The organism is Mesorhizobium sp. M0088, from assembly GCF_040322895.1.
Lineage (GTDB): Bacteria > Pseudomonadota > Alphaproteobacteria > Rhizobiales > Rhizobiaceae > Mesorhizobium.
The window spans coordinates 105,221-158,948 of sequence record NZ_JAMYUI010000016.1; the positions used below are offsets into that span (position 1 = coordinate 105,221).

The window sequence follows — 53,728 nt, forward strand, 5'->3', positions numbered from 1 at the left end:
CTTTTCGCCGATTGTCAGCACGACATCGCGCTGTTCGCCGCCGCGCACGACACCGAGCGTCACCGAAGCGCCGGCACTGTCGGGTCCGAGCCTGCGGATCAGGTCCCGCGGGCCGTGCACCGCCTCACCGTTCCACGCCACGATGATATCGCCAAGAGAGAGACCGGCGGCCTTGGCGGGACCCTCGTCATCGAGGCTCATCACCATTGCGCCCTGCGCGTCGCGGTCGCGTACCGGGTGCAGGCCGGCGCCGAGATAGCCGCGCGCGACATGGCCCTTTTCGCGCAAGGTCGCGACCGCCCGCTCGATCGTCTCGTAAGGCATGACCAGCGCCCGGTGGCGCGGTCCAAACAACAGCATGCCGATCAGCGCACCCTTGGCGTCGAGAACCGGGCCGCCCTCGAAACGGCCGCCGGCGCCGACGGCAAGATTGATGCGCCGGTCGATGGTGCCGCCGCGCATCGAGCGCCAGGCCGGACCGACTTCGCCCACCGAGCCCGAAACAGCCAAAGCCGAACCGTCACTGCTGCCGATGGCAATGGCGATGTTGCCCGGCCGCACCGCATCGGCCCTGGCCAGCGGCGCGGCGCTGACGGCCTCCGCCGGCTTCAGCAGGGCAACACCGGTCGAAGGGTCGCGGCCAACCAGCTCGGCCTTCACCGTTTCCCCCGAGGCCAACACCAGATCGATCTCCTCGCCGGCCTCGACAGCCTCTTCAGCGGTGACGAAATAGCCGTCACGCCAGTGGAAGGCGCTTGCCGTGCGGTGATGATGCGTGGCGAAGCCAGCCGTTGCCGGCGCGGCCTTGGCGGCGAGATCGGCGACGGCTTGCGAAAACGCGCTCAGATTGAAATCGCTCATTAATGGTCTCCTGGGTTCATCCATGCCCCAGATATCGCTCGACAGCGCGTCCGCGGGTACTCGCCTGACGGCTAGTTGCCGGTTTGACTGGCCATCTGGTCAGGTCGCTGCGGTTCCAGCCGCTCCGCACATATAGTCACGATCAAGCCTGAACACACGGAGCCCTCCCATGGCCCTCGCCGCCGCCAAATTCCAAACCGATGATACGCTGCTCGACGCCTATTCGACGACGGTTGCCGACGCTGTCGACCGCATTGGTCCGGCCGTCTGCCGCATCGAGCGCGTTGGCGGTCAGGGCGGCCATGGCTCCGGCTTCGTCATTGCGCCGGACGGGCTGGTGGTCACCAACTTCCATGTCGTCGGCGATGCCAGGACAGTGCGCGTCTCGATGCCGGACGGCGCCTCGAGAGAGGGTCGTGTTCTTGGCCGCGATCCCGACACCGACATCGCGCTGGTGCGCGCCGACGGCAGCTTTGCCGACGTCGCACCGCTGGGCGATTCCAAGCGGCTGCGGCGCGGCCAGATCGCCATTGCAATCGGCAACCCGCTCGGTTTCGAATGGACCGTCACCTCCGGCGTCGTCTCCGCGCTCGGCCGCTCGATGCGCGCCTCCACCGGCCGGCTGATCGACGACGTCATCCAGACCGACGCAGCGCTCAATCCCGGCAATTCCGGCGGACCGCTGGTATCGTCGGCCGGCGAGGTCATCGGCGTAAACACCGCCATGATCCATGGCGCGCAAGGCATCGCCTTCGCGGTTGCCTCCAACACCGCCAATTTCGTCATTTCGGAGATCATCCGCTTCGGCCGCGTGCGCCGCGCCTTCATCGGCGTCTCGGCCGACACCGTCAATCTGCCGCGACGCGCCGCGCTCCTGTCGCAAGTGTCGACGAATACAGCGGTGCGGCTGCGCAGCGTCGAGAAGGATGGCCCGGCGGCCAAGGCCGGCTTGAAGGAGGGCGACATCATCGCCGCAATAGACGGCCGCCCGGTCACCGGCGTCGACGACCTGGTGCGCGTGCTCGACGCCGAGCGCATCGGCCGCGAGACACAATGCACCGTGGTGCGCCGCACCGGCGTCAGCCAGGTGACGGTGATGCCGGTGGCGCGAAGCTAGTGCATGTCGCCCAGAAGTGTGCCGCGGTTCTGGGACAACGAAGACTTTAAGGCCGCCGTTGCTCACTCCCCCTTCGAGGGAGCAACGGGGACATAGGCTCCCTTCAGGAGAGCTACGAGTTGCGCCTGATGATGCGTGCCTGTCTTGTCGAAGATACGACCAAGATACGTGCTGGCCGTGCGATAGGTGATGTTGGCGCTTGTCGCCGCCACACCAAGGCTATCCCCCGATGCCAATGCCGCTGCCAATCGCGCCTCGGCCGGCGAGAGGTCGAAAAGGCCCGTCAGGATGGTCGGCGAAGGCACCAGATTCGTCGGGTTGAGAGCCGTGGCTGCGATCAGTATGTCGGCGCCTGAGAGAAGTTCGTGCGCCAGACGGCGAAGAGGGATGAGGTGAACGATCATGGCCTCGCTATTCTCGCTTGGCGCTATGGGCACGGAGCGACCCGACGCAGCGTCACCAGTCCCGCTTGCAATCGCCTGCTGAAACAACTTGTTTGCCTTGGCATCGGCAAGGGCGAGCCCATCACGGGCCGTCGGCACGAACACAAGGGGCAGAGCGTCAAGCAGTTGATTGGTCGCCAGAACGCGTCCCCTGCTCGTCATCACCGCGGCCGGCAGGCCGATCGCCGCAAGCGCCGTGGTCGTAGCGCGCGCTCGTTCCAGCCGCAGGCGCGCACCAATCAGGCCGGCGCGCGCCAGATGTGGCCTCATGCGGTTGAGCTGGTCCAATTCGTCTCGGGATGGCCGATCATTGGTCAGCCAACGCTCCATCGTAAACAACAGAACTTCGCCTGTAGGCAGGGATATGAACGTACCGACTTCGCCACCGATTCCCAATGGCAGCGTCCGGTCGAGCCGCGTCCGATTGTTCTCGAGCGCCTCCTTGGGGAAGTAATCCGCGTCGTAGACGAATTCCGAGGGTGGGGGCAGCGTCAGCAGGAGTTGGGAGACACTGCTGCTCTTGAACCCGCCTTCCGCAGAGATGCCCTCCAGTATCGGCCGGACCAGGTCCGACGCGATGAGCATCGGGTCCAGCCGATCATCGAATAAACCCATACCGCCTCCGGCCGAGTTCGACAGTTCGCTCAACCTGTCGAAGACGTCTGGCCATAAATCGGGGACGAACGCCGCTTCATAAATTCGATCGACAAGATCTTCGGTCATTCAATGGTCCGCTCGCCACCTGCACTCGCATGATTGCATCGCACATCTGCTCAGAAATCAAACCTTTCTCGGCTTGGCATTACCGGATGATCATAAATTGCGTAGGAAACAGCCAACACGAAAACATAGTTCAGGTGCCCACCGCCCCCTCCGCGTACTGCGCCAGAAACGCCTCGCTCGGCGGAATCGGCTTGATCACGTCGATCAGCACGCCATTGGGATCCCGCGTGATGAAATGGCGCTGGCCGAAGGGTTCGTCGCGTAGAGAGCGCAGGATCGGCAGCCCGGCCGCGACGATCCGTTCATAGACCGCATCCGGGTCCCTCACCTCGAAGTTGATCAGCAGGCCCGACGCGCGGCCGCGCCCCTCTTCCGGGATCGTTTCATGGTCGCCCTGGACGATGCCGAGATTGACTCTTCTGTCCTCCACCGATTGCAGATGCACATACCAGTCGCTTTCGAATAGCGGCTGGAAGCGAAAATGCTCGACATAGAACGCCGTCGTGCCGGCGACGTCGCCGGTCATCAGCACCGGGTAATAGCTCGTCGTCCTCATCTTTCCTTCTCCCATCAATTAACATACAGTCTGCATGTAACTTCAATTAACATACAGGCTGCATGTATGCAACGCGATTCCGCGCGTCGTTCCAACCGTGACCGCACCGAGGCGACGCGCGCCGACCTGATTGCCGCGGCACGAAAGCTGTTCACCGAAAAATCCTATGCCGAGACCAGCACGCCGGAGATCGTCGCTGCCGCCGGCGTGACGCGCGGCGCGCTCTATCATCACTTCGCCGACAAGCAGGCGCTGTTTGCCGCCGTGGTCGAGCAGGAGGCGATGGCGGTGGCTGAGGAGATCGAGCGCGCTTCGCCGCCATCGCTCAATGCCCGCGACGCACTCATTGCCGGTTCCGACGCCTACCTCGCCGCCATGCGCGCGCCCGGCCGCACGCGGCTGCTGCTGCTCGACGGCCCGGCCGTGCTTGGCCGCGCTGCCATGGACGCGATCGACAACCGCCACGGCAACCGTTCGCTGCGCGAAGGGCTGGTCGCGGCGATGCGGGCGCAGACGATGACGAGATTGCCGGCCGACGCGCTGACCGCACTGCTCGGCTCCGCCTTCGATCGTGCCGCCTTGGCCATTGAGGCCGGTGCGTCAGTTCAGGACTACCGCGCCGTGCTCATGGCACTGATCGATGGCCTGTCTCTTCCTCAGGCACCTCGCCCGGTTCGAACTCGTTGAAGCAGCCGAGTTGGCGCTTGAACTGGTCGATCAGCCAGGCCGCCGCGGGCTTCGGGCTGCGATCGTTGCGGTGCATGGCAAACAGCGGCGAACTCACCTCCCTGAAGGATTCGAGGTCGATTTCGACCAGCCGGCCACTCGCCAGGTCGTCTGCTATCAGCCAGCGCGGCAGCCCGCCCCAGCCCAGCCCCTCGCGCATCAGCATATGCTTGGTGCGCACATCCGTCAGCCGCCAGGTGCGGTAGGCGAAGACGCCGAAGTCGCGCCCCTTGGTACGCTCCGACTGGTCGGTGACGACAAGCTGCGTGTGTTCGCGCGCATCCTCGATCGCCACCGGCTTCGGCAGCAGGGCCAGCGGATGGCTGGGCGCGGCAGCCAGCACGATCGACATGAAGCCGATGCGCACGAGATGCACATCGACATCGCCCAGCAGGCCACCAATGCCAAGGTCGGTCTGCCCGCTGACGACATGATCGGGGATCAGGCCGAGCGTACCGATATGCAGGCGCAGCATCACGGTCGGAAACTGCGCCTCGAACGCCTTCAGCACCCGCACCAGCACCGGCGACGGCAACGCTGCGTCGACCGACAGCGCGACTTCAGCCTCGAGCCCTTGATGATGGCCGTCGACGCGCGAGCGGATGCGCTGCAGCACACCGATCATGCGCCGCGCATCCTCCAGCATCGCCCGGCCGATCTCGGTCAGTTGCGGCTCGCGGGTACCCTCGCGCTCGAACAGTTTCAGCCCCAGCTGCGCCTCGAGATTGGCGATGCCGTAGCTGATGACGGACTGTGCCCGATTGAGCCTGCGGCCGGCGGCCGAGAAGCTGCCGGCTTCGGCGACTGTCACAAAGATCTGAAGTTGATCGAGGGTCGGGTTGGGCTGCATCGTGATATCTATTTTATAGATGGATCGTATAGAAAATATACCAGTTTATTGAATGGACCGAAAGCCCCATATCTGGCGGGACAAATCATTCCAATCGCTGGAGAGCCCAAAATGTCCATTCTTCTCATCACTTCGAGCCCGCGCGGCGCCGCCTCCCATTCGACCCGCATCGCTACCGAATTCGCTGAAAAGCTCGTCGCCGCCGATCCGTCGAACACGCTCGTCGTGCGCGACCTCGTCGCCAATCCGCTCCCTCATATCGACGCCGACTACGCGAGCGGCATCTACGTGCCGGCGGAAGCGCGCACTGCGCGCCAGGCTGAGGTCGTCGGCGTCTCCGATGTCGTGCTCGACGAGCTGTTTGCCGCCGACACCGTGATCCTGGCCACAGGCTTCATCAACTTCAACATCTCCTCGACGCTGAAGTCCTGGGTCGATCATATCTCTCGTTCCGGCAAGAGCTTTTCCTATGGCGAGAACGGCCCCAAGGGTCTCGTCACCGGCAAGAAGGTCTATATCGTGCTGGCTTCGGGCGGCATCTATTCCGAAGGTGCGGCCGTGCAGTTCGATCACGCCATTCCCTACCTGCGCGGCGTGCTCGGCTTCCTCGGCATGACCGATGTCGATGTCATCCGTATCGAAGGCGTCGGCATGGGTCCTGACGCGGTGACCGCAGCGCTCGCCAAGGCGACCGCCAAGGTCGATGCCGTGGTGGCAGCCAGCCAGGGTGTCGCGGCTGCCGCATAGGGAAAAGACTTAGATTGGAGGGCAGGCGCTTGGCGCCCGCCCTTTTTCAATGCGCTCCCCGCTTGTTTTCCTGACAGTAAACAGCGCGAAGCGACCAGAGTCCTTTGGGTGTGACTTGACGATCCACCTTGGTTCACTCACAATCACAATGAACCAAGTGGATCGAAACCATGACGGCTTTCACCGTACGCCTCCCCGACGACACGACAAACAGGCTCGACCAACTTGCCGAAAAGCTCGATCGCTCGCGCTCTTATGTGGCCGCCAAGGCCATCGAAGACTTTGTAGCTCGTCAAGAGTGGCAACTCGCTGAGATAGAGGCCGGATTGGCCGAGGCCGAGCGCGGTGAGTTCGCCAGCGAACAAGAGTTGGCCGCCGTGATCGGGAAATACGTCAAGCCCGCCGGCTGATCCATGAGCCGCAAGACAATCCGTTGGACCAAGCGGGCTTTGCGTCGGCTTGGCGAAATCGGCGCGCATATCGAGAAAGACAGTCCCGAAGCTGCCGCCCGTGTCATTGGGCGCATCTTGTCCGCAGCGGAGTTGCTTACCGAACAGCCGGCTATGGGTCGCGTTGGACGCATCAAGGCGACGCGAGAACTCGTTTTGGCCGATATCCCATATATCGTCCCCTATGGCGTAAGCGAAGATGCCGTCGAAATACTTACCGTCATACATGCCGCCCAACAGTGGCCAAAGAGCCTCTGAGCCAACTGGCCGCTGCCTTTCTAGCCGATGAAATGCCTGAGCAACCCCGCCGAAGCGACTCCGATCAGCACAGTCGGCAGCATGGAAAGCCGCGTGGCGGCCACCAGCGTAACAGCCAGCGCCAGAATATCCGCCGGGGACTTCGACACGAAGGCCGGTGCGATGACCGCAATCAGCACGCAACCGGGCGCCGCTTCCATCACCGCCGTGGCACGCCCGCTGAGCGTACGGTTGCGCAGCACGACATAGCCGCCGATGCGCGTGAGATAAGTGACGCCGGCCATCAGCACGATGGTGAAAAAGGTCGTTGCATCGATCATGCATCACTCGCCATCAGCCAGGCCGCGACCAGACCCGACATGGCGCCCGCGGCGACATACCAGGCGCCGGGAACGAAGAGATAGACCAGTGCCGCCACGACCAGGCTGACCAGCCAGGGTCGCGCCGCCGCCATCCCCGTCCACATGCCGCGCATCAGCACCAGGAAGACAGCCGGGAACGCCATGTCGAAACCATAGGCCCCGACGTCGCCGAGCATCGGACCGAGCAAGGCACCCAGCGTGGTGAAGACCACCCAGGTGAGATACATCGCCAGCGCCGCGCCCATATAGTAGCGCGGGCTGAAGGCCGGCGTGATGCCGGCAGCAGTGCGCTGTCTGGCATCGGCCAGGCCCAGCGCCCAGCTCTCGTCGCACATAAAGAAAAGCGCCGGAAACACCTTGCGCCGCGGCAGGTGGCGCAGGAACGGCGCCAGTGCCGCACCCATCAGCAAATGACGGCTGTTGACCAGGAAGGTGATGGCGACGATGAGCACGATGTGCGGCGGCGACGTCCACAATTGGATCGCCGCGAATTCCGAACCGCCGGCGAAATTCAGCCCTGTCATCGCGGACAGTTCGACCGTGCTCAGCCCTTTTTGCGTGGCCTGGGCGCCGAGCACCAGCGCATAGGGTATGGTGCCGAACAGCACCGGCGCGCAGGACGCCACGCCACGGCGGAATTCGGATCGCGAACCATTGCCCGCCGCCTCGACTGCCTGTGAAATGCTCATGCTCTGCCATCGGCCGGCCTTAAAAGCCGCCGCTTCCGGTTGCGTCTGGACTCTCGTGATGTCGGCGGCAAACATACCGATATCGGCCAGAAATTTGGTTGCAAAGATTGTTCTGTTTCGTCAAATTTTGGCATTGAGTGTCACAAATTGCCAAATAGATGGAATTCAAGGCCATGAAGCTGGATGAGATCGACAAGCGGATCCTGCGGGCGCTGCAGCGCGACGGCCGCATGGCCAACAACGATCTGGCCAAAGAGGTCGGCCTGTCGCCCTCGCCTTGCCTGCGGCGCGTGAAGCTGCTGGAGGAAGCCGGCATCATCGACCGCTACGTCGCAGTGCTGAACCCCGGCAGCGTTGGCAAGGGCCTCACCTTCTTCACCCGAATCTGGCTGAAAACGCAGGATGAGGACACGATCGAGCATTTCGCCACCGAAGTCGCCAAGCTGCCGCAGGTGATGGAGTGCTACCTGATGCTCGGCGATTGCGACGCCATGGTGCGCGTGGTGGCGGCCGGCATCGACGATTACCGCCGCTTCCAGTCGGAGCATCTGAGCCGCATAAAGGGCGTGCAGAACGTCAAGACCGACGTCCCCAGCCAGACGATCAAATACACGTCGGAACTGCCGATCTGAGCTGCCGAAAACGGCGTCACGTCAAACTGGATAAAAAATGCAACCGGATTGTAGGATCGAACCCGGTGCCGGCGTCCTTCGGGTGCAAGCAGCGCGCAGCGCTGCCTTTAGGCATGGGAGATTTGAATGAGCCTTTCCTATCGTTGGGTCATCGTCGCCGCTGGCGCGCTGATGTCCTGTGTCGCCATCGGGACGATGTTTTCGCTGGCGATATTCCTGGAGCCGATGGCGATCGACACCAACTGGTCGCGCGCCGGCATTTCCAGCGCCATGACGCTCAACTTCCTGGTGATGGGCCTTGGTGGCTTCGCCTGGGGCGCGATATCGGACCGTTTTGGCGCCCGCATCGTCGTGATGATCGGCGCGGTGCTGCTCGGGTTGGCGCTGGTGCTGGCCAGCCGCGCCGGTTCGCTGCTGAGCTTCCAGATCACCTATGGCGTCCTGGTCGGTCTCGCGGCAAGCGCCTTTTTTGCGCCGATGATCGCGCTGACCACAGGCTGGTTCGACACCAACCGCAGCCTTGCCGTCTCACTGGTCTCGGCCGGCATGGGCGTGGCGCCGATGACGATCTCGCCCTTCGCCCGCTGGTTGATCTCCGCCTATGACTGGCGCACCGCCATGTTCGACATCGGCATTACCGCCTGGGTGCTGCTGTTGCCGGCGGTGCTGCTGGTGCGCCAGCCGCCGAAGCCCGTCTTGGTCGACACCGGCTCCGCGCCGGTTGCCGAAGGTGCCGGCCTGACAGTCGGCCAGGCGCTGCGCTCGCCGCAATTCATCGTGCTCGGGCTGACCTTCTTTGCCTGCTGCGCGGCGCATTCCGGACCGATCTTCCATATGGTCAGCTATGCCATGCTGTGCGGCGTCGCCCCCATGGCAGCGGTCTCGATCTACAGTGTCGAAGGTCTGGCAGGCCTTGGCGGCCGGCTCTTCTACGGCGTGCTGGCCGACCGGCTGGGCGTCAAGCCGGTGCTGATCGCGGGCCTGGCGATCCAGGCGATCGTCATTGCCGCCTATCTGTCGATCAGCCAGCTTGAGCAGTTCTACATGCTGGCCGTTATCTTCGGTGCCACCTATGGCGGCGTCATGCCGCTCTATGCGGTGCTGGCGCGCGAATATTTCGGCCAGCGCATCCTCGGCACCGTGTTCGGCGCCGCCACCATGCTGTCCAGCCTCGGCATGGCGCTGGGACCGCTTGCCGGCGGCATGGTGTTCGATGCCTACGCCAACTATTCCTGGCTGTTCATCGGCTCTGCTCTTATCGGGCTCGGCGCGGTCGGCATCGCCATCGCGTTCCCGCCACTACCGCGCAGGGAACTGCAGCCGGCTTAGTTGGGGTCGACTTCCAAACCTTGCTGGCCAGGCGTGCAATCAGCCTGGCCCGTTCGGTCCGCCGCGGATCCTGTCCTCTGTTTCATCCGTTCCCCCTTGTGCGAGTGCGGAAGTCCACGGCCAACGTTTGCACCAAGCGACGACTTCGCCCACCCGTCCACCAGTGAGGGTACGATTTGAGCCGAAGGCACGCGGCTCCGCCACGGCCAGGCTTGAATGGCAGGCAACGGTCGGTGGATCGAAAAGCTCTCTTAAGCATTTAAGCTTTGGCTAATAGTAGCCTCAGGAGAGAAACGATGAAAAAGACGCTGCTCATTTTGAGCCTGCTCATTCCGCTCTCGGCGTGCTCCCGTACCGAACAAGGCGCCGCCGTCGGCGGCTTGGGTGGCGCGGCCGTAGGCGCCGCAGTGGCCGGAGACCCTGTGGAAGGAGCGGTTGTCGGCGGTGCGGTCGGAGCGATAGCCGGGGCCGTCATCGGCCACGCCAGCGAAGCCGGCCAGTGCAGATATCGCGATCGGTACGGCCGGGTTTACGTCGCGCGGTGCCCGGACGGCTACTGATCTCAAGGCGCGTGATCTCCTTCGATCACGCGTCTGCTTGGGGGTTAATCGAATGGCCTATCGGATCAAAAAGTTGCCGGGTTTCTTGTTTGCCGCTGTCGGCGCTGCCGCGTTGAATATCGCGTCCACGATTGCGATTTCGGCCGCGCCGGTTGATGCGAAGACGATTGCCGATCACTTCTCATCGGTGAAATCCATGTCAGGGGATTTCGTGCAGTCGGGCCCGAAGGCGGAAAGAAAACATGGCAGGTTTTTTCTCCAACGCCCGGGCAAGATCCGGTTCAATTATGCTGGCCAATCTGGGATCAGCGTGATTGCGGATGGTAAATCCCTGGTGGTTTACAACAGGAAACTGAAGACATCGCGGCTCTATGCTCTCTCGAAGACGCCGCTGAAGCTGCTGCTCGACAACAAGGTCGACTTCTCCGGCAGTCGCCTCAAGAGCATCAGAGACGACGGCGCCCAAGTTACCGTCAAGCTGGCCGACAGATCGGCTTTCGGCAATTCGAACATCTCCATGGTGTTCGACAGAAAATCGCTCGATCTGCGCAGATGGAGCCTCACCGACGAGAAGGGACTTACCACAACGGTGACTATATCGAATGTGAAGCAGGGCGTTCGCGCTCCCGAGGGCACCTTCGTTATCGATTATGCGGCGAACCGTGAATTCAACACCACAACGAAATAGCGGCGGCCGCAGAATGGTCACAGCACCGGAACCAATATGATCAGCGGCGGTTTAATCCGTGAAGGGACCGGAACCGCAAAGGACGCGGCACAATGATTGAAATTCACAGCATCGAAGCGGCCAACGCCAGACTGCGCATAAGGAGAGCTGAGCACTCTCTGAAGCGCGCGAATGACTTGCTGGACGAGGAAGGCGGCGTCGCTCTTAATCTGGCATTGTGCGGCCGGATAAGGGCCGCGAGAAGGCATCTGATCGAGGCCAGGACCCGCCTGATGACGATCGATCCCGCCAGGACGAGTTGATTCGCCGGCGGTCAGGTCAACCCGGACCGAGAGGTCCATCGTGGTGCAAAGGCCCGCATGGTTAGGTAGTGCCCTGCTGGCGGTGATCTACCCAAAAATCCGGTCGCCCTGCTCGTCGACCAGTTGGATGCCCTTCTTGATCGAGATGTCGACGGCGTCGTCGAGCCCGGCAAAACGGTCGGCACGGATGAATTTGTGTTCCTTCACCACACCGCCGATCTCCTTGGAGACGACGCCGCACGTCTGGTACTGGCCATCCGCCTTGTAGGGCGTGGCGCTGATCAGGAAGCCCTTGTGCTCGACCTGCTTGGCTGGCGCTGCACTCGTCGGCTCAGCCGCCTGGGTTCCGCCGCCACCACCGCCGAAAAGACGCTTCAGAAAAGACATCGGGCTTCCTCCAACAGCATTCATCCCGCACCATGTAGAGTGACGCGGGATGAATTTCACTATCGGTCCTTGGCCCAGCGGGCAAGGGCTGCGTCCGGTCGGCTGGACGAGCTTACTTGTGCGACAGCGCTTCCAGCGCCTCGGCGGCGCCTTCGAGGATGGCGATTGCCTCGGCCTGCTTGTCGGCCGGGGCGTCGACGAAGTCACCCAGAGCCGCGCGCAGTCGGTGGCGGACTGCGCGGAATTCGTCGCGCGCTTCCGAACGATCCCCGCGGCTACCCCGGCCGCCACGACGCCCGCCCTCTTCACTCTCGTCGTTCCAGCCGAACCAGTCGCGCGCCTTGGCCATTTTGCGGCCGAAGCGCTCGAGATGGTCGAGCACGCCATCGATCATCTCGCGGTTGTCGGCGAGATGCGCCTGACCAGCTTCGGTGATCGAAAACACCTTCTTGTTGCCGTCGGCGGCGGAGGCGGCATAGCCGGCCTCTTCCAGGAAGGTCAGCGTCGGGTAGACCACGCCCGGGCTCGGGCTATAGATGCCGCTGGTGCGCTCTTCCAGGGCTTTGATGATGTCGTAGCCGTGGCGCGGTGCCTCGGCCAGCAGCGACAGCGTGATCAGCTTGAGGTCGCCGTCGGCCAGCATGCGCCCGGCGCGGAACATGTCGCCCGGGCCGCCGCGTCCACCGCCGCGACCGCCATGCCCGAACGGGCCAAAACCGCCGCCCCCTCTGCCACCAAATTTGCCGGCCATGTGCATGAACATGCGTTCGCCGAAATGATTGTTCCCAAAATGTTTGTGCATTGATTGCTCCTTGAGTTGTATCTTACGATATATCTTAATTAGGCAGATCAATCGATGGAGTCAAGATATATCTTACGATGTATCTGAATGCGGCGCCAGAGGCTTGCTCTCGGCGGAACCTGAGGCTAGAAGGCCTGCGAGCGCCTCGCTGCTCCGTAAGCGTCTGACGTCAAGCAACGCATCCAACCCGGTCTTTCCGGGCAATTTTGCCGATCCACCGGCGAATGGATGCCAATGCGACGGACCGGACACTTCAGGGAAACTCCCGAAATGACTGCAAGACACCAGCGCAGGAAGCTGCCTGCGCGCTATGCCGCTGTTCTCAGCCCGTTGGTGCTGTCGCTGTTGATGACCTTCATCGTCTCGTTGATCTCGACGTTGAAAAGCCTTGGCTTCCACCCCGAGCTGCCGTCCATCTGGCTGACCGCCTGGGGTCTGTCCTGGCTGGTGGCGTTTCCGACGCTGCTGCTGGTGCTGCCGATAGTGCGCCGCATCGTCGGCGCGCTGTGCGAGCCGGCCAGCCGATAGCGCGCACGAAAAGGTCCGGAGATGTCCTCCGGACCTTTGCGCTTCTGGTCATCAATGACGAACGGCTACCAGCGGCCCTTGCGGCGGTTCCAGGCATAGAGAAGATCGGCGAAGCGGTCGTAGGCAAAGCGTGTCACCGGCAAGGCAACCGGATTGCCGAACACCATCGCCAGCCAGCCCTCGCCTGGCGTTGCCTGCCAAACGGCAATCGCGACATCGGCGCCGACCAGCAGCCTGCCCGCCGCATCGGTGGCGTGCAGCCGGCGGCGGATATCCTCAAGCGACGCGCCAAGTCCGGCAAGCGCTGCCGGTTCAAAATTGATGTCTCGGAACTCGATCCGTCCGGCCTTGACCGCCTCGATCAGCCGCCGCTTCTGCCTGCTGATACCGGCATCGCAGACCGGGCAGCGCGTGTTGTACCAGACGGTCAGCATTTATCCGTGGCCATGCCTGTGGTGCAGGTCGGGATAATGCGGATGCCGGTGGCGCATCGGCGCATGCCGGTGCCAGTGCGAATGCGGCTCACTCACCGGCCCGTCATGATGGTGCTGGTGGTGCTCGTCATGCACATGGCTGTGCTCGTGCTCCAATTCCTCATGGTCGTGCTCGTGCTCATGGCGTTCCGACAGATGCAGCCACAGGCCAACGCCCATCAGAACTCCGGCGGCCGCAAGCTTGAGCGTGACGGCGTCACCCAGGATGGCGATTGCCAGCAACGCGCCGATGAAGGGAGCGAGCGAGTAATAGGCCCCTGTCCGGGCGGTGCCCAGATGACGCAGCGCCACGATGAACATCACCAGGCTGACCCCAATGCCGAAGAAACCGACTGCCGCGGTCGCTGCAATGACCGACGTCGGGGGAAACAAGGCCCCGCCGGCAAGCGCCAGCCCGACATTGACGACACCCGCCACCAGCCCTTTGAGCATGGCGATCACCACCGGGTCGGTGGCGGAGATCCTGCGCGTGAAATTGTTGTCGATCCCCCAGGCCAGACAAGCCCCTGCCACCATCAGGGCGCCACGGTTGAAGGCGACGCCCTCACCTTGCCACGACAGAAGAATGGCACCCGCCAGAATGGCGAAGGCGCCAAAAAGCAGGCGCCGGTCGACATTCTCGCGATAGACGAGCCAGGCGATCGCCATCGTCGCCAGCCCTTCCAGATTGAGCAGCAGCGCCGAACTGGACGCCGTGTTGAGGGTCAAGCCGAACATCAGCAGCACCGGCGCGATAACGCCGCCCATGCCGATCGCCAGCGCCAGCCAGGGAATATCCCCAGCGGTCAGTTGCGCCTCCCCGGCCGCGGCCTGCCTGCCCCGAAGCAGGCGGTACAGAGCGAGGCCAAGACCGGCACCGAGATAGAGCAGCCCGGCCAGCATGAAGGGATTGACGCCATTGAGCAGCAGCTTGCTGAGCGGCGGCGTCGCCCCGAACAGGGCGGCCGAGCCAAGCGCGAGTGGCACGCCGGGCCACAGATGCGAATGGGAATGCGGTTCGGACATGATTTCACCCTATGATGGCAGGTGTGTCACTTGCGGCGCATGGCCGCCTTCGGCCCGACGCACTTGTTGTCACGAAACAGCGCCCACTCCTCGCAAAGGCGCCCATCGAGCAAGCGGCAAAACCCATATTCGTTGCCGGCCTTGTCCTTCCTGATCACCAGGCGCCCGCCGATATCGCCACAATGGACGGATGCCGGATTGGCCATGCCGACCGGTTTTTGCGCACTGGCGCCGGCGGAAAACGGCAGCGACGACAAAGCGGCAAAGCTGGCGACCAATATCGAAACCTTCTTCATCGCGATCTCCCCGGCCGCATTCTATCACGGCGAAGCGCCCCGTCTTGCGGCAAAGCGCCACCAGGCCGGCACCAACCAGCGACTTCGAGAAACCCTGCCGATTCCTTTATCCGAGCGAGGTGATGATCTCGCGGTAGGCTAATTCGGGAAAGGCCTTCAGCGTCCGCGTCCTCACATTGCCCGCTGCCGCCAGCATCAGCGAGAAGCGCGCCAGCACCGCGTCGTCAGGCGCTTCGACCACCGCCACCATGTCGTATTCGCCCATGGTCAGGTAAAACGCCTTGAACGATCCCCCCATGTCACCCAGTTGCTTCCTGGCGGCGTCGAGCCGCTTCGGTGACTCGCGCACGTTTCTGGCACCCTGCTCCGTCCAGTTCATCAGCACGATGTAGCTTGTCATGGCACACCTCCCTCCGGGGCCACGGAGCACGGCGGCTTCGCCGGGGCGGGCATCCGGGTTGTCGCCCAGAAAATGCATCCGACACGGAAATTATCCTCCTGAAGGGCCTCGCCCGCAAGAGTGCGTCCCACAACAAAAAAGGGCGCCATCGGCGCCCTTGAACTCTTTGCATCGGTAAGTCTCAGCTATCCAGGAAGCTGCGCAGCTTGCGCGACCTGCTCGGGTGCTTGAGCTTACGCAGCGCCTTGGCTTCGATCTGGCGGATACGCTCGCGGGTGACCGAGAACTGCTGGCCGACTTCTTCCAGCGTGTGGTCGGTGTTCATGCCGATACCGAAGCGCATTCTGAGCACGCGCTCCTCGCGCGGCGTCAGCGAGGCCAGCACGCGCGTGGTGGTCTCGCGCAGATTGGCCTGGATCGCCGCGTCGATCGGCAGGATCGCCATCTTGTCCTCGATGAAATCGCCCAGATGCGAATCCTCCTCGTCGCCGACCGGCGTTTCGAGCGAGATCGGCTCCTTGGCGATCTTCAAGACCTTGCGCACTTTTTCGAGTGGCATGGCGAGCTTTTCGGCCAGTTCTTCCGGCGTCGGCTCGCGGCCGATCTCGTGCAGCATCTGGCGCGAGGTGCGCACGATCTTGTTGATCGTCTCGATCATATGCACCGGAATGCGGATGGTGCGCGCCTGATCGGCGATCGAACGCGTGATCGCCTGCCGGATCCACCACGTCGCGTAGGTCGAGAACTTGTAGCCACGGCGGTATTCGAATTTGTCGACCGCCTTCATCAGGCCGATATTGCCTTCCTGGATCAGGTCGAGGAACTGCAGGCCGCGATTGGTGTATTTCTTGGCGATGGAGATGACGAGGCGCAGATTGGCTTCGACCATTTCCTTCTTGGCGATCGCCGCTTCGCGCTCGCCCTTCTGCACCTGGTTGACGATCTTGCGGAATTCCAGGATCGAGATCGCCGTTTCGGTGGCGAGGTTCTGGATCTCGGCGCGCAGGTCCTTGATCGCATCCTTCTCGTTCTTGGTGAATTCCTTCCAGCCGCGCGATGTCAGATTGCCGATCGAGCGCGTCCAGTTGGGGTCGAGCTCGGAACCCTGATATTCCTTCAGGAACTCTTCGCGGCGCACGCCGTAGCTTTCGGCCAGCCTGAGCAGCTTGCCTTCGTTCTGCACCAGGCGCTTGTTGATGTCGTAGAGTTGCTCGACCAGCGCCTCGATGCGCGCCGTGTTGAGCGACAGCGACTTCACCGCCTTGATCAGCTGGTCCTTGAGCTCCTTCAGCCGGCGGTCCTGGCTGGGCGACAGCGTGCCGGCGGCGGCCAGACGGTTCTCGACCTGCTGGTCCTGCAGCTTGCGCAGCTTTTTGTAGGTGTCGGCGATAACGTCGAGCGTCTCCATCACCTGCGGGCGGAGTTCCGCTTCCATCGCGGCCAGCGACAGGCTCGCTTCGTCCTCGTCTTCGTCGTCGTCATCCGTCAGCCCACGCGTATCGGCGCCGACATTGGTGATGTCGTCTTCGTCGTCGCGCGAACGACGCGGCTTGTCCTCGACCTTGGCCTCCTCGACGCGCTCGACCACCGGCGCCTGCTTGGCCTCGGGGCCGGCATAGGTGGCTTCGAGATCGATGATCTCGCGCAGCAGGATCTTGGATTCATTGAGTTCGTCGCGCCAGATGATGATGGCCTGGAAGGTCAGCGGGCTTTCGCACAGACCCGCGATCATCGTCTCGCGGCCGGCCTCGATGCGCTTGGCGATGGCAATTTCGCCCTCGCGCGACAACAGCTCGACCGAGCCCATCTCGCGCAGATACATACGCACCGGATCGTCGGTGCGATCTGTCGGTTCTTTCTTGGTGGTGGTGGCGGCGACCGCGGTGCCGGTCTGCTCAGCCAGCTCGTTGGCGTCTTCCTCGGCATCGGCCGCGGTGTCGGCGGCCTCGGGCTCCTCGCCCTGCTCGTCGTCCTCGACCACGTTGATGCCCATGTCGGACAGCATCGCCATCGTGTCCTCGATCTGCTCGGAGGTCACTTCCTCTGAGGGCAGCACCGAATTCAGCTCGTCCATGGTGACATAGCCGCGCTTCTTGGCGGCCTTGATCATCTTCTTGACAGCATCATCGGAAAGGTCGAGCAGAGGGCCATCGGTGGCGCCTTCGCGTTCGGTTTCGACCTCTTCCTTTTCCTTTGTCGCCATAGTCTTTATCTTCTCCTAGCGGCCGAACTTCAAAGCCGCGTAAGCTGTCGGACCAGTCAAATCGGATGCGCTCGCTTATGAAACGCGCTTCACCGGGCCAGTAACTGCATCAACTCGTTTCGTTTGGTGTATGTCGTTGCCCAAATCGGGTTTCCCCTTTTGGGCGACATGCATTAAGTCCAGATTAACCCTGATATCTGTGGCAGGCGGGCTGCCTGTCCAGTGACCAGTACCTCACATCGCTTGTTTTCCCGTGACGCGGGTTCGGGTTAACGTTTCGAATCGTCCTGATTCCGCCAATCTGCCAGAAGGTCAAGCGCCTCTCGCATGATTCGCATGAAAAAAGCGAATCAATTACCCGACTTAGCCCGTTACGCGCCATTTGGACGCGCAACGACGCTTTCTCAATTCACTCGCTTCCAACTAAGCTCGCCCAGCCCTGCCCGAGGAGACGCCAAACCCTTCGATCAGCGCTTCCGTGGCCTGCACATTCTGGAATTGCGCCTGAATTTCGATCAGGTGCCGGTAGTTTTCGTCTGTGGGATCGGTGGCGAGCGCCGCTTCCGCCTGTTTCAGTTCCTTATGTAAGGTGCGCGCGCTGCGCTGCAAGTGCAGCGCCTGGCTGAAAGCATCGCGGGCATCTTCAAGGGCAGCGGTCTCCAGCGCCGGCCATTGCCGCATTCGCCGGATCAGCCCGACGGCCCGCTCCCAGATCTCGGCGCAGCCGGCGCGTTCGATCGTCGCAATCACTGCCTGCCGGTCATTGGCCATGTCATGCGCCATTGCGTCGAGGATTGCCGCATGCAGCCGCCTCAGGTCGGAGTTGGCGAGATCGAGGAACTCGATATGGGCGAAATTCTCGTCGATCAGCGCCGGATGGTTGATCAACGCCACGATGATCGTCGCCTCGCGCACCGACATCCCCTCGCCGCCGCGTTTGACCAAAGCCGACTGGCCGAGGCTTTCGGTGATCGCAATGCGGCCGCCACCGCCTTTGGCGAACTGCCCGCCGGGCGCGGCCGTCTTGCCCTGGCCCTGTTTCCAGTCCTGCCGACCTTGACGCCCACTGCGCTGCGAGCCGAAGAAGCTCAGCACACGCTCGCGCATCTCCTGCTGGTAGTGGTAGCGCAGGCTTTCGTCGCGGATGCGGCTGGTCAGCTCGCGCAGCGTCTTCTCGAGTTCGGCCCGCCGCTCCGGCGTATCGAAGACGCCGCCCGCCGTCTCACGCATCCACAAAAGGTCGACCAGCGGCCGCGCCTCGGCCAGAACGCTACGAAACGCATCCGGTCCTTCGGCCTTGACCAGATCGTCGGGATCCTTGCCTTCCGGCAGCAGCGCGAAGCGCGCCGAACGGCCGGCCTGCACAGATGGCAGCGCCATGTCGGCGGCCCGCCACGCTGCCTTAAGCCCGGCCTTGTCGCCGTCGAAGCACAGCATCGGCTCCGGCGCCATGCGCCAGAGCAGTTCGAGCTGGTTCTCGGTAAGCGCGGTGCCGAGCGGCGCCACGACATTCTCGAAGCCGGCCTGCGCCAGCGCGATCACGTCCATATAGCCTTCGACGGCGATGACCGTGCCGCCCTTGGCCAAGGCCTTGCGGGCGCGGGCGAAATTATAGAGCACATTGCCCTTGTGGAAGAGCTCGGTGTCGGGCGAGTTCATGTATTTGGCCAGCGCGTCCGGCTGCAAAGCACGGCCGCCGAAGGCGATGATCTTGCCCCGGGAATCCGGAATCGGGAACATGATGCGGTCACGGAACCAGTCATAGGAAACCGGGATGTCGTCACCGTGGCGCACCAGTCCACAAGCCTCGATGTCGGCCTTGGGCACGCCCTTGGCGGCGAGATGCTCCTTCAGCGCATTGCGGCTGTCGGGCGCAAAACCGAGCCGGAACGATTGCTGCGTCGCCGGCGTCAGTCCGCGGTCGCGCAGATAGGCACGCGCCTTGGCGCCTTCCGGCCCCTGCAGCCGTTCCTGGAAGAAGGTGGTGGCCATCTCCATGACGTCTGTCAGGCTGGCGCGTTCCTTTTCGCGCCGCTCCTCCTGCGCATCGCGAACCGGCATCGGCACACCGGCCATGTCGGCGATCTTTTCGACCGCTTCGGGAAAGCTCATCCCGTCGAGTTCGGTGAGGAACTTGAAATGATCGCCCGAAACCGAACAGCCGAAACAGTGGTAGCGGCCCTTTTTGTCCTCGCAGTGGAAGGACGGGCTCTTCTCGCCATGAAACGGGCAGCACGCCCAATAGTCGCCGCGCGGCGCGTTGGTTTTCTTCCTGTCCCACGCGACGCGCTGGCCGATAACCGATGAAATCGGCACGCGGTCGCGTATCTCGTCGAGGAAGGCGGGTGGAAAGCGCATCGGGGAACTCGTTTCCCGATTATATAATCATACCCGCGAATTCCGACGACCCTTAATGCGGGCCATACCCGGTTTCCACAGGCAAAAGAGGCGGCCGTTGCGGGCCGCCTCTTTCCAATATCCGCCTGGGGAGCGATCAGTGCGCGGCAAGCGCGCCGAAAATGACGCCGGAGAGCACACCGACCAACACATAGTCGTTGCCGACGCGGATCCATTCCTGGCCGCGGCCGGGACGATGCAGGCCGTAGCGGCCGTAGTCGCGGATCGGCTGGTGCTGTCTCCAGCCTGAATATTTGTGGCCGTTGCGCCAGTTGTTGCGCTTTACGATGACCTTCTTATGGATGACGCGCTTCTGGATGAAGCGCTTCTTGACATCCCTGTTGGTGGGCTTTTGCCAGTCGACCTGGCTGTAGTTCGACTGCGGAGCGTTCGGTGCGTTCAGCGGTGCGGCTTGGCCGGTGAGCGACGTAGCGGCCAGCATCGAGAAAGCGAGTGCGGAAAGGACAATGCGTTTCAAGAGAAGTCTCCTTGGTTGTCGATGCCAGAGGAATAGCGGGCCACCGATGAACCGAAACTGAACGCCTGCATTACAATTGCGTAATGAATTCCTTGATTTACCCGATAGAGCTGAACTTAATCGCAAAGGTCAGGAGTCCGTCGCGCTGCTAACTCGGCCTATCCGTTGCTTCGCGCCCGCCCCGCAATGCAACCATTTGCGCGTCCGTCCATTTTCCGACACCGCCCGTCGCGCTGCAACGGCCCTTGAAATCGACAAGATTTTATTATCCGGCTAAAATATTCGAGCTATTATAAGCCACCGCCATGAACATGATTCGTACCCTCGTTTTCCCTTCTGATCGCCACGCCAAACAGGACGCGCATCCTGTTTGCATGCGGGGGACGAAATGAGCGGGTCCGTCGTCCTTCTGCATCTGGCCGGCGCCGTGGCGCTGATGCTGTTTGCCACCCGCATGGTGAAGACCGGCGTCGAACGCGCCTATGGCGACGTGCTGCGCCATCGCCTGCGCGCCACCATGCGCAATCCGATCATGGCGGTGCTGGCCGGCACCGGCCTTGCCATCGCCCTGCAAAGCTCCACCGCCGTCACGCTGCTGGTCGGCTCCTTCGCCGGCTCTGGCATCGTCTCGGGCGCCGCGGGCCAATTGGCAGTGCGCGGCGCCGAGATCGGCTCTGCGCTGGTGGTCAAGCTGCTGACCTTCGACCTCACCTTGCTGGTGCCGCTGTGCCTGATCACCGGCACGGTCATGTTCATGGCCACCGAGCGGCGCGACTGGCGCCAGACCGGCCGCATTCTGGTCGGCATCGGCCTTTTGATCCTGTCGCTGGAGATGATCGGACAGGCGTCTGAGCCGCTGCGCAACAGCCAGCTCATGCCGGTCATCATCAACTACTTCTCGACCGATTCCATCACCGCCTATCTGCTGGCGGCGCTGATCACCTGGCTGTTCCAGTCGAGCATCGCGGCGGTGCTGTTGATGGCGACGCTGGCGGGCCGCGGCCTGATCACGCCTGAACTCGGCGTTGTTCTTATCCTCGGCGTCAATCTCGGCTCCTCGATCATCGCGCCGATGCTGACCCGCTCGTCGAGCCCCGAGGTGCGCGTCGTGCCGATCGGCAACCTCCTGATGCGCGGGCTTGGTTCGCTTGTCATGCTGATCCTGGTCATGATCTTCAGGCCGCACTTCGCCTTTCTCGGTTCGACGGCGGCGGACCAGATCGTCAATGCCCACATCCTGTTCAATGTGCTGATCCTGCTCGCCGGCCTGCCGCTGGCAGGGTTCGTCTACCGCGCTTCGGAGAAGATCGTCGCACTTGGCACCAAGCCCGTGCCGGCCGCCTCGCTTGACGTCGTCGAGCTGTCCGCGCTCAACGAAAGCGCGCTCGACGTGCCGAGCCAGGCGCTTGCCAATGCCACCCGCGAGGTGGTGCGGGTCTGCGAGACGATCGAGATCATGCTCAAGCGCATCATCGAACTCTATGAAAGCGCCGACGCCGACAAGATTAAAGCGCTGGCCGCACTCGACGACCGCGTCGACCGCAAGCACGCCGCGATCAAGCTCTACCTCGCCAAGTTGACCAGGAACGCGCTGACCGAGGACGAGGCGCTGCGCTGCCAGGAGCTGATCGGCGCCTGCGTCAAGCTGGAGCAGGTCGGCGACATCATCGTGCGCAACATGCTGGTGCATGTGAAAAAGAAGTTCGAGCGCGGACTGGAATTCACCGACGAGGGCTGGGCCGAGCTGTGCGCCTTCCATAGCTCGGTGCTGGCCAATGCGCGGCTTGCCTTCAACGTTCTGGTGTCGCGCGATCCCGAGACCGCCCGCCAGTTGGTGCTGGAAAAAGACCGGCTTCGCGACCGCGAAAAAGAAACCAGCGCCAGCCATTTCGTGCGCCTGCGCGACGGCACTGCCAAGAGCGTCGAGACCAGCTCGATCCATCTCGACACCATCCGCGACCTGAAGCAGATCAATTCGCTGCTGGCCTCGATGGCCTATCCGGTGCTCGAAGAGCGCGGTCTGCTGACTGGATCCAGGTTGAAGGCGAGCTGAGAAGCAGCCGATCTCCCCCTCGTGAGGGAGATTGGCGCTTCATCGCCTCGCGCCCCCACTGAAGAAAACCTAAACTCGCGACAAAAATTTCTGGATTGCCCGCGACGCTCATCCGTGGTTTGAGGCCGTTCCAGCTAAGGCTTCCCCATGTCGCTTCCGCTCATTGCGCTGTTCATCGCCGCCTTTGCCTTCGGCACCACTGAATTCGTCATTGCCGGCGTGCTGCCGCAAGTGGCGCACGGTCTTGGCGTCTCGGTTCCCTCGGCCGGCTATCTCGTCTCCGGCTATGCCTGCGGCATCGCCATCGGCGGTCCACTGCTGGCGCTCGCCACCAAGTCGCTGTCGCGCAAGAGCCTGCTGCTCGGCCTCGCCATCGCCTTCACCATCGGCCAGGCGGCTTGCGCGCTGGCGCCCGACTTCACCTCGATGCTACTGTTGCGCATTGCCGTGGCGGTCGCGCATGGCGCCTATTTCGGCGTCGCCATGGTCGTCGCCGTGGGTCTCGTGCGCGAGGACCAGCGCGGCATGGCTGTCGCCGTCATCCTGTCTGGCCTCACCGTCTCCAACGTCATCGGCGTGCCGGCCGGCACCGCGATCGGCAACATCTGGGGCTGGCGCGCCACCTTCTGGGTGATGTGCGCGCTCGGCGTGGCGGCAACGCTTGCCATGGCAGCCCTGTTGCCGCGCACCACCGGCTCATCGGCCAGGCCTGCCGGTTTCGCCCGCGAGGTCCGTGTGCTGGCCCGCCAGCAGGTCTGGACTTCGCTGATCCTGATGCTGATGCTGATGATCGGCCAGTTCGGCCTGTTCACCTACATCACCCCGACACTGCTGGAAGTCACCGGGCTCGACGAGAACCTAGTGCCATGGGTGCTGCTGCTCAACGGCGTCGGTGCCACCCTGGGAGTCTTCCTCGGCGGCAAGCTCTCCGACTGGAAGCTGATGCCGTCATTGATCACCATGCTGGCCTTGCAGGCGGTGACGCTGGCCGTCATCTACGCCGTCAGCCCTTATCCCCTGCCGATGGTTGTGGCGATCGTCGTCTGGGGCGGCCTCAACTTCGCCATCGGCACACCGATCCAGACCCGCATCCTGGCCTGGACGGCGGACGCCTCGAACCTCGCCTCGTCGCTCATTCCGTCCGGCTTCAATGTCGGCATCGCGCTGGCCGCGTCGTTGGGCGCCGCGATGCTGAACAGCGGCTATGGCTACCGCAGCCTGCCGCTGCTCGGCGCCATAGCCATGCTGGTCGCCGTCGCGGTGGCGCTGGCATCCTATGTCTGGGAAGGGCGCAGCAACGCCACGCCGCCGCTGACGGCCCCAGCGGAATAGACCACTTCACCCGCGCCAGCGCAGCAGGCGCATGGCATTGGCGGTGACCAGCACAGTGGCGCCGGTATCGGCCAGGATCGCCGGCCACAGGCCGGTGATGCCCAAAATGGTGGTGACCAGGAACACCGCCTTCAGCCCGAGCGCAACGCTGATGTTCTGGCCGATATTGGCCATCACCGCCCGCGACAGTCTTACCATGCGCGCGACATCCATGACGCGGCCATGCAGGATCGCCGCGTCCGCCGTCTCCAGCGCCACATCGGTGCCGCCGCCCATGGCGATTCCGATGTCGGCGGCGGCGATCGCCGGTGCGTCGTTGATGCCATCGCCGACCTTGGCGACCTTCAGCCCTTCGCGCTGCAATTCACCGATGATGCGCTGCTTGTCCTGAGGCAACAGCTCCGCCCGCGCCTCGATGCCGAGCGAAGCGGCGATGGCTTGCGCCGTGCGGCGATTGTCGCCGGTCAGCATGATCGTGCGGATGCCCTCGGCCTTCAGCGCCGCAATGCCGGCCGCCGCATCCGGCCGCGGCTCGTCGCGCATGGCGATCAGTCCTGCCACCACGCCGTCGGCGACCAGCACTGAGACGGTCTTGCCCTGCCCGTTGAGGCTGTCGACGGCGAGGTGCTGCACTTGCGTCATGTCGGCGCGTTCGCCCGCCGCCGGACCGGAGCCGAGGAAGACGGCGACACCACCGACGCTGCCCTCGACACCTTTGCCCGAGATCGCCTTCGCCGCCAGAGCCGGCGGCACCGGCGCACCATCAGCCTTGGCCCTGTCGAGGATCGCCATGGCTAGCGGATGGCTGGAACCCTGCTCGAGCGCCGCCGCCAGCGCCAGCACGGTGCGTTCATCGCGGCCATAGGCCATGATGTCGGTCACCACGGGCCTGCCCGCGGTCAGCGTGCCCGTCTTGTCGAAGGCCACCGCCGTGACCCGGCGAAACCCTTCCAGCACCGCACCACCTTTCATCAGCAGTCCGCGCCGGGCGCCGGTCGCAAGACCTGCGGCTATCGCCGCCGGCGTCGAGATGACGAGCGCGCAGGGGCAACCGATCAGCAGGATCGCCAGGCCCTTGTAGATCCATTCGTTCCAGTCGCCGCCAATGAGCAGCGGCGGCAACAGCGCAACCAGCGCGCCGACCGCCAGCACCGCCGGGGTGTAGGTGCGCGAGAAGCGGTCGATGAAGCGTTCGGTCGGTGCCTTGGCTTCCTGCGCCTCCTCCACAAGCCGCACGATTCGGGCTATGGTGTTGTCGGACGCGGCAGCCGTCACGCGAACCCTGAGCACGCCGTCTGTGCTAATGGTGCCGGCAAAGACGGCGTCCGCGACGCCCTTGCGCTTGGGCGTGCTCTCGCCGGTCACCGGCGCCTCGTCGATATCGCTCGATCCCTCGATGATCTCGCCATCGGCCGGGATGCGGTCGCCCGGCCGCACCAGGATGATGTCGCCGACGCCGAGCCGTTCGGCAGGAACTTCCGATGTGCCGCCCGCCCGCTCGACCAGTGCCGTCTTCGGCACCAGATCGGCAAGCCCCTGGATGCTCGCTCGCGCGCGGCCGGCGGCGACACCTTCCAGAAGTTCGCCAATCAGGAACAGCACCACCACGGCGGCTGCCTCTTCCGTGGCGCCTATCATCACGGCGCCTATCGCCGCGATGGTCATCAGCATCTCGATCGAAAACGGTGTGCCGGCCAATGCCGCCATCAGCGCGCGCCGCCCGATCGGCACCAGGCCGACCAGCAGGGCGGCAAGGAAGACCCAGCGCTCCGCCACTGGGAACAGATGGCCGATGCCATAGGCGGCGAGAAGCGCTGCCGCGCAGGCCAGCGTCAACACCGCCCGGCGGGAACGCCACCACGCCTGCCCCGGCTCGGCATGGCCATGATCGTGGCCTTCATGGTCATTGGGGACGTGATCGGCGTGCGCCCTGTCTGAGATCGGCGATACCTGCGCCTCGGCCTTGACGATGCCATAGCCGAGCCTTGCCACCTGTTGCAGCACCTTGTCTTCCGGCAGCGCGCCGCCGTGGCTGACCGTCATGCTGGCGCCGGTCACCGAAACCGAGACATCGGCGACGCCGTCGAGGCGACGCACCGCCGTATCGATCTTGGCCGCGCAGGAGGCGCAGTCCATGCCGCCGATCTTGAACCGTGTCTGCCTGATTGTTTCCTGCTTGAGGAGCGTCGTCATCACATCACCTGCCTGTCTTGCCCGCGCGGCGTCGCCGTATGGTCTTGAATGCTGATGTCAGGCATTGTAATTGCTCTAGTGACTAGAGCTTCAAGAGGCAAATTCATGTTTTCCATCGGTGATCTCTCGCGCCGCACCGGGGTCAAGGTGCCGACCATCCGCTATTACGAGCAGATGGGCCTTGTTGCCGCACCCGAGCGTTCGGAAGGCAACCAGCGCCGCTATTCCAGGCAGGAGCTGGAGCGGTTGGCCTTCATCCGCCACGCCCGCGACCTCGGCTTCGCCGTCGACGACATCCGCTCCCTGATCGAGTTGAGCAGCCACCCCGAGCAGCCCTGCGGCCACGCCGACCGGATCGCCGAAGAACAATTGATCTCGGTGCGGGAGAAGATCACTCAGCTGAAGCGGCTTGAAGCCGAACTCGAGCGCATCGCTTCTTGCTGCGACGGCAAGACGGTCGGCGACTGCTACGTCATCCGCGCGCTGTCCGACCACGCGCTGTGCGCTGACGAACATGGGTGAGGCAAGGAGCGACGCGGCGCAGCCTTATTGGTTCCGTGCAGTGACCTTAGAGAGTCGCAGCGCTGCAGAACCACCGGCACTGGGCGACGTAAAACGAGCATATTTCTGCTTTGACTTTTCGCAGACATGCTAACGTTAAAGTGGTTGATCCAGTACAATCACTGACGGCAAAATGTATAAAATCGGAGGCCAACCACGCGATGGACAATTTGCTTCATTTTCTTGGGGACATATTGGGAAACGCGATATCGGGCAACCCCTCGAAGTCGAAGCTGATGCGGTGGGTGGAACGCATTTTCATCGCGCTCGTGGTGATGCTCATCGCCATGGTATTGTATCGGATTTACTCGACGTGATGGCCGCTATTGGCGGACGGACTCCGATGACGGCGCATGTGCAGACCTACAATTACTAATGCTGCAGAACTAACCACCCCTCCGGCCGCGGCGCCCCGCGCCCCTACAACTCGATCCTGAACCGCAAACTTTCCGCCCCGCCGTAGGCAGCATCCTCGAAGAAGCGTTCGACGAGCTTGCCGCCATTGGCCAGGATCACCTTGTGCGAGGCCGGATTGCCCGGCTTGGCGGTGATCTCGACGTGAGCCAGGCCGACCGCCCTCGCCTCCTCCAGCATCAGCCGCAGCGCCTCGGTGGCGTAGCCACGCCGTCGCTTCCACGGCACCACCGCATAGCCGATATGACCGAGCACATGCTTCGGCAATTCCGCCGTGCCCTTCTGCCAGCGAAAGCCGATCGAGCCCGACGCCTCGCCGTCCCAGATCCAGCGGCGGAAGCCCGGTAGGCGCGGCACCTTTTTGCCGTCTGGCAAACTGATCGCGCTACCCTTGGCCTGGGGATCGTCGAGGTCGGCAAGAAAGGCCACGGGATCCTTTTCGATGGCCGCGAGCTGCTCGCGCGTCGCCTCCATCAGCCGCACATTGTCCGGCGACCAGCCGCGTTCGAGCGCCGCCTTGTAGGACGGCAGATGTTCGAGCGCGGGTTTGACGATTTCGATCATGGTGCACTGGCGGAGACGCGACACCGGCAAGATAGCATCCCTGCCCAGGAAGGCACGGTCCACCAAAGCGCAGTCTCTTACGACAAGGGCCGCGCTCCCATCGCTGGAAACACGGCCCGGACGTTGGGTCCTTGGGAGGACTGGCACTCCGGCGCGGCTGCGCCGGAGCACATTTAGCGGTCTCAGGCGATGTCGAAGCGGTCGGCGTTCATCACCTTGGTCCACGCCGCGACGAAATCCCTGGTGAATTTCGCCTTGGCGTCCGCCGACCCGTAGACCTCGGCAAGCGCGCGGAGCTGGGCGTGCGAGCCGAAGATCAGGTCGGCACGGGTGCCGGTCCACTTGACCGCCTTGGTCTTGCGGTCGCGCGCTTCATAGACTTCGTCGGAGCCGGCGGCCGGATCCCAGACCGTGTTCATGCTGAGCAGATTGACGAAGAAGTCGTTGGTCAACGTACCCGGCCGGTCGGTGAGCACGCCGTGCTTCGACTTGGCCGTATTGGCGCCGAGCACGCGCAGACCGCCGACCAGAACCGTCATCTCGGGCGCGGTCAGCGACAGCAATTGCGCCCGGTCGACCAGCATGGCCTCGACCGACATCGGCTGCTTGCCCCTGACATAGTTGCGGAAGCCATCGACTTTCGGCTCGAGCGCGGCAAAGGAATGGACATCGGTCTGTTCCTGTGAAGCATCCATGCGGCCCGGCGTGAACGGCACCTTGGTTTCGTGGCCGCCGTCCTTCGCCGCCTTCTCGACCGCGGCGACACCGCCGAGCACGATGAGATCGGCCAGCGAGATCTTTTTCCCGCCGGTCTGTGCCGCGTTGAACTCCTTCTGGATGGCTTCCAGCTTCGCCAGCACCTTCGACAGTTCAGCCGGCTGGTTGACGTCCCAATCCTTCTGCGGTGCCAGCCGGATGCGTGCGCCATTGGCACCTCCGCGCTTGTCGGAATTGCGGAACGTCGAGGCCGAGGCCCACGCAGTCGAGACCAATTCGGAGACCGACAGGCCCGATGCCAGGATCTTCGCCTTCAGCGACGCAATGTCCTGCTCGCCGACCAGTTCATGGTCGACCGCCGGGATCGGATCCTGCCAGATCAGCTCTTCCTTCGGCACGAGCGGGCCGAGATAACGAACGACCGGACCCATGTCGCGATGGGTCAGCTTGTACCAGGCGCGGGCAAACGCGTCGGCGAAATGGTCCGGATGCTCATGGAAGCGCCGCGAGATCTTCTCGTAGGCCGGATCGGCCCGCAGTGCGAGATCGGTCGTCAGCATGGCAGGCGCGCGGCGCTTGGACGGATCGTGGGCATCCGGCACGGTCCCGGCACCGGCGCCGCCCTTCGGCGTCCACTGATGCGCGCCGGCCGGGCTCGTGGTCAGTTCCCATTCGAAGTTGAACAGATTGTCGAAGAAGTTGTTGCTCCACTTGGTCGGCGTCGTGGTCCAGGTCACCTCGAGGCCCGAGGTGATGGCGTCGCCGGCAATGCCCGTGGCATGCTTGCTCGACCAGCCGAGGCCCTGCGCCTCGATGCCGGCGCCTTCCGGCTCCGCACCCACCAGCGAGGCATCGCCGGCGCCGTGCGTCTTGCCGAAGGTGTGACCGCCAGCGATCAACGCCACGGTCTCCTCGTCGTTCATGGCCATGCGCGCGAAGGTCTCGCGGATGTCGCGTGCCGAGGACAGCGGATCCGGCTTGCCGTTCGGCCCTTCCGGATTGACGTAGATCAGTCCCATCTGGACGGCGCCGAGATGGCCCTGGAGTTCGCGGTCGCCGGAGTAGCGCTTGTCGTCGAGCCACTTGGTTTCCGAACCCCAATCGACGTCCTGTTCGGGTTCCCAGACGTCGGCGCGGCCGCCAGCAAAACCGAAGGTCTTGAAGCCCATCGATTCCAGCGCGACGTTGCCGGTGAGGATCAGCAGGTCGGCCCAGGAGATCTTGCGGCCATATTTCTGCTTGACCGGCCACAGCAGCCGGCGCGCCTTGTCGAGATTGGCATTGTCCGGCCAGCTGTTGAGCGGAGCAAAACGCTGCTGGCCGGCCCCGGCGCCGCCACGGCCGTCGCCGATGCGGTAGGTGCCGGCACTGTGCCAGGCCATGCGGATGAACAGCGGCCCGTAATGGCCGAAGTCGGCCGGCCACCACTCCTGCGAATCCGTCATCACCTGGTGCAGGTCCTTGATCACCGCATCGAGATCGAGCGACTTGAATTCCTCGGCATAGTCGAACTCTTCGCCCATCGGATCCGAAAGGTTCGATTGCTGATGGAGAACGCCAAGATCGAGTTGGTTGGGCCACCAGTCACGGTTGCTCCTGCTGGAGGATCCGTGTGCAACGGGGCATTTGCCGGCGCTGGGATCATCGGTCTGTGCGTCCATGTTCTTCTCCGATCGTGGCTGTGTTGAGCTGTTCAACTGCTGCGTGAACAGGGACGTTGGATGTCCCTGGAGGCGGTCCGTCTCATGGCTGGCGCGATGACCATATGCCCGATACGCGACCGAATATGTTGGATGTCCTGTTGCCGCGGGCATGCGCCTCACCAGGCGGTCCCGGCTGCTCCTCATCTTCGTTGCGACTCCTATAGCAAAGCCGCTTGATTAATTTAAGTTGGATTTCCTGATTACAGCGATAAGATGACATTATGACAAACCTGACGCTGAAACAGTTGCGTTATTTCGAGGCACTGGCGCGGCACAATCATTTCGGCCGTGCCGCCGATGCCTGCGCGATCTCGCAGCCCGCGATCTCGGTGCAGATCCGGGAGTTGGAGGAAACGCTTGGCACGGAGCTTTTCCAAAGAGGGCCACGCCAGGTCCGGCTGACCAATTTCGGGGAGGAATTCGCCTTGCGCGTTCGCGACATCCTGCGCTCGGTGGATGAGCTGACAGATCTGGCCCGCGCCTCGCGCGACCGGCTGGTGGGACGGTTGCGCATCGGGGTGATCCCGACGATCGCACCCTACCTTTTGCCTGCCATCATCGGCAACCTCGCCCGCATGCATGACGGGCTCGATATCCATGTGCGCGAAACGCAGACGCAGAAGCTGATCCAGGAACTGGCCGACGGGCGGCTCGATGCCGCCATCGTCGCCTTGCCGGTATCGGAAGCGTCGCTGACGGAAATCGTGCTGTTTGCCGAGAACTTCGTGCTGGTCCGACCCGGCGAGGATGAGGGAAAGCCGGTGCCCAACCGCGAAATGCTGCGCGAGATGCGGCTGCTCCTGCTCGAGGAAGGCCATTGTTTTCGCGACCAGGCGCTGTCGTTCTGCAACATGCATTCGGCGCGCCCAAGGGAGTTGCTGGACGGCAGCTCGCTGTCGACCCTGGTGCAGATGGTCGGCGCCGGCGTCGGCGTCACCTTGATCCCCGAAATGGCCGTGCCGGTGGAGACGCGCTCCGCGGCGGTCTCTATCGCCCATTTCGCCAACCCCCAACCGTCGCGGACGATCGGCATGATCTGGCGCAAGACAAGCCCGATCGCCAAACAGCTGCTGCTTATATCCGAAGTGGTTCGCCAGGCGGCCGAAGCATTGCGCGCGCAGCACAGTTCGACATCGGTTGCGCACCCTCTGAATCTGCCGGCAGCGGCCCAATGAAGGCTGGCTGACCGGATCGTCAGCCTGCCGCGTGGAACCGGATTTCGCCCTTGTTGAGGAAGCAGGTCTTGTTGAACAGCGACAGGTCCAGAGGGTTCGGTAACCGCACATCGCCGATATCGGGACATGGCTTCTTCGCCGGATCGTATGACCGATCGATCTGCGAGATGAAGACGAGGATCAGTCCCCTGTCGCGGGCAAAGGCCTTCAGCGTGCGAACCTGCGCCATCAGCTCCGGGTTTTCCCGCTTCTGATCGAGCAGTTGCAGATAATCGATCACCACCAGCGTGCCGCGCGGTGCCGAACCCAATGCCTTGACGATATAGTCGGCGCTGATCGCGTTGGAATTGTCGAACACGAACCGGTCGTTGAATTGCACCGGGTCCGCCCCGATGGCGCTAAACCGGTCGAGCACATCCCGCTGCGTATACTCCAGCGTGAAGAACACGCCGCGATGACCTGATTTCATGGCTTCGACCGCGAGCTCGAGGCTCATCAGCGTCTTGCCATGGCCGGGTCGCGCACCGACTAGAACCAGGTCGCCGGGCGCCAGCTGCGCAAACAGTCTGCCGGCGGGCGCCGCCTCGGCTGCCTTGGCTGCAAGCAGGCTCCAGCTGGTGAACCCTTCCTGTGCTGCAACACGATCGAGCGCTTCGTGCAGCGCAATCTTGCCCTCGCGAGACAAAAGCCTGGCTTGACGCTTGAGATGGTAGATGGGCGCGGACAACTTCATCGCAAAACCTCCTGGTGCGAGCCGTTTTTGCAATCCCTCCTTATGCCAAGTGCTCGAACAGTCGGTTCGGTGATTGGATAGCGCCCTGCATGAACGATGCTTTCCCGGCGGAGGGAGGTGGCGTGGGCCGCGCCAGAATCAGATGATAGCTCAATCCCTGCGTATCGAAAATCGCGGACCTCCAGGGATCAGGCTCCGGACTCGCGGCTCTTCACGATAGGAATTTTTTCTTGACTCCCTGCCCTCAGCTATGGTACATATTTGCCCATGGTGTAGATTTGCGCCAGTGACCCGCCGCTTAGGCGGGTTTTTCGTTTGATGCTCCGTCAGCCAACGCGCCGGCGAGGGCTCCGAAGGAATCCGCCAACCCGGGTTCGTTGCCCTGCTTCAAGGATGCGAAGGCGTCCGCCGCAAGCCTGGAACCAGCATGTCGGCGTAGGACCGTTTGCATGCGTCGACCTACTTTACGGCCCTTCATGCGGGTGCGCTAAACAAGATGTGTTTCGCCTGATCATGCGCGGCCATCTATGATCGATTCTGGCGGCAATACCGCAAGGAATCGCAAAACGCTTCGACAAGGAGAATTGATCCGGTGCGGTTGAGATCTGTTTCTCTGGGTGTCGTCGCCAGCCTTCTCGTCGTCATCGCCGTGGCGGTATCGGCCCGATCCTTTGCCGCACCATCTGCCGTTCCAGCCTGGCTGCAGGCTCATGTCGGCGACAGCGACGGCCAGATCTCGCAAATTGTCCTCGAACGAGCCCGCGCGCTTTACCGGAAGAAGGTCGCGCAAGGCGCTGTCAAGAACCCCTGCTACTTCGCCATGGATGCCACACGCCCCAGCGATCTGGGCAATGGCGTGCTCGGCCGTCGCTATTACGTCATCTGCGAGGCCAGCCAGTCGTTTAGCGCGATTTCGTCAGGCCACGGCAGCGGGCGGAATTTGAAAGGCGTCGTCGATTTTTCAAACGGCAAACGGTGCGCGAAGAACTTCGGCAATGCGATGGATTCATCGTTGACGGCCGGCGGCGCCTATATGACCAGCGAGGCCAAAACCTCGTTCAAGGGCTATTACCGCACCGGCGCGAAGCAGGACGCGGTTTTCCAGCGCACCTTCATCCAGTTCGACGGCGAAGGCGAAGCCGCGAACGCCAGGCAGCGGGCGATCGGCGGTCACGCTGCCCAGGTGCTGCATGGCATGTGCCTGCGCAAAAACCCGAACAGCTCGCACGCCGACCATGACGGCTTCGTGCCGTTCGGCAAGCTGGTGGACTATGCCGGCGGTCGCAGCAATGGCTGCACCAGCTGGTCGCCGGCGGATGCCAAGCGGATCATCCCGCTGGTCAAGGACAATCCGACGACGCTCTACATCTACCCGGAATCGCGCGACATCACCGCGGTCGCAGCCGACCGTTCACAGCCGGGCGCCTACTGGAACGCGTCCTGCCTGAAGGAAATCGGCACACCGAAATTCTGGCCGAGAAAGACCCTTGAGCCGATCATCGCCCAATACAGGAAGGATCATCCGGCACCGCCGCCACAGCCGCTGCCGATCTGCGAAGCGTCTTGAAGTCCGCATAGCGCCGCCGCGTTGATTAAGACCGTGCTGCTTTATGTTCGTCGTGCGAACCGCATTGATCGGCGGCCCTGCGACCCACCAGCAATGATTCAATCCGATCTCCAAGGTCAGCGCGCCAGCAGCTTCGGCCCCGCCTCTCTCCTCGGCGTCGCTACTCAAAACAGCTGTGTGCATAAGGGCCGGATGGATCAGACTGGTTGAATGCTCTGGCCGAGGAGAGAATTTCCGGCACCACGTTCAGCCGATTGCGGTGGTTGGAACCAACGGCCTGCTACCCAGTTAGAAAGCCAGCAAGTCTGGTTGTAGCCTTGCCGCCATGTGAATCAAAACCCGCCGACGCTGTCTACGGCCTAGCAGGAGTGGCGACCTTGCAGCGGCGGTGGCCCGCTGGGAAACCGGTGTGCCTGCCTTCGCAATCTGGGCTGCACAGCCGCTGACGACAGCCCAGCAGACACCGTCGCCGACAGCCAAACAACAGGAGATATGCCGACATGAAAGCAGCCCGCATCCATGCTTTTGGCGGACCTGAGGTTGTTTCGATCGATCAAGTCCCCTTGCCTCAACCGCTTGACGACGAGGTTGTGCTCAGGGTTCGCGCCGCGAGCGTCAATCCGATCGACTACAAGATCCGCGAAGGTTCGACGAGCGAAACCCTGCCGGTCACGCTCGGGCGCGACGTGTCCGGCACGGTGGAAATCTGCGGCACGCGGGCGCATACGTTGAAGAAGGGCGACCCATTATTTGCGATGCTTGGTCATGACCGGGGCGGCAATGCCGAATTTGTCGTGGTCAAGGCGACGGAGGCGGCTGCGAAACCGGATCGTCTAAGCCATGTCGAAGCCGCGGCGGTGCCGCTTGCCGGCATCACTGCATGGCAGGGCCTTTTCGACCATGGCGGCCTCAAATCCGGGCAACGGGTTCTCATCCATGGCGGCGCCGGCGGCGTCGGTCATCTGGCGATCCAGTTCGCCAAGGCCGCGGGCGCGTTCGTCGCGACAACCGTTTCCGCCGAGGACGTGGTTTTCGTGCGTGAGCTCGGCGCCGATCAGACGGTCGACTACAAGAACCAGCGTTTCGAAGAGGTCGTCGATGCGGTCGACCTGGTGTTCGACCTTGTCGCGGGCGACACGCAGGACCGCTCCTGGGAGGTGCTCAAACCTGGCGGGACGCTCGTTTCCACCCTTTCCGAACCGTCGCAGGAAAAGGCAAACTTGCGCCGGGCGCGTGGCGTCTCCTATCTGGCCGAACCGAATGCGGCGCATCTTGCCGAGATCGGCCGCCTCATCGAGGCCGGCAAGGTCACCCCCTTCGTGCAAGCCACCTACCCTCTTGGAGAGGTCGCCAAAGCGGAAGAACGGCTGGAAAATGAGCATGTGCGTGGCAAGATCGTGCTTGAGGTTTCCGCCTAGCGAGTTGGTGCTTCTGCCGTCCCTCTGGAACGGGTTATCCGATCCGCGCGTCGCCGTCGCTGTCCGGCATGTTCGGAAACAGCACCTTCAGCTTGTGTTCCGCGCTTGCCCAACTGCGCCTGTGATGTTGCCAGAGGCACCAATTGCTCACCGCAAAGGCTAGAATGCCGACAGTCACGGCGAGACTGACTGTCGAGCCAATGACAACCTTGAGCATCACGCCGGCAAAGACACCGGCGATGGCACCGTTGACGACATTCACCATCCCTGCGGTTCCGGCGAACGCTTGCCAGGGCCTTGGCTTGAGGCCGACATCGGCCAGCAGAGCCGTTTGGTTGTCATGAGTGGAGTGAACCAGGTAGCGCGCCATCGAGGGAGTAAGCTCGGTGTAGTAGTGCCTGATGCGCGCCATGCCACGGGCGTGGACCATGTCTTCGATGGCCACCTGCACAGCCCTGACGAATGTCACCAGCCCGATGAAGTAGAGGCATGGCAACAGGATCAGGCTGAACAGCATGAAAGGAAGCCCCATCCTTGTCACCTGGGCGACGAAGGCAAGGGCGATCGTGGCGCTGGATACCGAAGTCAGGAACAAATTTGCGCGCTGATTCGCCTCCTGAATCGTCGCCGCTCTGGCGGTCCCGAGCACCAAATGCTCCGTGGTCATCATCTGCAGGAGTTGCTGCCGGTTCTCGCCTTCATCGGTTTTTGTCTTCCTTGCAGGCATCGCAAAAAACCTGTTGCGGGACGCGCTCCCCCACCCAACCAACTCCTCAAAGCCGCCCACCCAAGGAACGAACTGCTTCCGAAGGGGTTCCAGCGCAACCAAGAGCCGTTCCGTGATCCCGGAGAAGAGCCGGATCACAGCCCGAGCCAATTTTGTCGACAGATAGCGAAACGATTGTCCCCGAGCATCGTTTCGAAACCAGACATGAATTTGATGAGGAGGCGATGATGAGCGCTACCGGTTTGGATGTTTTTGACAGGACGCTGCAGACAACCAACATCTGGCTCGACGAGATCATGGACGATCATGGTCCGGATCGGAGGATTGCATGGCACATATTGGGCGCGGTCTTGCGGACCGTAAGGGACAGGCTGCAGATCGGGCTGGCGGCCAAACTTGGGGCGGAACTGCCGCTCCTGGTGCGCGGCGCTTATTACGAGCACTACCGGCCCGCAGCCGAGCCGGACAAAACGCGCTCCCTTGAAAACTTCTCGCAGCACATCGGCGAGGAATTGAAATCGATCCGCCCCGTCGATCCCGAGGAGGCGGCACGCTCGGTGTTCCGAGTTCTTGCACGGCATGTTGATCTTGGCCAATCGGCCAAGGTGCGCGATGCTCTGCCGAAAGAAATCCAGGCGCTTTGGCCCGAAAGTCTCGGCGTCAAATAGCGACAGCAACGAATCTGACGGCTACTCGGCAGCTGGCGCCCCTGAGGGCGTCAGTCCCGCAAACGGTTGGCGGCATGATCCTGGTGCTGCTCAGTCGCGACCTGTTTGGAGTCCAAACCGCGTTCTTTGGAATGCTGCGCCTTGTCGCGATTGGACAGAACCTGGTTTTCTTCGAGCTTGTCCTTTGGCGTTACGGTCATGGCGCCTGTGCCAGAACCCTTTCCCTGTGAACCTGCTCCGATGTGTTTCTTGCTCCCGCGTGCCATGGGCTGCCTCCAATCTATGACAAATGTTCCAGGATCGGTGCTCATCTATTCGTCAGGACGATTTTTGTGATGGACGCTTTCCTGATTTTTGCCGCGAAGGATGTTGCGGTCGTCCGGATCGACGAGGTCCGGTGTGTCGGTTCTCATGTCCGACCCTTTGCGCAGCGCTTCGCGTTCCGCCGCTGATCGTTTCAGATCCGCCTCTGCATCGAAATCCTTGCCGGCGTTCCTTGTGTTTTCCCGCTCTTCAATGATGCGAATTTGTTGGTCATGGGTTTTGCGTCCAGTCATCGCTTCCTCCGGCGTGTTCGTGTTGGCGCTCGAAAGTCATCGGCCGCCTCTAAGGTCGGGTCACGGCGCTTGCCTGTCCGAGCCGGCTCTCGTGCTGATAATGGCAAGGTGACGGGATCGTTCCGAAGGCGTTGAATAAGCTTTTCGCCAGATGGCTCGGTTCACCGAGGCGCTCACGTTGACCGAGGCCGCCGCCCCGCCTTCTGAACCAGTACGTCCTTTGAACGTTTCGGCGACCGCCGGACTGGTGCCGGACGCCTTTCCGTCGCGCTCCAGTTCAGCGCAGGAAATCGACCACAGCCTGGATGAACTCTGCCGGATATTCGATGTTCGACAGATGGACCGCGGGCAGCACTATCAGCTTCGCGCCGGGCACCGCCGCGGCAATCATCTCGCCGTGGCTGGCTTCTGTCACCGTGTCGTGCCGACCGGCGATCACCAGCGTCGGCCGCGGTATCAGTGCTACGGTACGGCGAAGATCGGCGTCGCGAACCGCTGCGAACAGACCCGCCAGGCCTTGCCGGTCGATAGCCAGCAGCATGGTGCGAAACTCTTCGACCACGAGCTCGTTGGCGGCAACCATCGACGCGGGGAACCAGTTGCTCAGGAACGTCTCGGCGGTTTCCGACATGTCCGGCGCCTGCCGCACCGCGGCAATCCGCTCGTCGAAATAGCTTGCCGGCGAGAGATGGGACGAGGTGTTGCTCAGGATCAGCCGGTCGATCCGCTCGGGCGCGTGGATGCCGAGCCACTGCGCGACGACCCCGCCGAGCGACAGGCCAAGGAAATGTACGCGTTGCAGGTCGAGCGCGTCGAGCAGTTCGATGACGTCGCGGCCAAGCCGGTCGAGCGAGTAGGCGCCGACGGGAACGCTCGATCCGCCATGACCGCGAAAATCGTAGCGCAAGACACGGAAATGCTTCGACAACTCGCCGATCTGCTTGTCCCACATGTGCAGCGTGGTGCCGATGGAATTCGACAGCACCAGCACCGGCTTGCTTGCCTCGCCGTCGAAGCGGTAGGCGATGCGCGTGCCGTCGCCCGTCGTGGCGAAATTCAGCTTGTTCATGATGAAAATTCCTTCTGGAGCGTTTGAATGAGGCCAAACGTAGCCGTGGAGCAATTTTGTTGATATTACAAAGATAGGACAATCTCTGTCATAAAAACTGACATGGCCGAATTCACCCTGCACGACCTGCAATGCTTCGATGCAGTGGTCCGCACCGGCGGGTTTCAACCTGCGGCGGCCATGCTGTATCGCTCGCACCCGGCGGTGTTCGCCGCCGTCGCCAAGCTGGAACGACAGCTCGGCCTCATCCTTTTGGACCGCAGCGGCTATCGCGTGCGTCCGACCGAGGCCGGGCTTTCGTTCCACCGCCGAGCGCTATCGCTACTGCGCGAGTTGGACGGTTTGCGCGTCCATGCCGCCCAGTTGGCGATGGGTGAGGAAAGCGAGATCCACGTGGTGATAGGCGACCTGTGCCCGCGCCCGCATGTGCTGGGCATGCTCGGGCGGTTCTTCGCACAGTGCCCCGGCACGCGCCTGCATCTGCATTTTGAAGCGGTGGGCGGCCCATGGGAGCGTCTATTCGATGACGAAGCCGATCTAATCCTGCACTGGGTCGACAAGGGCGATGCGCGGGTGGAATGGGTCGATCTGTGCAAGGTGTCCTTCATTCCCGTGGTGGCGCCGGGCTTTCTGCCCGGGCGTATCGAGCAGCCGATCACTCTGGATCAGATGCAGGCACTCACCCAATGCGTCATGCGCGACAGCGCCCGCCATTCGCCACAGCAAAACTATTCGCTGATCGAAAGCGCGCCGCAATGCCTCGTCGCGGACCAGGGCATGAAGAAGGAGATCATCCTGCAGGGCCTTGGCTGGGGCCACCTGCCCCGCTTCCTGATCGAGGAAGAACTGCATGACGGGCGCCTGCAATCCATTGCCGGCCGCCATCTGCCGGGGCGCACCGACGAACTGGTGGTGGCGCGGCGCCGCGACCGGCCGCATGGGCCGATCGCCAACCGGCTGTGGGATCATATCCAGCAGGAAGCGCCGGCATTGCGCCGCGCATTGGAGCCGAGCAGGCCCGCCGGACAGATACCGACCAACCTGTCGCGAAAGGCGCAAGTGGAAACCGGTCGCTGATGACCGGCCGTGCAATGCCAGGACCTCTCGGGTCCCGTCCAGCGATCACTTCTTGACATACGCTCCAGGCTGGCGGCCGCTCTTCGGAGCCTTGGCGTCCTTTGAACGCTCCGCGATAGCGGGGCCGGCGCCGGACGTCTTTTCGGTTGCGGCGCTCGGCGTGACTTGCCTTGGCGGGTTTTGTCCCTCCGATTGGCGGGTGCGGTCTTCTACTTCATCCTTCCTGCGGGTGAGCCCCATTCCGCCGGCGGGCTTCTTGTTGGCGGCCGCATCCTGGGAGAATTCATCGGAAGCGTCGGCATCGGTCTTTGCCGGATATTTCGTAGCACCGGTTTCATAGCGGGTTTCGTTCTCAGTCATGACATCTCTCCAGTTGCATGACGGATAAACATCTCAGCGGTATCCGAGTTCCAACTCCTGGACTTCGATTCTGGACGGATCTGGGTTCCGAGAGCGCCCGGTCGGCCACCCAAGCGACGAGATGAGCAGCACCCTACTGCAGCAGGCCCTTGACGATGCCGCTCGCCTTGCCGAAATCCATCTGGCCGGCATATTTCTGCTTCAGTGCGGCAATCACCTTGCCCATGTCCTTCTGGCTGGCCGCACCGGTCGCGGCGATCGCCTCGCGCGCCGCAGCCGTCACCGCCGCATCGTCCAACTGCGTCGGCAGGAAGGTGCGGATGATCTCCATCTCGCCGCGCTCCTGCGCGGCGAGTTCGGGCCGCTTGCCGTCGTCGAAGGCTTTGGCCGATTCCTCGCGCTGCTTCACCATCTTGGCCAGGATCTGCAGGATCTCCTCGTCGCTGGCCGGCTCCTTGCCCGAACCGCGATTAGCGATGTCGCGGTCGTGAATGGCGGCCTGGATCAGCCGCAATGTCGGCAGCCGGTGCTTGTCCTGCGCCTTCATCGCGCTCTTCAGGGATTCGGCGATTTTTCCGCGCATGGTGCATTCTCCTTCGATCGGCGCGGACAATAGCGCCGGGGGCGAGCCAAGGCAAACCCTGATATGCCGGGGCAAGCCACTGATTTTGCTAGGCGAAATAAAACATGGCGGCATTTCGCATGATCATTGACCGCCCTGCCCCCTTCCCCTATGTACTGGGCCTTGCATGAACGGAAATTTGACTGCGTGGGAGCCGCGAAATCGCCGCTTCGCGCCGTTTGCCGCGCAGATGGCCCGCCGGGCCGGTTGCAGCGCGCGGCCTGATAGGAGTGCCGCATGGCCGAGATGACCGCCGCCTCGACGCCCGCCTGGGCCACTGAAAAGCCGACCGCCCTTCTGGTGCTGGCCGACGGCACCGTCATCGAAGGTCGCGGTCTCGGCGCCACCGGCTCCGCCGTCGCCGAAGTCTGCTTCAACACGGCGCTGACCGGCTACCAGGAAATCCTCACAGACCCTTCCTATGCCGGCCAGATCGTCACCTTCACCTTCCCGCATATCGGCAACATCGGCACCAATGACGAGGACATCGAGGACCTCAATCCCGCCGCCCGCGCCGGTGCCGTCGGCGCCGTGTTCAAGGCCGATGTCACCAATCCTTCCAACTATCGCGCCGGCGCCGGTCTCGACCAATGGCTGAAGAAGCGCGGCATCGTCGCCCTGTCGGGCATCGACACGCGCGCTCTGACCGCACTGATCCGCGAAAAGGGCATGCCCAACGCCGTCATCGCGCACGCGCCCGACGGCGTGTTCGATCTCGACGATCTGAAGCGGCGCGCCGCCGCATGGTCGGGCCTGATCGGGCTCGACCTCGCCAAGGATGTCACCTCGGGCCAGTCCTCGGTCTGGCGCGAGACGCCCTGGGTGTGGAACGAAGGCTTTGGCGAACAGACCGAACCGACAATGCATGTCGTCGCCATCGATTATGGCGTCAAACGTAACATATTGCGCCTGCTCGCCGGCCTCGGCGCCAAGGTCACGGTGGTGCCGGCCAAGACCGGCGCCGAAGAAATCCTTGCCATGCAGCCGGACGGCATTTTTCTCTCCAATGGCCCCGGCGACCCGGAAGCCACCGGTGATTATGCCGTGCCGGTCATCCGGGATCTGTTGAAGACCGACATCCCCGTGTTCGGCATCTGCCTCGGCCACCAGATGCTGGCACTGGCGCTGGGCGGCAAGACCGCCAAGATGCACCAGGGCCATCACGGCGCCAACCATCCGGTCAAGGATCACACCACCGGCAAGGTCGAGATCGTCTCGATGAACCACGGCTTTGCCGTCGATGCCGACTCGCTGCCATCGGGCGTCGAGGAAACCCACGTCTCGCTGTTCGATGGTTCGAACTGCGGCATCACGCTGACCGGCCGGCCGGTGTTCTCGGTCCAGCATCACCCGGAGGCTTCGCCCGGCCCGCAGGATTCGCACTATCTGTTCCGTCGCTTCGTCAATCTAATCCGCGAGAAGCGCGGCGAGGAATTGCTGGCCGAACGGGCTTGATCCTTTCAGAATGCTGTTAGCGATATCGCTTAACACAAAGCGATAAATGTGCGATATTGCTTGTTGTGAAGACGATCATCCTTTCGGTATCGGCGGCTCGCGATCTCGATAACCTGCCGGCGGATGTCCGCGAGCAGGTTTCCGAGGGTTTGATCACTTACGCCGTCAGCGGTCGTGGAGATGTAAAGCGTCTTGCCGGCCGGAACGGTTATAGACTGCGTATCGGCCGCTATCGCGTCATATTCGACGAAGACCGCACCACGATTCTCGCGATCTACATCGGCAAGCGTGAAACGACGACCTATAGCAGGCCATAGGACAGGACATCATGAACGCCCCGCAAATCATCAAGACCTCAACTGGCGAAGAACTGGTCGTCATCCCGAAGGCCGACTACGAGGCATTGCTGCATGCCGCTGAAGAAGCCGTGGAAGATGCTGCGGATGTGGCGATCTACGATGAACGGAAGGCCGAGCTCAAAACGGAAAAGCCCCTGCCCGCTGCCGTGACGATGGATATCCTGCGGGGCTCGAGCCGGCTCAAAGCGCTGCGCAATTGGCGCAACCTGACCCAAGCCGATTTGGCGACTGCCATTGGTGTCAGCCAGGGTTTCCTGTCGGACCTCGAATCCAATCGTCGCAAACCATCGCCGCAGACCAGTGCCATGCTGGCAAAGACGCTGGATATCCCCGGCGAATGGATCGAACCCTAGAGCAATCCCCAGGAAAAGTGTGAAACGGTTTCCCGTCCGGGAATTGCGACAAACAAAGAATCTAGTTCTCATCCTACGCCACCGGCCGGCCTTCACTGGCTTCCAGGACGGCGAACCATTGCTGGCGGTCGAGCCCGATATCAAGCGCCTTGACCATGGCGGCCAGCCGTTCCGGCTTCATCGAACCCAGCACCGGCACCAATCGGGCCGGATGGCGCAGCAGCCAGGCGATGGCGACTGCGGCAAGATCGCCGGCACCGATTTCCGCTGCCACCTCGGCAAGCGCTGCCCGCACCCGCGCCTCGCGCCCCTCCTTGCCGGTGAACAGCGAGCCGCCCCCGAGCGGCGACCAGATCATCGGCGCATAGGCAAGGCGCTGCGCGTGGTCGAGGCTGCCGTCGGTCAGCGCTGATGTCTTCAGCACCGACATCTCGATCTGGTTGGTGGCGAGCGCGAACGGCATTCGCGAGGCCAGCAGATCGAACTGCGACGGCGTGAAATTGGAGACGCCGACCGCCCTCACCTTACCGGCTTTGACCAGGCCGGCCAGTGCCGGCGCCGTCTCATCGGCATCCATCAACGGGTCCGGCCGATGCAGCAGCAACAGGTCGAGATAGTCGGTGCCGAGATTGGCGAGCGAGCGGTCGACCGAGGCCGCGATATGAGTGGCGCTGGTATCGTAGTGCTTCAGCCGGTTGTCCGGCCGGTTTGGCGATTTCTTCATGATGTCGCATTTCGAGATCAGTTCGATGCTGTCGCGCTTGCCTTTCCAGCGCGCCAGCCCGGCGCCGAAGGCCGCTTCAACCTCATAGTGCCCATAGATGTCGGCATGATCAAAGCTGGTCAGTCCGAGATCGACGGCGGTGCCGATCAGCCGTGCGACCTGATCGGCATCCGGGCGGGCGGCGCTGTCGAGCAGACGCGAGGCGCCGAAGACCAACCGCGACAGCGACAGTCCGTCCCGAGTCAGCGCAATGCGGCTGTCATGGCTCACACCTGCGCTCCATCTTCGGCGGCGCCGGCGGTGACATTTGCGCGCGCCGCGGGCCTCGCCACCTTGGTGACGAAGACGATGACCGCCAGCGTCAGAAAACATGCGCCGACCAGATAGGGCGCACCGCCGAAGGTCACCGGCGCGCTTGGCCCGGTGAACCAGGAAAAGATCGCCGTATAGAGCAGCGGCGTGATGATCGAGGTGATCGAGAAGATCGAGGTCATCGCGCCCTGCAACTCGCCCTGCGCCGAAGGCGGCACCTTGGCGGCGGCGAGGCTCCTCAGCGGCGGATCGGCCAGTGCTTCCAGACAGCCGACGACGATCACCGCATAGATCATCCAGCCTTGCGACGCGAAGGCATAGCCGAAAGCGCTGGCTGCCGTGAATGTCAGGCCGATGACCGCCGTCTTCCACTCGCCAAGCCTCGGGATCACGCGCGGCAGCACCGTCGCCATGACGATCGCACCGCACAGGCCGAAGGCGCCGAGCGAGAAGCCGATCTGCTGCTCGCTCCAGCCATAGCGGTAGCTGGAGACAAACGACCAGACCGCCGGATACATCATGTGTCCGAGCGTCATCAGGAAGAAGACAAGCCCGATCCAGCCGATGCCTTGATATTGGCGCATCTGCAGCAGCGTGCCGACCGGGTTGGCGCGTTTCCACTCGAAGCGGCGGCGATGCTTGTCATCGAGCGTTTCCGGGAGGAAAAACAACGCAATGAGGAAATTCACGAAGGCGAGCCCGGCGGCGAAATAGAATGGCACGCGCGGCCCGAACGTGCCGAGCAGCCCGCCCAGAACCGGCCCGATGACGAAGCCGACGCCAAACGCGATACCGAGCAGGCCGAAATTCTTTGCCCGGTTCTCATCGTTCGAGATATCCGCGATGAAGGCTGAAGTCGTCGAATAGCTGGCGCCTGAAATGCCGGCCAGCACACGCCCGATGAACAGCATCGGGTAGGACCAGGCGACCGCGCAGATCAGATTGTCGATGGAGAAGGTCAGCACCGATGCGAGCAGGATCGGCCGCCGCCCGAACCGGTCGCTCAAGCCACCCATGATCGGCGCGAAGACGAACTGCATCGCCGCATAGACGAAGAACAGCCAGCCGCCTTCGATCGCCGCGCCACTGATGCTGACCCCGGTCAATTCCCTGAGATAGGCCGGCAGCACCGGCATGATCATGCCGAAGCCGATAATGTCGAGCAGCAGCGTGGTGAAGACGAGCGCAAGGCCCCGTCTGGCGGTTTTGGGATCGATCATGCTGGGTCAAGCTCCTCTGCTCGCCCTCAGGCTTAGGCGGACGCAGCTTATAGGCGAGCTCGCGGCAAGGAACAATAAGGGAACAATCCGGATGCGTTCATCCTGACAGCCCCTGACGGCAACATCGCCGGCAGGTGAAGCTCGAAAACGGCCTGGTCAGATCGGCCCACTCAGCGTGTTGCACTCCGACAGCTTGCCGCTCTTGTAACCACGCGCCAGCCAGGTCTGCCGCTGCTGCGAGGTGCCATGGTTGAAGCTTTCCGGCACGACATAGCCCTGCGTCTTCTTCTGCAGCGTGTCGTCGCCGATCTGCTTGGCGGCGTTCAGCGCGCTCTCCATGTCGCCCTGCTCCAATATGCCTTTCTGCCCGGTGTAATGCGCCCACACGCCGGCAAAGCAGTCGGCCTGAAGCTCGATTCGCACCGACATCTGGTTGGCTTCGACCTCACCCATGCTTTGCCGCATCTGGTTGAACTTGGACATGATGCCGGTCAGGTTCTGCACGTGGTGGCCGACCTCATGCGCAATCACATAGGCGCGGGCGAATTCGCCCGAGGCGCCGAACTGCTGGTCGAGCTGCTGGAAGAAGGTCATGTCGAGATAGACCTTGTGGTCGCCGGGACAATAGAACGGTCCGGCCGCCGCTGAAGCAAAGCCGCAGGCCGAGCGGACCTGGCCGGAAAACAGCACCAGCTTCGGGTCCTCATATGTCAGCCCCTGCGATTTGAAGATCCCGGTCCACGTGTCCTCGGTCTCGGCCAGCACGGTCGCCACGAACTGCTTCATCTCATCATTGGCCGGCGTAGCAGAGCCGCTGTCCTCGGTAATCTGGCCGCCGCCGCCCGGCGCCAGTCCGCCGCCACCCAGGATCGTCGACGGATCGAAGCCGAAATACCATCCGGCCAGCACCACCAGGATGACAAGGAAGATGCTGCCGCCGCCACCGGTGCGGCCGCCGATCGGAATGCGGAACTGGCCACCGCCGCCGCCGAGCCCGCCACCGCCGCTGCGGTCGTCCTCGATATTGTCACTCTGACGACGGCCTCTCCAGAGCATGGCAACTCCTCGCGCTGCAAACTTCCCCGTTGTTGCGGGGCTCAACCCAACAAACAACTATCTCAATGGTTGCTCCAAGTCACAGCATTTTTCCAGACCGCGGCGGTTCTGGCATGACGGCCTCACCGCTCTGGCCGAGAGTGCGCAAGGCCTGTAGCATTGCTCGTGGATGGGGGATGTATTGGGCTTGAAGACGATCGGTTCGTTCCTGTCGCTGATTGCGGCGTTGTTTTGCCTCGGCACGCCGGTAGCCGGCGCGGTGACGCTCGATTCCAGCGTTGCCGTCACCGACCCCGCCACCTTGCAGGCATTGGAACGCGGCGGACTGTCGATCAGCCGCCTGCTGGGGCCAGCGCTCGGCCTGACCCGCGAGGTCGACAATCGCGGTCTGTTCTCGGTACCGGCTTTGGCGACGGTGCGCGACACAGTCAAGCAGCAGATCGCCGACGAGCCGAAGACCAGTCCGGACCCCTATGTCGCCGACATGGCCAGATCGAAGGACACCAGCCAGAAATTCAATCCAAAATACATCGACGACGACGGCTCGACGCTGGACCTCACCGGCGTTGTCAACCGCATGGACCGCGGCTATCTCGGCCACACCGAATGCGGCGAGACCCGGCTGATCTACCGCTTCCACTATTCGATCGCTGAAAAGCCGGTGAAGGGAAAGGCGGGCCAGCGCATTTCCTCGCGGCTGCCGTTGACCATGAGCCTGGTGTTCAACGCCAAACCCAGGCAGGCACAAGCGCGCGCCTCCAAGGATCTGCCAAGCGCCACCGATGTGTCCTGCGCCGATATTGCCCAGCGCTGGCTGGCAGCCGGAAAAAAGGACCTGCCGCCCGACCAGCTTGCCGCCTGGCTGCGCTCCGACGAGGGGCCGCTGTCGGGCGCCATGCTCAATTCGTCGCAGATCATGCGACTCGAACTCAACATGCAGGTGCTGCGCCTGTCTGCCTCGACGCGGCGCGATTTCGGCGGTCATGCCGAATACCTCCTGAAGATCTTCAAATGGGATCCGGCGACGTCCAGCTTCTATGAAGCGAAGATGGAAAACCAGATCGACCGCGCCACCGTGCTGGCCGACAAGCCGTCTTTCGCCAAATGGCTGCTCACCGACCGCAACATCTACGACCTCGACCATGGCCGGCTGGTCATCGATGAAAAATTCCTGGCCAGGAGCGCCGTCTCCGTCGCACCCGGCGGCCTCAGCCGGTCGCAGAACAACATCGTCTACGGGCTGGTCGACGACGCCGACATCGACAAGGCGCTGAAGGACTACGTCGCCAGGGGCAATACGCTCGCCACCATCAAGTCGGCGGCCGGCTTCAAATTGCGGCTCAACGAGATGAGTTGCACCGGTTGCCATCAGACGCGCGGCATTGCCGGCTTTCATTACACCGGCGCCGATCCGGCCAGCGAGCCGCGCCGCAACGCCGTCTTCGTGCCGGGCTCGGCTGTGTTCTTCGCCGACCTGCCGCGCCGCCGCGCCATCGTCGAGCAGTTCGCCGCCGGCAGTCACCCGGACTTTACGCGCGGCTTCGCCGCCCGTCCGGACGCCAGATATGCCGAGGCGCTGAAAGGCACCGACCTCTACAATGGCTGGGGCTCGATCTGCTATCGCGGCGAGGATGCAAGTTTCAAGGACTGGAACTGCGGTGCGGGCCTGCGCTGCGCAGGTGTCCACGAAAGCGCCATCCATCCGGGCTTCGGCACCTGCGTCAGTGACGCGGGCACCGCGGTCGGTGATCCCGTCGAGTTCGGCGAGATCAGGATGTCGAGCTGGGGCAGCGACCAATATTGCCGCATCTCGCCGACCACCGCCAAGGCCTGCGCTATCGACCCGGCGCGGGACAAGAAGCCGCCGGTCAAGCTCGCCGGCTATGGCGCGGCGCGCCAGCGCTACGACAATCCGCAGCAGAAGACCGGCGGCTTTCCCGGTGGCATGCTGCGCAAGGCGAGCTGCGACAAGCTTCCCGACGAGGCGACGTGCGGACGTCTGGCCAAGACCGGCTTCAACGACTGCATCGCGTCGGGCAAGGACCACAAATTCTGCACGAAGGAATTCACCAAGACCGCCGGCCTGCGCGCCTGCGACAAGGCGCATCCCTGCCGCGAGGACTATATCTGCACCGCAGGCTATGACGACCTGGCGCAGGCAAAAGCCGGCAAAGGCACCTGCATCCCGCCCTACTTCATCTTCCAGTTCCGCGTCGACGGCCACCCGCGCAGCTGGGTGCAGGATGTCAGGGAGTGAGGGAACAGTTTGCTGAAAGCGCCGCCACCACGTCCCGGCAGACGGCGTTCGCCCAAAACAGCTGACGTCAACCTGACAGACGCCTAATCTTCCTGTTTGGCGCCGGCGCTCTTGCCGTCGGAGCTCTTCGAACGTTCCTCGAAACGCGCCGCGCCCTTTTTCAGCGGACGGCCCGTTTCCGTTTCGGTCTTGCGCTCATCCCTCGCCGCCGCCTGTTTCAGTCCCGCGGCCGCCTGCTTGCCCTTTGCGGTCGGTGCTTGTTCGATGCCCATCGCTTCCTCCGTTCGCGCGACAAAACGCGCGCTGTCGGGAGCAACGTGCCCGGCGTGCGACGGTTCCGGCAGCGCCGGAAATCTGGCGGCTCAGCGCGCCGTCATGGCCTTGCGGAAAGCTTCCAGCGTCTCGGCGCTGACATGGTGCTCGATGCCTTCGGCGTCGATGCGCGCCGTCTCGGCGCTGACACCAAGCGAGCGCAAAAAGGCTTCCACCGTCTGATGGCGGATGCGGCTTTGCTCCGCGACCTTGCGGCCGGCATCGGTCAGGAACACGCCGCGATAGGGCTTTCTCGACACCAGGCCGTCGGCGCACAGCCTGGTCAGCATCTTGGCCACTGTCGGCTGGGCGACGCCCAGGCGTGCGGCGATGTCCACCTGGCGCGCCTCGTTGCCGTCTTCGATCAGGTCGGCGATCAGCTCGACATAATCCTCGACCAGCGCGCTGCGGCGCGCTTCGCGCTGCTGCCGGAAGCCCTCCGAATGAATTTCGGCGTCAAGCAGCGGCTCGCGCGGGACCGGTCTGTTCTTCAGCGCCAATACGCGCTCCTCCCAGGACTATTTGCCATCCATGCTTTCATAGCACGGGCTCTGATTCTTCAGGCCGTTTATTTGCATTCCGCAACAGGTGCAACCGGACTTCCGATTGCGAGTTCGCCCGATACCGCCAGCAGAATAAAAAGCACCGACAATGAAATATAGCATATTGCATAATGTTGAGCCATGGCATAGCTTAAGGGAACATCGCCCAGTCTCCCGGAAAGCCCTCCCCCATGTCCGAAGTCGAAGCCACAGCCTCCCGTTCCTCATGGCGGTTCGCCAGGCCCGACGAGGACGAGGAGCCCAGCCTGCGCGAGGTCAACGCGTCGATCGCCGTTCCGAGTTCGGGGGTCTGGTTCCGCCGCCTGTTCGCCTTCATGGGTCCCGGCTACATGGTCTCGGTCGGCTATATGGATCCGGGCAACTGGGCGACCGACCTCGCCGGCGGCGCGCAGTTCGGCTACACGCTGCTGTTCATCATCATGCTGTCCAACCTGATGGCGATCCTTTTGCAGGCACTGGCGGCACGACTCGGCATCGCCACCGGCCGCGACCTCGCCCAGGCCTGCCGCGCCTACTATCCCCGTCCGGTCAACTTCGTGCTGTGGATTGCCTGCGAACTGGCCATCATCGCCTGCGACCTGGCCGAAGTCATCGGCACCGCGATCGCGCTGCAACTTCTGTTCGGCATTCCGCTTATCGGCGGCGCCATGCTGACGGCGCTCGACGCCTTCCTCGTGCTGCTGCTGATGAACAAGGGCTTCCGCTATCTCGAAGCTTTCGTCGTCGCGCTGCTGATCATCATCTTCAGCTGCTTCGCCATCCAGATCTTTGTCGCCGCCCCGCCGGCCGGCTCGATCCTGCATGCCATGTTCGTGCCGTCGTCGCAGATCGTCACCAACCCGGAGATGCTCTACATCGCCATCGGCATCATCGGCGCCACCGTCATGCCGCACAATCTCTATCTGCACTCCTCGATCGTGCAGACCCGCGCCTATGAACGCACCGAAAAGGGCAAGCGCGACGCCATCAAATGGGCAACGACGGACTCGACCATCGCCCTGATGCTGGCTTTGTTCGTCAATGCCGCGATCCTGATCGTGTCGGCGGTCGCCTTCCACAACACCGGCCATCAGGATGTTGCCGAGATCGGCCAGGCTTTCGAGCTGTTGTCGCCACTGCTCGGCCTCGGCATCGCCTCGATCCTGTTCGCGGTGGCGCTGCTGGCTTCCGGCCTGAACTCGACGGTGACGGCCACACTCGCCGGCCAGATCGTCATGGAAGGCTTTCTGCGCCTGCGCATCCCCAACTGGGCACGCCGGCTGCTGACCCGCGGCCTTGCCATCATCCCGGTGGTGGTCGTCACCGCGCTCTATGGCGAAAAGGGCACCGGCCAGTTGCTGGTGTTCAGCCAGGTGATCCTGTCGATGCAGTTGCCCTTCGCGGTCGTCCCGCTGGTGCAGTTCGTCTCCGACAAGAAGAAGATGGGCAATCTCGCCATTCCGCGCGGCGTCGCCGCCCTTGCCTGGGTAGTCGCCGCGGTCATCCTGGGGCTCAACTTCAAGCTGCTCTACGACACCATGTTCGGCATCGGCTAAGCTCCGCTTCGAAAATCGACTACCGTGCGCCAAGGGTAGTCTCGCGACAAATCGGCAATCCGCGCTATGTTGTCCCGCAGCATGGCCCGGATCGAAGACATCAGGAAATTCTACGCGCGGCTGCTGGTCGCCCATGCCGGCTCGCCCGACCCACGCCTGGAAGCGGCTTTCGCCGAGGTGCCGCGCGAGGCGTTTCTCGGTCCCGGGCCGTGGACGGTCATCGCCGGCAACGGCAAGGTCACGACGCCGAGCTCCGACCCGGCCCATGTCTACCAGAACGTGCTGGTGACGCTCGACGACGACAAGGGCATCAACAATGGCGAGCCCTTCCTGCATGCCATGTGGATCGGAAAGCTTGCGCCTAAACCTGGCGAGGCCGTCACTCATATCGGCGCCGGCACCGGCTACTACACCGCCGTGCTGGCCAGGCTGGTTTTACCAGGCGGCACCGTCACCGGCTTCGAACTCGACGAAAAGCTGGCCGATCTGGCGCGCAAAAATCTCGAAGCATATGGCAATGCAACGGTCGTCCATGGCGATGCGGTGACGACGCCCCTGCCGCCATCCGACATCATCTACGTCAATGCTGGCGTCGCAGCGCCACCAGCAGGGTGGCTGAAGGCGCTGCGGCCCGGCGGCCGCATGATCTTCCCTTGGCGCCCGGCCGAGCGCGTCCCGCTGGCGGTGATGGTGATCCGCACCGAAAAAGGCTTCGCCTGCGATCCGTTCATGCGGTCGTGGTTCATTCCCTGCGTCGGCGCCTCGCTCGCAGACTCAGCGTCGAGGATCCCGACGCGCGAGCAGGCCGCGCGCAGCCGCTCGATCTGGCTGGTGCAGGACAGGGCGCCGGACGACACCGCCACCGCCATATCGGGCGATGTCTGGTTCTCGTCGGAAGATCTCCATCCCGGGCCTCCCAAATGATGGTGGTTCGCCAAAATTTATATGTCGGACTGGTGGCTCGTCGCCCGTCCTTGGGCTGAAGTCCGGCCACGACGGCGTGGACCGAAGAACGGGAGCACTGGAATGAGAAAGATCATCTCGGCGACATTCGTCAGCCTCGACGGCGTCATGCAGGCGCCCGGCGGCCCGCAAGAGGATCCGGTCGGCGGCTTCAAGTTCGGCGGCTGGACCTTCCATTACTTCGACGAGGCGGGGGGCGCGGCGATGGATGAACTGTTCTCCAAGCCTTTCGCCCTGCTGCTCGGCCGCAGAACCTACGACATCTTCGCCGCCTACTGGCCGTATCAGAAGGATCCGATCGCGGATGCCTTCAACCCCGCGACCAAATATGTGGCGACGCATCGGCCTGACACCCTCACCTGGCAGAACACGCAAGCGCTCGGACCCGATATCGTCGCGACGTTGCGCCGCCTCAAGCAGGAGGATGGACCTGACCTGCTCATCCAGGGATCTGGCGATCTGATCCAGACCTTGCTCGCCAACGGGCTGATCGACGAAATCCGATTGATGATCTTCCCGCTGTTGCTGGGCAAGGGCAAGCGGCTGTTCGGCGACAGCGCGATGCCGGCCGCCTTCAAGCTTGCCAAGTCGCAGGCAACCAGCACAGGCGTCATCATGGCGACCTACGAACGATCAGGCGAGATCAAGGTTGGGTCGTTTGTCACAGGGGAGCCGTCCGACGCCGAGCTCGAACGGCGCAAGAACTGGAAGTAGAACTGCCGAAAACTGGCGCCAAGCTGGAGCCCCCTCATCCGACCGAGCTTCGCTCGGCCACCTTCTCCCACAAGGGGAGAAGGTGGAGTCTGGGGCATGTGGCTCAGCCAATCTCCAGCGTCGATGACTGGCAGGGACATGCGCGCAATCTTGCCTTCTCCCCTTGTGGGAGAAGGTGGATCGGCGCACAGCGCCGAGACGGATGAGGGGTGCTCCAGCGGAGCGAGGCGTTCAAGCAGCCACCGGCCGCCGCGCCAGCCCGTCGCGGATATGCCGCGCGAATTCCTGCGCGGCCGGCCCGACACCGTGCCTCGGCAGATGCAGATTGATGGCAAAATTCGGCAGCGGCGGCAGGCCGGATTCCGCTGGCAATATGTCGAGATCCGCCGGCACGGTTGTGGCCAGCCAGGCGGTGACGGCGAGGTCCGACCGCACCGTCGCCGTCGTCGCGTCGATGTTGCCGTTTTCGAACACGGTGCGCCACTCCAGCCCGTGCTCACCGAGCGCCGCCAGCACGGCCGGGCGGAAGGCGCAGGTGTCGGCGACGATCGAAACCGGCAGCGGCCGCTTGGCGCGGGCAATGCCGCTCTTGGCACCGACCCAGACCAGCCGGTCGATGGCAAGGCACTCACCGGCCGACGGGCCGACGCGTTCCTCGATCACCGCAAGGTCGATGGTCCCGGCCGCAAGGGCAGCCGTCAGTTCCGGCGACGAGGCGCAGACCAGCGATATCTCGATCTGCGGATAGGTCTCGGCATAGGTCTTCAGCACCGGCGCCAGCAAGGTGCCGACAAGGTCGTAGGGCACGCCGAGCCGCACCTGGCCGGCCACCAAAGTCCCAGCCATCTCGGCCCAGATCTCGTCATTCAAGGCCAGCAACCGCTTGCCCCTGCCGAACAGCTGTTCACCGGCGCGCGTCAGCCGCAAGCCGCGCCGGTCGCGCGTAAACAGGCTGGAGCCGAGCGCCTCCTCCAGCCGCTTGACCTGCTGGCTGACAGCACCTTGCGTCAGGTGCAGCGCATTGGCCGCCGCCGTCATGCTGGCCTTGTCGGCGACGGTGATGAAGGTGCGGATCAGCGCCATGTCGAGATTTCGGATCATGGGTTGCATTATCTATCCTAATGCTGACCATGGCAAACATTGCATTTACTGAAGTTCGCACGCAGCTACGATCGCAGCCCTCTGACAGAGGACGCCGCATGCTCGAGCCCATTCTCCCGCTCATCCTTTTTGCCATCGTCGCCACCACCACGCCCGGCATCGCCACGACCCTGTCTACGGCGTCCGGCGCGCAGTTCGGCTTTCGCCGTTCCGTGCCCCTGCTGGTCGGCAGCGCCGCCGGCCTCGCCACCGTCACGGGTGCCGCTGCCGCCGGGCTTGCCGGTCTGCTGCTTGCCGTGCCTTCGCTGCAACTGGCCATGAAGGTCGTCGGCTCGCTCTATCTCCTCTGGCTGGCGATCAAGATCGGCCGCAACGGACCGCCCAATCTGGATGTGAGCATGGCCAGGCCGAACAGCTTTCTCGGCGGCGCCGGCATTCAATGGATGAACCCGAAAGGCTGGGCGATGGGACTGGGCGCCGCGGCCTCGTTCGCGGCATTGGCCAGCGGACCGGTGCAGCTCGCGCTGCTGCTCGGCGCCACCTTCGGCCTCGCGGCCGCCGCCTCGCTTTCACTGTGGTGCGTGGCCGGAATGGTGCTGGCGCGGCTGCTCAAGACCGAATGGCAATGGCGCGCGCTCAACATCGTGCTGGCACTGGTGCTGGCCGCCTCGATCATTCCGATGTGGCGGACGGCCTGAGTTGGACGCAAGGCCCCCTCACCCAGCCTCCGCTTCGCTCGGCTGACCTCTCCCCTCGGGGAGAGGAGATTGTCAGCGCCGGCGCCGGTCTCTTCTCCCCAGCGGGGAGAAGGTGGCCGCGAAGCGGCCGGATGAGGGGCCTTGGTTCGTAAAGCGAACCAGCCTAAACCCTCAAGCCGCGTAGCGGGCCGCCGGCTTGTCGGCGTGCAGGCTGCCGTAGAAGGCCTGCCGGGCACCGAGGAAAATGTCCAGCTTGGCCGGCTCGGCGAGCGCCGGCACGGTGACGGCTTCACCCCTGGCAAGGCCGACAAGGG

The 53,728-nt window shown here is 63.2% G+C and carries 60 protein-coding genes (2 of these 60 cut by a window edge); 27 read left to right on the forward strand and 33 right to left on the reverse strand.

Annotated elements, in window-relative coordinates; all coding sequences use genetic code 11:
• Window positions 1-861 carry the 5' portion of a S1C family serine protease gene (locus NKJ67_RS20285; protein WP_352582648.1) on the reverse strand. It extends 12 nt beyond the left edge of the window, so the window shows 861 of its 873 coding nt (coding positions 1-861); it begins with the start codon at window positions 859-861; the stop codon falls past the left edge of the window.
• A 169-nt stretch (window positions 862-1,030) separates the two neighbouring features.
• On the opposite strand from NKJ67_RS20285, the gene NKJ67_RS20290 reads away from it, so the two are divergent.
• Window positions 1,031-1,978 carry a S1C family serine protease gene (locus NKJ67_RS20290; protein ID WP_352582650.1) on the forward strand — a complete coding sequence of 316 codons (948 nt, stop codon included), beginning with the start codon at window positions 1,031-1,033 and terminating at the stop codon, window positions 1,976-1,978.
• A gap of 62 nt (window positions 1,979-2,040) precedes the next feature.
• On the opposite strand, the gene NKJ67_RS20295 is transcribed toward NKJ67_RS20290, so the two are convergent.
• Both NKJ67_RS20295 and NKJ67_RS20300 read right to left on the reverse strand, forming a co-directional pair.
• Window positions 2,041-3,144, reverse strand: coding sequence for a helix-turn-helix transcriptional regulator (locus NKJ67_RS20295; protein WP_128307549.1), 1,104 nt, complete (start codon window positions 3,142-3,144; stop codon window positions 2,041-2,043).
• A gap of 130 nt (window positions 3,145-3,274) precedes the next feature.
• Window positions 3,275-3,700: a VOC family protein gene (locus NKJ67_RS20300; protein ID WP_352582652.1), complete on the reverse strand. Its 426-nt coding sequence runs from the start codon at window positions 3,698-3,700 to the stop codon at window positions 3,275-3,277.
• Between the two features lie 66 nt (window positions 3,701-3,766).
• Here NKJ67_RS20300 and NKJ67_RS20305 point away from each other — a divergent pair, with 66 nt between their 5' ends.
• Window positions 3,767-4,387: a TetR/AcrR family transcriptional regulator gene (locus tag NKJ67_RS20305; protein WP_352582654.1), complete on the forward strand. Its 621-nt coding sequence runs from the start codon at window positions 3,767-3,769 to the stop codon at window positions 4,385-4,387.
• Here the strand turns inward: NKJ67_RS20305 and NKJ67_RS20310 are convergent.
• Complete coding sequence (locus NKJ67_RS20310) at window positions 4,326-5,276, reverse strand: LysR family transcriptional regulator (protein ID WP_352582656.1); 951 nt, start codon at window positions 5,274-5,276, stop codon at window positions 4,326-4,328. The genes NKJ67_RS20305 and NKJ67_RS20310 overlap by 62 nt on opposite strands.
• Window positions 5,277-5,387: 111 nt before the next feature.
• On the opposite strand from NKJ67_RS20310, the gene NKJ67_RS20315 reads away from it, so the two are divergent.
• The 3 genes from NKJ67_RS20315 (at window position 5,388) to NKJ67_RS20325 (ending at window position 6,730) form a co-directional block, all read left to right on the forward strand.
• Window positions 5,388-6,023 (forward strand): FMN-dependent NADH-azoreductase, encoded by a 636-nt coding sequence (locus NKJ67_RS20315; RefSeq protein ID WP_127268106.1) that lies wholly within the window; start codon window positions 5,388-5,390, stop codon window positions 6,021-6,023.
• Window positions 6,024-6,193: 170 nt separating this feature from the next.
• A complete protein-coding gene (locus NKJ67_RS20320) occupies window positions 6,194-6,433 on the forward strand; it encodes a CopG family ribbon-helix-helix protein (RefSeq protein ID WP_127256140.1) in 240 nt (79 codons plus the stop codon).
• 3 nt (window positions 6,434-6,436) lie between these two features.
• Entirely contained in the window at window positions 6,437-6,730 is a 294-nt protein-coding gene (locus NKJ67_RS20325; RefSeq protein WP_352582658.1) for a type II toxin-antitoxin system RelE/ParE family toxin, read from the forward strand.
• A 20-nt stretch (window positions 6,731-6,750) separates the two neighbouring features.
• On the opposite strand, the gene NKJ67_RS20330 is transcribed toward NKJ67_RS20325, so the two are convergent.
• Window positions 6,751-7,050 (reverse strand): AzlD family protein, encoded by a 300-nt coding sequence (locus tag NKJ67_RS20330; RefSeq protein WP_127326299.1) that lies wholly within the window; start codon window positions 7,048-7,050, stop codon window positions 6,751-6,753.
• Complete coding sequence (locus NKJ67_RS20335) at window positions 7,047-7,781, reverse strand: AzlC family ABC transporter permease (RefSeq protein WP_352582660.1); 735 nt, start codon at window positions 7,779-7,781, stop codon at window positions 7,047-7,049. The genes NKJ67_RS20330 and NKJ67_RS20335 overlap by 4 nt, the downstream gene beginning before the upstream one ends.
• Before the next feature lie 173 nt (window positions 7,782-7,954).
• Here NKJ67_RS20335 and NKJ67_RS20340 point away from each other — a divergent pair, with 173 nt between their 5' ends.
• The 4 genes from NKJ67_RS20340 to NKJ67_RS20355 all read left to right on the forward strand — a co-directional run bounded on the left by NKJ67_RS20340 (window position 7,955) and on the right by NKJ67_RS20355 (window position 10,990).
• The gene (locus NKJ67_RS20340; RefSeq protein WP_352582662.1) at window positions 7,955-8,413 is read left to right on the forward strand and encodes an Lrp/AsnC family transcriptional regulator; all 459 of its coding nucleotides are present in this window, start codon (window positions 7,955-7,957) and stop codon (window positions 8,411-8,413) included.
• Between the two features lie 126 nt (window positions 8,414-8,539).
• Window positions 8,540-9,742 (forward strand): MFS transporter, encoded by a 1,203-nt coding sequence (locus NKJ67_RS20345; RefSeq protein ID WP_127321868.1) that lies wholly within the window; start codon window positions 8,540-8,542, stop codon window positions 9,740-9,742.
• A gap of 296 nt (window positions 9,743-10,038) precedes the next feature.
• Window positions 10,039-10,302 (forward strand): YMGG-like glycine zipper-containing protein, encoded by a 264-nt coding sequence (locus NKJ67_RS20350; protein WP_127268100.1) that lies wholly within the window; start codon window positions 10,039-10,041, stop codon window positions 10,300-10,302.
• A 52-nt stretch (window positions 10,303-10,354) separates the two neighbouring features.
• Window positions 10,355-10,990: an outer-membrane lipoprotein carrier protein LolA gene (locus tag NKJ67_RS20355; protein ID WP_127268099.1), complete on the forward strand. Its 636-nt coding sequence runs from the start codon at window positions 10,355-10,357 to the stop codon at window positions 10,988-10,990.
• A gap of 17 nt (window positions 10,991-11,007) precedes the next feature.
• On the opposite strand, the gene NKJ67_RS20360 is transcribed toward NKJ67_RS20355, so the two are convergent.
• From NKJ67_RS20360 to NKJ67_RS20370, 3 genes are all read right to left on the reverse strand, one after another.
• Window positions 11,008-11,331 (reverse strand): hypothetical protein, encoded by a 324-nt coding sequence (locus NKJ67_RS20360; protein ID WP_352582665.1) that lies wholly within the window; start codon window positions 11,329-11,331, stop codon window positions 11,008-11,010.
• Between the two features lie 48 nt (window positions 11,332-11,379).
• Entirely contained in the window at window positions 11,380-11,679 is a 300-nt protein-coding gene (locus tag NKJ67_RS20365; protein ID WP_352582667.1) for an HlyU family transcriptional regulator, read from the reverse strand.
• 112 nt (window positions 11,680-11,791) lie between these two features.
• Window positions 11,792-12,481 carry a PadR family transcriptional regulator gene (locus NKJ67_RS20370; protein WP_352582669.1) on the reverse strand — a complete coding sequence of 230 codons (690 nt, stop codon included), beginning with the start codon at window positions 12,479-12,481 and terminating at the stop codon, window positions 11,792-11,794.
• 270 nt (window positions 12,482-12,751) lie between these two features.
• On the opposite strand from NKJ67_RS20370, the gene NKJ67_RS20375 reads away from it, so the two are divergent.
• On the forward strand, window positions 12,752-13,009 hold the full coding sequence (locus NKJ67_RS20375) for a DUF2798 domain-containing protein (protein ID WP_352582671.1): 258 nt from the start codon (window positions 12,752-12,754) through the stop codon (window positions 13,007-13,009).
• A 65-nt stretch (window positions 13,010-13,074) separates the two neighbouring features.
• On the opposite strand, the gene NKJ67_RS20380 is transcribed toward NKJ67_RS20375, so the two are convergent.
• From NKJ67_RS20380 to NKJ67_RS20410, 7 genes are all read right to left on the reverse strand, one after another.
• Window positions 13,075-13,443, reverse strand: coding sequence for a thiol-disulfide oxidoreductase DCC family protein (locus NKJ67_RS20380; RefSeq protein ID WP_352582673.1), 369 nt, complete (start codon window positions 13,441-13,443; stop codon window positions 13,075-13,077).
• Window positions 13,444-14,508 (reverse strand): DMT family transporter, encoded by a 1,065-nt coding sequence (locus NKJ67_RS20385; protein ID WP_352582675.1) that lies wholly within the window; start codon window positions 14,506-14,508, stop codon window positions 13,444-13,446. It lies immediately after the preceding gene.
• Between the two features lie 26 nt (window positions 14,509-14,534).
• Complete coding sequence (locus NKJ67_RS20390; protein ID WP_352582677.1) at window positions 14,535-14,804, reverse strand: putative hemolysin; 270 nt, start codon at window positions 14,802-14,804, stop codon at window positions 14,535-14,537.
• Between the two features lie 106 nt (window positions 14,805-14,910).
• Entirely contained in the window at window positions 14,911-15,204 is a 294-nt protein-coding gene (locus NKJ67_RS20395; protein ID WP_023809667.1) for a GYD domain-containing protein, read from the reverse strand.
• A gap of 181 nt (window positions 15,205-15,385) precedes the next feature.
• Window positions 15,386-17,407 carry an RNA polymerase sigma factor RpoD gene (gene rpoD, locus NKJ67_RS20400; RefSeq protein WP_013530149.1) on the reverse strand — a complete coding sequence of 674 codons (2,022 nt, stop codon included), beginning with the start codon at window positions 17,405-17,407 and terminating at the stop codon, window positions 15,386-15,388.
• Window positions 17,408-17,830: 423 nt separating this feature from the next.
• The gene (dnaG, locus tag NKJ67_RS20405) at window positions 17,831-19,765 is read right to left on the reverse strand and encodes a DNA primase (protein WP_352582680.1); all 1,935 of its coding nucleotides are present in this window, start codon (window positions 19,763-19,765) and stop codon (window positions 17,831-17,833) included.
• A gap of 136 nt (window positions 19,766-19,901) precedes the next feature.
• Window positions 19,902-20,282 (reverse strand): RcnB family protein, encoded by a 381-nt coding sequence (locus NKJ67_RS20410; protein ID WP_127270906.1) that lies wholly within the window; start codon window positions 20,280-20,282, stop codon window positions 19,902-19,904.
• Window positions 20,283-20,670: 388 nt separating this feature from the next.
• On the opposite strand from NKJ67_RS20410, the gene NKJ67_RS20415 reads away from it, so the two are divergent.
• Entirely contained in the window at window positions 20,671-22,335 is a 1,665-nt protein-coding gene (locus tag NKJ67_RS20415; RefSeq protein ID WP_127322913.1) for a Na/Pi cotransporter family protein, read from the forward strand.
• Between the two features lie 147 nt (window positions 22,336-22,482).
• Window positions 22,483-23,667 carry an MFS transporter gene (locus NKJ67_RS20420; RefSeq protein ID WP_352582683.1) on the forward strand — a complete coding sequence of 395 codons (1,185 nt, stop codon included), beginning with the start codon at window positions 22,483-22,485 and terminating at the stop codon, window positions 23,665-23,667.
• Window positions 23,668-23,673: 6 nt separating this feature from the next.
• Here the strand turns inward: NKJ67_RS20420 and NKJ67_RS20425 are convergent, their stop codons facing one another.
• The gene (locus tag NKJ67_RS20425; protein WP_352582685.1) at window positions 23,674-25,860 is read right to left on the reverse strand and encodes a heavy metal translocating P-type ATPase; all 2,187 of its coding nucleotides are present in this window, start codon (window positions 25,858-25,860) and stop codon (window positions 23,674-23,676) included.
• A gap of 105 nt (window positions 25,861-25,965) precedes the next feature.
• Here NKJ67_RS20425 and NKJ67_RS20430 point away from each other — a divergent pair, with 105 nt between their 5' ends.
• Both NKJ67_RS20430 and NKJ67_RS20435 read left to right on the forward strand, forming a co-directional pair.
• Entirely contained in the window at window positions 25,966-26,382 is a 417-nt protein-coding gene (locus NKJ67_RS20430; RefSeq protein WP_128308050.1) for a MerR family transcriptional regulator, read from the forward strand.
• Window positions 26,383-26,554: 172 nt separating this feature from the next.
• A complete protein-coding gene (locus tag NKJ67_RS20435; protein ID WP_164898572.1) occupies window positions 26,555-26,797 on the forward strand; it encodes a hypothetical protein in 243 nt (80 codons plus the stop codon).
• A gap of 44 nt (window positions 26,798-26,841) precedes the next feature.
• On the opposite strand, the gene NKJ67_RS20440 is transcribed toward NKJ67_RS20435, so the two are convergent.
• Window positions 26,842-27,399, reverse strand: a complete 558-nt coding sequence (locus NKJ67_RS20440) for a GNAT family N-acetyltransferase (RefSeq protein ID WP_128364371.1) — start codon at window positions 27,397-27,399, stop codon at window positions 26,842-26,844.
• A gap of 182 nt (window positions 27,400-27,581) precedes the next feature.
• On the reverse strand, window positions 27,582-29,777 hold the full coding sequence (gene katG, locus NKJ67_RS20445; RefSeq protein WP_352582688.1) for a catalase/peroxidase HPI: 2,196 nt from the start codon (window positions 29,775-29,777) through the stop codon (window positions 27,582-27,584).
• Between the two features lie 263 nt (window positions 29,778-30,040).
• Between katG and NKJ67_RS20450 the strand changes: the two genes are divergently transcribed.
• Window positions 30,041-30,994: a LysR substrate-binding domain-containing protein gene (locus tag NKJ67_RS20450; RefSeq protein ID WP_352582690.1), complete on the forward strand. Its 954-nt coding sequence runs from the start codon at window positions 30,041-30,043 to the stop codon at window positions 30,992-30,994.
• A gap of 19 nt (window positions 30,995-31,013) precedes the next feature.
• Here the strand turns inward: NKJ67_RS20450 and NKJ67_RS20455 are convergent, their stop codons facing one another.
• The gene (locus NKJ67_RS20455) at window positions 31,014-31,727 is read right to left on the reverse strand and encodes a DNA helicase (RefSeq protein ID WP_352582692.1); all 714 of its coding nucleotides are present in this window, start codon (window positions 31,725-31,727) and stop codon (window positions 31,014-31,016) included.
• A gap of 592 nt (window positions 31,728-32,319) precedes the next feature.
• Here NKJ67_RS20455 and NKJ67_RS20460 point away from each other — a divergent pair.
• On the forward strand, window positions 32,320-33,294 hold the full coding sequence (locus NKJ67_RS20460; RefSeq protein WP_352582694.1) for a hypothetical protein: 975 nt from the start codon (window positions 32,320-32,322) through the stop codon (window positions 33,292-33,294).
• A 500-nt stretch (window positions 33,295-33,794) separates the two neighbouring features.
• Window positions 33,795-34,712 carry an NADP-dependent oxidoreductase gene (locus NKJ67_RS20465; RefSeq protein ID WP_352582696.1) on the forward strand — a complete coding sequence of 306 codons (918 nt, stop codon included), beginning with the start codon at window positions 33,795-33,797 and terminating at the stop codon, window positions 34,710-34,712.
• A 34-nt stretch (window positions 34,713-34,746) separates the two neighbouring features.
• Here NKJ67_RS20465 and NKJ67_RS20470 read toward each other — a convergent pair whose 3' ends face one another.
• On the reverse strand, window positions 34,747-35,541 hold the full coding sequence (locus NKJ67_RS20470) for a hypothetical protein (protein ID WP_352582698.1): 795 nt from the start codon (window positions 35,539-35,541) through the stop codon (window positions 34,747-34,749).
• Window positions 35,542-35,666: 125 nt separating this feature from the next.
• Between NKJ67_RS20470 and NKJ67_RS20475 the strand changes: the two genes are divergently transcribed.
• Window positions 35,667-36,107, forward strand: a complete 441-nt coding sequence (locus NKJ67_RS20475) for a DUF2267 domain-containing protein (protein WP_292139579.1) — start codon at window positions 35,667-35,669, stop codon at window positions 36,105-36,107.
• Window positions 36,108-36,157: 50 nt separating this feature from the next.
• Here the strand turns inward: NKJ67_RS20475 and NKJ67_RS20480 are convergent, their stop codons facing one another.
• The 3 genes from NKJ67_RS20480 to pcaD form a co-directional block, all read right to left on the reverse strand.
• On the reverse strand, window positions 36,158-36,373 hold the full coding sequence (locus NKJ67_RS20480) for a hypothetical protein (protein WP_292335136.1): 216 nt from the start codon (window positions 36,371-36,373) through the stop codon (window positions 36,158-36,160).
• 45 nt (window positions 36,374-36,418) lie between these two features.
• Window positions 36,419-36,664, reverse strand: a complete 246-nt coding sequence (locus NKJ67_RS20485; protein ID WP_352582701.1) for a hypothetical protein — start codon at window positions 36,662-36,664, stop codon at window positions 36,419-36,421.
• 277 nt (window positions 36,665-36,941) lie between these two features.
• Entirely contained in the window at window positions 36,942-37,733 is a 792-nt protein-coding gene (pcaD, locus tag NKJ67_RS20490; protein ID WP_352582703.1) for a 3-oxoadipate enol-lactonase, read from the reverse strand.
• A 102-nt stretch (window positions 37,734-37,835) separates the two neighbouring features.
• Here pcaD and NKJ67_RS20495 point away from each other — a divergent pair, with 102 nt between their 5' ends.
• The gene (locus NKJ67_RS20495; RefSeq protein ID WP_256747987.1) at window positions 37,836-38,810 is read left to right on the forward strand and encodes a LysR family transcriptional regulator; all 975 of its coding nucleotides are present in this window, start codon (window positions 37,836-37,838) and stop codon (window positions 38,808-38,810) included.
• A 45-nt stretch (window positions 38,811-38,855) separates the two neighbouring features.
• On the opposite strand, the gene NKJ67_RS20500 is transcribed toward NKJ67_RS20495, so the two are convergent.
• Together NKJ67_RS20500 and NKJ67_RS20505 are read right to left on the reverse strand one after the other, a co-directional pair.
• A complete protein-coding gene (locus NKJ67_RS20500; RefSeq protein ID WP_127380506.1) occupies window positions 38,856-39,170 on the reverse strand; it encodes a hypothetical protein in 315 nt (104 codons plus the stop codon).
• Window positions 39,171-39,303: 133 nt separating this feature from the next.
• On the reverse strand, window positions 39,304-39,753 hold the full coding sequence (locus NKJ67_RS20505) for a GatB/YqeY domain-containing protein (RefSeq protein WP_013530126.1): 450 nt from the start codon (window positions 39,751-39,753) through the stop codon (window positions 39,304-39,306).
• Between the two features lie 276 nt (window positions 39,754-40,029).
• Here NKJ67_RS20505 and carA point away from each other — a divergent pair, with 276 nt between their 5' ends.
• The 3 genes from carA (at window position 40,030) to NKJ67_RS20520 (ending at window position 41,959) form a co-directional block, all read left to right on the forward strand.
• Window positions 40,030-41,247 (forward strand): glutamine-hydrolyzing carbamoyl-phosphate synthase small subunit, encoded by a 1,218-nt coding sequence (gene carA / locus NKJ67_RS20510; protein WP_127271513.1) that lies wholly within the window; start codon window positions 40,030-40,032, stop codon window positions 41,245-41,247.
• A gap of 65 nt (window positions 41,248-41,312) precedes the next feature.
• A complete protein-coding gene (locus NKJ67_RS20515) occupies window positions 41,313-41,564 on the forward strand; it encodes a type II toxin-antitoxin system RelE family toxin (RefSeq protein WP_023809686.1) in 252 nt (83 codons plus the stop codon).
• 11 nt (window positions 41,565-41,575) lie between these two features.
• Entirely contained in the window at window positions 41,576-41,959 is a 384-nt protein-coding gene (locus NKJ67_RS20520; RefSeq protein ID WP_127397906.1) for a helix-turn-helix domain-containing protein, read from the forward strand.
• A 73-nt stretch (window positions 41,960-42,032) separates the two neighbouring features.
• On the opposite strand, the gene NKJ67_RS20525 is transcribed toward NKJ67_RS20520, so the two are convergent.
• The 3 genes from NKJ67_RS20525 to ypfJ all read right to left on the reverse strand — a co-directional run bounded on the left by NKJ67_RS20525 (window position 42,033) and on the right by ypfJ (window position 45,271).
• Entirely contained in the window at window positions 42,033-42,953 is a 921-nt protein-coding gene (locus tag NKJ67_RS20525) for an aldo/keto reductase (protein ID WP_352582707.1), read from the reverse strand.
• On the reverse strand, window positions 42,950-44,215 hold the full coding sequence (locus NKJ67_RS20530) for a TCR/Tet family MFS transporter (RefSeq protein ID WP_292679771.1): 1,266 nt from the start codon (window positions 44,213-44,215) through the stop codon (window positions 42,950-42,952). The genes NKJ67_RS20525 and NKJ67_RS20530 overlap by 4 nt, the downstream gene beginning before the upstream one ends.
• A 156-nt stretch (window positions 44,216-44,371) precedes the next feature.
• Window positions 44,372-45,271: a KPN_02809 family neutral zinc metallopeptidase gene (gene ypfJ / locus NKJ67_RS20535; protein ID WP_256747550.1), complete on the reverse strand. Its 900-nt coding sequence runs from the start codon at window positions 45,269-45,271 to the stop codon at window positions 44,372-44,374.
• Between the two features lie 187 nt (window positions 45,272-45,458).
• On the opposite strand from ypfJ, the gene NKJ67_RS20540 reads away from it, so the two are divergent.
• Window positions 45,459-47,528, forward strand: a complete 2,070-nt coding sequence (locus NKJ67_RS20540) for a hypothetical protein (protein WP_352582709.1) — start codon at window positions 45,459-45,461, stop codon at window positions 47,526-47,528.
• Between the two features lie 83 nt (window positions 47,529-47,611).
• Here the strand turns inward: NKJ67_RS20540 and NKJ67_RS20545 are convergent, their stop codons facing one another.
• Complete coding sequence (locus NKJ67_RS20545; RefSeq protein ID WP_027039292.1) at window positions 47,612-47,800, reverse strand: hypothetical protein; 189 nt, start codon at window positions 47,798-47,800, stop codon at window positions 47,612-47,614.
• A 90-nt stretch (window positions 47,801-47,890) separates the two neighbouring features.
• Entirely contained in the window at window positions 47,891-48,340 is a 450-nt protein-coding gene (gene mntR, locus NKJ67_RS20550) for a manganese-binding transcriptional regulator MntR (protein WP_127271216.1), read from the reverse strand.
• Window positions 48,341-48,573: 233 nt separating this feature from the next.
• Between mntR and NKJ67_RS20555 the strand changes: the two genes are divergently transcribed.
• The 3 genes from NKJ67_RS20555 to NKJ67_RS20565 all read left to right on the forward strand — a co-directional run bounded on the left by NKJ67_RS20555 (window position 48,574) and on the right by NKJ67_RS20565 (window position 51,615).
• Window positions 48,574-49,938 carry an Nramp family divalent metal transporter gene (locus NKJ67_RS20555; RefSeq protein ID WP_127271218.1) on the forward strand — a complete coding sequence of 455 codons (1,365 nt, stop codon included), beginning with the start codon at window positions 48,574-48,576 and terminating at the stop codon, window positions 49,936-49,938.
• An 81-nt stretch (window positions 49,939-50,019) separates the two neighbouring features.
• Complete coding sequence (locus NKJ67_RS20560) at window positions 50,020-50,862, forward strand: protein-L-isoaspartate O-methyltransferase family protein (RefSeq protein ID WP_352582712.1); 843 nt, start codon at window positions 50,020-50,022, stop codon at window positions 50,860-50,862.
• A gap of 102 nt (window positions 50,863-50,964) precedes the next feature.
• Window positions 50,965-51,615, forward strand: a complete 651-nt coding sequence (locus tag NKJ67_RS20565) for a dihydrofolate reductase family protein (protein WP_352582714.1) — start codon at window positions 50,965-50,967, stop codon at window positions 51,613-51,615.
• Between the two features lie 231 nt (window positions 51,616-51,846).
• On the opposite strand, the gene NKJ67_RS20570 is transcribed toward NKJ67_RS20565, so the two are convergent.
• Entirely contained in the window at window positions 51,847-52,716 is an 870-nt protein-coding gene (locus NKJ67_RS20570) for a LysR substrate-binding domain-containing protein (RefSeq protein WP_352582750.1), read from the reverse strand.
• Between the two features lie 98 nt (window positions 52,717-52,814).
• Here NKJ67_RS20570 and NKJ67_RS20575 point away from each other — a divergent pair, with 98 nt between their 5' ends.
• Window positions 52,815-53,414 carry a LysE family translocator gene (locus tag NKJ67_RS20575; RefSeq protein ID WP_352582716.1) on the forward strand — a complete coding sequence of 200 codons (600 nt, stop codon included), beginning with the start codon at window positions 52,815-52,817 and terminating at the stop codon, window positions 53,412-53,414.
• A gap of 171 nt (window positions 53,415-53,585) precedes the next feature.
• On the opposite strand, the gene NKJ67_RS20580 is transcribed toward NKJ67_RS20575, so the two are convergent.
• A protein-coding gene (locus NKJ67_RS20580) for an SDR family NAD(P)-dependent oxidoreductase (protein WP_352582718.1) crosses the window boundary here: on the reverse strand, window positions 53,586-53,728 show its end. It continues 652 nt past the right edge of the window; the window shows 143 of its 795 coding nt (coding positions 653-795); its start codon lies beyond the right edge, outside the window; the stop codon is at window positions 53,586-53,588.

Bases quoted from the DNA above. Each gene is read 5' to 3' on its own strand.
- NKJ67_RS20555 (WP_127271218.1), top strand. From the start codon at position 48,574: ATGTCCGAAGTCGAAGCCACAGCCTCCCGTTCCTCATGGCGGTTCGCC.
- NKJ67_RS20480 (WP_292335136.1), bottom strand. From the start codon at position 36,373: ATGGCACGCGGGAGCAAGAAACACATCGGAGCAGGTTCACAGGGAAAG.
- NKJ67_RS20355 (WP_127268099.1), top strand. From the start codon at position 10,355: ATGGCCTATCGGATCAAAAAGTTGCCGGGTTTCTTGTTTGCCGCTGTC.
- NKJ67_RS20435 (WP_164898572.1), top strand. From the start codon at position 26,555: ATGTATAAAATCGGAGGCCAACCACGCGATGGACAATTTGCTTCATTT.
- pcaD (WP_352582703.1), bottom strand. From the start codon at position 37,733: ATGAACAAGCTGAATTTCGCCACGACGGGCGACGGCACGCGCATCGCC.
- NKJ67_RS20440 (WP_128364371.1), bottom strand. From the start codon at position 27,399: ATGATCGAAATCGTCAAACCCGCGCTCGAACATCTGCCGTCCTACAAG.
- NKJ67_RS20325 (WP_352582658.1), top strand. From the start codon at position 6,437: ATGAGCCGCAAGACAATCCGTTGGACCAAGCGGGCTTTGCGTCGGCTT.
- NKJ67_RS20365 (WP_352582667.1), bottom strand. From the start codon at position 11,679: ATGTCTTTTCTGAAGCGTCTTTTCGGCGGTGGTGGCGGCGGAACCCAG.
- NKJ67_RS20560 (WP_352582712.1), top strand. From the start codon at position 50,020: ATGGCCCGGATCGAAGACATCAGGAAATTCTACGCGCGGCTGCTGGTC.
- NKJ67_RS20310 (WP_352582656.1), bottom strand. From the start codon at position 5,276: ATGCAGCCCAACCCGACCCTCGATCAACTTCAGATCTTTGTGACAGTC.
- NKJ67_RS20455 (WP_352582692.1), bottom strand. From the start codon at position 31,727: ATGAAGTTGTCCGCGCCCATCTACCATCTCAAGCGTCAAGCCAGGCTT.
- NKJ67_RS20320 (WP_127256140.1), top strand. From the start codon at position 6,194: ATGACGGCTTTCACCGTACGCCTCCCCGACGACACGACAAACAGGCTC.
- NKJ67_RS20530 (WP_292679771.1), bottom strand. From the start codon at position 44,215: ATGATCGATCCCAAAACCGCCAGACGGGGCCTTGCGCTCGTCTTCACC.
- rpoD (WP_013530149.1), bottom strand. From the start codon at position 17,407: ATGGCGACAAAGGAAAAGGAAGAGGTCGAAACCGAACGCGAAGGCGCC.
- NKJ67_RS20375 (WP_352582671.1), top strand. From the start codon at position 12,752: ATGACTGCAAGACACCAGCGCAGGAAGCTGCCTGCGCGCTATGCCGCT.
- NKJ67_RS20295 (WP_128307549.1), bottom strand. From the start codon at position 3,144: ATGACCGAAGATCTTGTCGATCGAATTTATGAAGCGGCGTTCGTCCCC.
- katG (WP_352582688.1), bottom strand. From the start codon at position 29,777: ATGGACGCACAGACCGATGATCCCAGCGCCGGCAAATGCCCCGTTGCA.
- NKJ67_RS20395 (WP_023809667.1), bottom strand. From the start codon at position 15,204: ATGACAAGCTACATCGTGCTGATGAACTGGACGGAGCAGGGTGCCAGA.
- NKJ67_RS20385 (WP_352582675.1), bottom strand. From the start codon at position 14,508: ATGTCCGAACCGCATTCCCATTCGCATCTGTGGCCCGGCGTGCCACTC.
- NKJ67_RS20345 (WP_127321868.1), top strand. From the start codon at position 8,540: ATGAGCCTTTCCTATCGTTGGGTCATCGTCGCCGCTGGCGCGCTGATG.
- carA (WP_127271513.1), top strand. From the start codon at position 40,030: ATGGCCGAGATGACCGCCGCCTCGACGCCCGCCTGGGCCACTGAAAAG.
- NKJ67_RS20330 (WP_127326299.1), bottom strand. From the start codon at position 7,050: ATGATCGATGCAACGACCTTTTTCACCATCGTGCTGATGGCCGGCGTC.
- NKJ67_RS20380 (WP_352582673.1), bottom strand. From the start codon at position 13,443: ATGCTGACCGTCTGGTACAACACGCGCTGCCCGGTCTGCGATGCCGGT.
- NKJ67_RS20545 (WP_027039292.1), bottom strand. From the start codon at position 47,800: ATGGGCATCGAACAAGCACCGACCGCAAAGGGCAAGCAGGCGGCCGCG.
- NKJ67_RS20290 (WP_352582650.1), top strand. From the start codon at position 1,031: ATGGCCCTCGCCGCCGCCAAATTCCAAACCGATGATACGCTGCTCGAC.
- dnaG (WP_352582680.1), bottom strand. From the start codon at position 19,765: ATGCGCTTTCCACCCGCCTTCCTCGACGAGATACGCGACCGCGTGCCG.
- NKJ67_RS20370 (WP_352582669.1), bottom strand. From the start codon at position 12,481: ATGCACAAACATTTTGGGAACAATCATTTCGGCGAACGCATGTTCATG.
- NKJ67_RS20485 (WP_352582701.1), bottom strand. From the start codon at position 36,664: ATGACTGGACGCAAAACCCATGACCAACAAATTCGCATCATTGAAGAG.
- NKJ67_RS20415 (WP_127322913.1), top strand. From the start codon at position 20,671: ATGAGCGGGTCCGTCGTCCTTCTGCATCTGGCCGGCGCCGTGGCGCTG.
- NKJ67_RS20505 (WP_013530126.1), bottom strand. From the start codon at position 39,753: ATGCGCGGAAAAATCGCCGAATCCCTGAAGAGCGCGATGAAGGCGCAG.
- NKJ67_RS20305 (WP_352582654.1), top strand. From the start codon at position 3,767: ATGCAACGCGATTCCGCGCGTCGTTCCAACCGTGACCGCACCGAGGCG.
- NKJ67_RS20565 (WP_352582714.1), top strand. From the start codon at position 50,965: ATGAGAAAGATCATCTCGGCGACATTCGTCAGCCTCGACGGCGTCATG.
- NKJ67_RS20390 (WP_352582677.1), bottom strand. From the start codon at position 14,804: ATGAAGAAGGTTTCGATATTGGTCGCCAGCTTTGCCGCTTTGTCGTCG.
- NKJ67_RS20300 (WP_352582652.1), bottom strand. From the start codon at position 3,700: ATGAGGACGACGAGCTATTACCCGGTGCTGATGACCGGCGACGTCGCC.
- NKJ67_RS20335 (WP_352582660.1), bottom strand. From the start codon at position 7,781: ATGAGCATTTCACAGGCAGTCGAGGCGGCGGGCAATGGTTCGCGATCC.
- NKJ67_RS20360 (WP_352582665.1), bottom strand. From the start codon at position 11,331: ATGGACCTCTCGGTCCGGGTTGACCTGACCGCCGGCGAATCAACTCGT.
- NKJ67_RS20495 (WP_256747987.1), top strand. From the start codon at position 37,836: ATGGCCGAATTCACCCTGCACGACCTGCAATGCTTCGATGCAGTGGTC.
- NKJ67_RS20475 (WP_292139579.1), top strand. From the start codon at position 35,667: ATGAGCGCTACCGGTTTGGATGTTTTTGACAGGACGCTGCAGACAACC.
- NKJ67_RS20570 (WP_352582750.1), bottom strand. From the start codon at position 52,716: ATGATCCGAAATCTCGACATGGCGCTGATCCGCACCTTCATCACCGTC.
- NKJ67_RS20350 (WP_127268100.1), top strand. From the start codon at position 10,039: ATGAAAAAGACGCTGCTCATTTTGAGCCTGCTCATTCCGCTCTCGGCG.
- NKJ67_RS20420 (WP_352582683.1), top strand. From the start codon at position 22,483: ATGTCGCTTCCGCTCATTGCGCTGTTCATCGCCGCCTTTGCCTTCGGC.
- NKJ67_RS20450 (WP_352582690.1), top strand. From the start codon at position 30,041: ATGACAAACCTGACGCTGAAACAGTTGCGTTATTTCGAGGCACTGGCG.
- ypfJ (WP_256747550.1), bottom strand. From the start codon at position 45,271: ATGCTCTGGAGAGGCCGTCGTCAGAGTGACAATATCGAGGACGACCGC.
- NKJ67_RS20315 (WP_127268106.1), top strand. From the start codon at position 5,388: ATGTCCATTCTTCTCATCACTTCGAGCCCGCGCGGCGCCGCCTCCCAT.
- NKJ67_RS20430 (WP_128308050.1), top strand. From the start codon at position 25,966: ATGTTTTCCATCGGTGATCTCTCGCGCCGCACCGGGGTCAAGGTGCCG.
- NKJ67_RS20465 (WP_352582696.1), top strand. From the start codon at position 33,795: ATGAAAGCAGCCCGCATCCATGCTTTTGGCGGACCTGAGGTTGTTTCG.
- NKJ67_RS20500 (WP_127380506.1), bottom strand. From the start codon at position 39,170: ATGACTGAGAACGAAACCCGCTATGAAACCGGTGCTACGAAATATCCG.
- NKJ67_RS20520 (WP_127397906.1), top strand. From the start codon at position 41,576: ATGAACGCCCCGCAAATCATCAAGACCTCAACTGGCGAAGAACTGGTC.
- NKJ67_RS20340 (WP_352582662.1), top strand. From the start codon at position 7,955: ATGAAGCTGGATGAGATCGACAAGCGGATCCTGCGGGCGCTGCAGCGC.
- NKJ67_RS20425 (WP_352582685.1), bottom strand. From the start codon at position 25,860: ATGACGACGCTCCTCAAGCAGGAAACAATCAGGCAGACACGGTTCAAG.
- NKJ67_RS20575 (WP_352582716.1), top strand. From the start codon at position 52,815: ATGCTCGAGCCCATTCTCCCGCTCATCCTTTTTGCCATCGTCGCCACC.